Here is a 57,671-nt window from a genome sequence, read left to right as displayed (position 1 = left end):
CTTCGAGTAAAGCTTGTTCATGATGATAGAAATTTTTAAATTCGTGTTTCAATTCTTTTAATTTATCATAGTACAGGTCATACGAGAGTAAATAGTTCTCAGATGATTGTTGTGAGGGTGTTTTCATTTGGTCAATCGGTTCAACTGGTTCTACTTTATCTATCGCTTGATTATGAGATAAATTATTAACGAAGTTTGAATAAATACGATTGGCTCGAAGAGATGACATTCGGGAGGTTCGATTAATACGACTCATAATTGTTAACCGCCTTTTCTAGTTTGTTTATTATATTGATACATTCCCTATTTAATCAATATATATGTCATCAAAATGAAAAAAATTTAAATTTGTCTAAGTTATTGAAAAAAAAAGGAAGTCAAAAGTATTATATAAACCTTTGGACTCCCTTTTTTATTGCTTATTATTTGGCAAATACGTGGTTTCCAATAACAACGGTTTGTTGACGGGTGGCTACCCACCCGCTTGTAGCAGTACGAGGATTATAGAAGTATAAGGAACCACTCCCTTGTCCTCTAAAGCTAATCGCTTCATTAACTGCTTTTCTTGCTTCGGTGTCTGGTGAATTGTTAATCGCCCCATCCTTAACAGGTGAAAATGCATAATGACCGGATGGACTCACTTCGTAAACGACTCCGCGAACCGAATCTGGGAAAGTCTTGCTATCAACTCGGTTTAAAATGACGGTAGCGACTGCAACTTTTCCTGCGTATGACTCCCCTTTTGCTTCAGCATAAACAAGTTTTGCTAGTAGTTGGCGCTCTTGCGAAGATATAGATGTGGGTATTGTTAGACGTTCACCAATTTTAAGTGAATTATTGGTTTTACTATTAATACGTTTTATGGCTGCAACTGGTTGTCCATAACGTTGACTTAAAGAATAAAAACTTTCACCTTGTTTTACGATATGTGTTGTTGCTTGTGCAGAGACTTGCTGCTGATTTGATAAAAACATAAATGTACAGACGATAGATAAAGTAAGTAGTATCTTTTTCATTTCGTTCCTCCTCATAAAGTCTTGGTATCTACTAAATTATCAGATACTGTGTAGAAAGGCTGTATTTAAAATATTCCAGTAAGAAATAACCCTTTTAATAATGCTTTCATGACACAGTTGAAACGGTATTTTTACATTTGTGTAACAAACTATGAATCAATCTATAAAATTAACAAATGTAAAAAATATCTCTAGTTGAAAAAGGGTTATTTGGCTAATAAAAGCGAGATTAAGAGAGTAATACTAAATATGTAACGAGAAAATAGGAACTTTTTTCTAATAAAGATAGAGGATTTATGTGCTAGCATGTGAATAAGTACCAAATCCATAACAATAAACGGGAGGTTAACATGAAGAAAATTATTACGATAACACTTCTTAGTACCATTGTTTTTACGGGATTTTGGGGGCAAGCTGATGCTGCAAAACCTGAGTCTAGTGCTTGGAATGTGCAACAAAAGATTGTTTATGTACAATCTGAAAATAGTAAACAACTTTTTAAGTTAGAAGACTTTATAAATGAGATGAGTAAGGTTCATCAGCTTAAGATAAAGAATGGGAAGCTTGCTTACGAAACAGCCCAAGAAGAAAAGGTTGAGCAACCAAAAGAAAAACAGCAGGTGGAGAGCACGCAACCTGTTCAACAACCTACAACGACAGAGAGATATGACCAACAAGTTTCTTCCTTAACCGAAGTCGAACAACAAATGATAGATCTCGTTAATCAAGAACGTCAAAAGCAAGGACTTGTTCCATTAAAGGTCAACTTAGAATTAACAAAAGTTGCACGGATAAAAGCAGACGATATGATTTCAAATAACTACTTTTCTCATCAATCGCCAACTTATGGTTCGCCTTTTGATATGCTTGGGAAATACGGGGTAGAATACCGCACAGCTGGGGAGAACCTGGCTGGAAACCAAACTGTTGATGCGGCTCACACTACATTAATGAATTCAGAGGGACATCGTGCGAATATTCTCAGTAGCGAGTATTCAGAGATTGGAATTGGGGTCGTGGATGGTAGTCCATATGGCAAAATCTTCGTACAATTATTTAAAGGTTAATCTGAAAATACATTTGTCTCAAAGGTTATGATTAAGGGTTAGAGATTACTGCTCGGTACGAGTATTTGAGTTAGAACGGGTGGTACCAATATAACTATTGGTACCACCCGTTTTTTATTGTTTTTTCAATAATACATTGGTCACCTTATGACCTTCACCCTTTGTTAAGACTAAATCTGCTCGGTTTCTGGTTGGTCGAATATTTTTTTCTAAATTCACGCCATTAATATTTTTCCAAATATCTGTTGCAAAGTTTACAGCTTCTTTATCCGATAAATGGCGATATTGATGAAAAAATGACTCTGGTTGCTGAAATGCAGTATTACGAAGAATTTTAAAGCGGTCAATATACCATTCTAAAATATCAGATTCATCAGCATCGACATAAATAGAGAAGTCAAAAAAATCTGAGACGAACATATTGGGTATTTGACGATCCTTTTTGTTCACTTGCAGAACGTTAATGCCTTCAACAATGACAACATCAGGTTCCTCAACTATTTGAGTTTGATTTGGAAGAATATCATAGCTCAGATGTGAATACACAGGTGCTTCGATATAAGGAACTCCCGACTTTAAATCAGATAATAATTGAATCAGCCGTCCGATGTCATAGCTTTCTGGAAAGCCTTTTCTTTTCATTAATCCTTTTGCTTCTAATGTTGAATTTGGATATAGAAAGCCGTCTGTAGTAATTAAGTCAACCTTTGGATGATTAGGCCAACGTGATGCCAAAGCTTGTATTAATCTCGCTGTAGTGCTTTTACCAACCGAAACGCTTCCAGCAATCCCAATAATAAAAGGAACTTTTTTTGTTTTTTTCTGCAAAAAAGAGTTCATATCTTTGTGTAAATTCATCGAGTGGATCATATGTAAATACAAAAGCTGTGAAAGAGGCAGATAGACCTCTGAAACTTCACAAGCCGAAATGGTTTCGTTTAAACTTTGAAGTTGTTCCCGTTCAGATACAGACAATGTAACAGTTGTAGATGCAGATAATACTGCCCATTCTGCTCTGTTGAAGCAAGTGTAAGCAGTTGGTTTCTGTAACGTTTTCATGTTTGGTTCTCCTTTTTCTTCAGCCTGTTGATGATAGCTTTATTTTACACGATTAATTGGTATTGAGTAAGAGTTGTTTTTATAAGCGAACTTCCACGTATTTCAACCTATATCTAAGAAAAGAACATGAAGTACTTAAAAAGCCATTCTTTCTTTTTTATAAAAAATTCAATCTAACCATTAGGAAACTTTTACTCGGTTTATTTCGTTAGGTTATACTAAAATCAGTGTATACAAAATAATTAAATGACATTCAATTTTTAAAGTATAAAGAAGAGTAGTAGCTATCAAGGAGGAAATAAATTGACTAGAGTTATAATAGCAGAAAAACCTTCTGTTGCGAAAAATATTGCAGATGCTTTGAATATAAAAAATAAAAAAGACGGCTACTTTGAAGGGAATGGTTACCTAATTACTTGGGCCTTTGGGCATTTACTACAATTATATGATGCAAAGGATTATGATCTGAAAATGGCAAGGTGGGATTTGAAGAACTTTCCATTCATACCTTCTGCATTTCAATATAAGATTAAGAGCTCTCCTAAAGATAGAGATAAGGAGGATTCAGGTGCCAAAAAACAGTTAAAAATCATCTATAGTTTAATGAAAAGACCCGATGTCAAAGTAATTATATCAGCTTGTGATTTTGATAGAGAAGGACAAATTATTGGTGATACAATTATAAATAGTTTAAAAGTGAACAAGCCTATTGCACGTTTGTTGTTAAATGAATGGACGCAGGATGAAGTAGTGAAAGGTCTTAACCAACTTAGGTCAAACGCTGAACTCAAACCGCTCCAGGATGCTGGTATTAGTAGGCAATGGGCCGATTGGGTGATTGGAATAAATTTAACCTCGGTAGCAACGTTAAAGTATCAACTTGGAAAAGGATCTGCTCTGAATATTGGACGAGTTTTATTACCGACATTGAAAATTATTTACGACCGCGAAAAGGAGATTGAAAAGTTTAAACCTGAAACTTACTTTAAACTTTCTGTTTTGTTTCGGACAAAACAAGGAGAGGAATATGAGGGGACATATTTCGAAAAAGGAAAAGACAAGTTTACGGAAAAAGAAAAGCTTTTAAAAATAAAGCAGTTATTATCAAAGCATGCAACACTTGTTGATAAAGAAGTGGATAAAAAGCGCGAGTTCCCTCCATCTCTGTTTAATTTAAGTAACTTACAAGGATATATTACAAGTAAGTATCGGGGATGGAATTCTTCAAAGGTCCTTAAAGTTGCTCAAGCACTCTATGAAAAAAAGCATATTACTTATCCGCGTACAGGAAGTACAGTGTTAGAGGAAAGCCTTGTCGGCAAAGCAGCGAAGGTTCTTGAAAAGGTTAAGGGAGGTCTTCCTTTTGAAAACGAAGTGAGATTTACGAAATCCAAACGGGTGTTTAATACCGCAAAGGTCGAAAGTCATAGTGCTATTATTCCAACGTATGTATTACCAAAATCCTTAACAAAGGATGAAGAAATTGTTTATACCGCTATTAAAAACCGATTTATTATGCAATTTATGCCTATTGCAGAATATGAGGAAACAAAACTGACTACACGTGTTTTTTCAGAGCATATAGATGGAGTATTTGTTTCAAAGGGAAGGGTCCAATTGGTTGAAGGTTGGAAGAAAGTAGAAAGAGTTCAAACAAAAGATTCCCTTTTACCCCAGTTAGCTATTAAGGATAATGTTGAGGTTGTTCAACCAAAGATTGGCACCCATGAAACAAAGCCTCCTAAGCTACATACAGAGAAAACCCTCTTACGATTAATGGAGACATGCGGAAAAGGATTAGAAAATGAAGAAAGTGAAGAGATGCTAGCCGTGATTTTAAGTGGATATAGCATTGGTACACCTGCAACTCGTGCGGAAACAATAAAGAAACTCACCGATGTTGGTTATATAGTACCTGAGAATAAAACGCTCCGTTGTACGGAGCTTGGTAAACGTTTAGTGGAGACATTTCCAATTAGAGAATTATTTGATTTAGAATTTACTGGCCGCTTGGAAAAGACTTTAGCAGATATAGAAAAGCAAAAGTTTACCAAGGAATCCTTTCTTGAAGTAATTTTTGATTTTACAACGAAAGCGGTCGAAACAATTAAAAGTGAACAAGCGAAAATCATAAATGAAGTTACTCCGAACAAAAAATCGTTAGAAGTACTAGGTAAATGCCCGCTTTGTGGCGAGATAATTATCGAAGGAAAAAAAGGTTTTGGTTGTAGTGGTTGGAAAAAAGGCTGTAAATTTGTGATTTGGAAAAATGATAAGTTTCTAGCATCAATGAAAAAGAAACCAACGAAAACGATGGTGAAAACATTACTAAAATTTGGTTCTGTAACTGTAAAGGGTTTAACAAGTAAAAAAGGAAACAAGTTTGATGCTATATTACGCTACGAAAAAAGTCCGGATAATGACTACTTTAACTGGAAGATGGAGTTTAAAAAGTAGAAAGATAGAGGGCACGGAAAAAGGGTGTGATTTTCACCTTTTTCCGTGCCCTCTTAAGCAATTAGTGGAGACGTCGCTTTCTTTTAAGCCCTCTATGAGCGGGTTACTCATAGAGGACGCGCGACGATCGGAACAATTGCAATCTCTTGAGGATTTTAAAAAAAGGGTGTGATTTTCACCTTTTTCCGTGCCCTCTTATCCTAATTATACAAGAATGTTTTTTGAAATTTAACAAAAGGTACATTTAATTCCATGGTTAAAACGGTTAATCTACTAAAAAACTCTTGACTGTTTGCATTAGATCTCTCTTTCCATTGAAATATTTAGTCAATTGGTCAATCGGCGAGTCATTTTTTAAAAATTTTTCATAGAATAGGAATAAGAGGGGGAATGGGGAATGGGCGTTGTAAGAACCAACAAGTGGATTGAGCTTTATACGAAACACTGGTCTAAAGAAAGAAAGAATGAATGGTATATGTTGCAACAGCAAACATTCATTCATCCACTCTTACAGCAATTCCAAACGAAGGATGCTAACGGGCTCCATCAATATTTGCTTGAAATGGGGCTATGTCGTCCAGACGTTGATTTAAGTGAGACCTTGGAAACGTTTCGAAAGAAAGACTGGTGGAGGGTTATCCAGGAGCATTTTCACCTCTTGAAAGAAAAATGGAGTGGTCCTGAGGTTCCTATTTACCTTTTTCCAGTGGAATTACGACATGAAATGATTCGAACACATCTTGGGGGAAAGATGGGCTTGTCTCTTCCTAATTTAATTCTTCTCTTTATTGATAGTAATACAGGTGTGGACGATGTTCGAGCGCTACTTACACACGAGTATCATCACGTTTGCAGACTTGAAGTGACTAAGGAAACAGAAGAGACGATTACATTGCTCGAATCGATGGTTATGGAGGGCCTTGCAGAACTTGCGGTTGAAGACGTGATTGGCAAACATGCACTTGCGGGATGGACGTCCCATTATAACCAATTGTGGAAGAAGGAATGGGTTGAACGCTGGATTTCTCCACATCTTTTGTTAAAAGGAAGAGAGAAACATTTTCATTATTTATATGGATCGGTACAGCTAGGAATACCTAAATGGCTAGGTTATTATTATGGTTTTCAAGTTGTTCAGTCTGCAATGAAGAACGAACCGAACCGTGATACTGTTTTGTGGTTAAGATGCCCCGCAAAAGAGATTTTCGATAAATCCACGTACTTATAATAGGAGGTGTCCTAGCATGGGATAGATAGCCAAATAGGTCAATGCGAAATGGTGGGAATAACAAATGATTAGAATTTTTATAATACTAATTGGCTTGTGTCTTGCTGTTGCTGGAGGAATAAGTTTACTTGCTTATTTAAACTTATTAAGGACAGGGTATCATTTTCTATCTTATTTACAATTCATCATTGTTCGAATTGAATTTTATCTATTTGTGTTTGGTAGTTTGCTCACGATAGGTGCGTTAAGTCATCAAACGAAGGAAAAAAGAAAATGATAATAAATGTCTGAAATGATTTTTATGTAGTGGAATAAACTTCCTACGGCTTGCCTATACTGTGGATACAATTCAATTCACAGTAAGGGGGACTTAATATGGTCCATATTAGGGATGTGTGGGTCAATTGGTTTGAAGGTGAGGAAAATGGGTATAACGTGTGCAGTTTTATTGAGTGGAGACCCGAAGACCGGATTGAGATACTCGATCAAGCAATCCTGGTAAAAGTGAGTGAAGATTTATTTACTTATATTGAAAATGATATGGCAGAATTACCAGATCGTCTATTACTGGCTGTTCATAATCAAAGCTATTTGCGGAAGAATATGTCTCGAATTCAATTAGATTATTGTTTCATTGCAACTGATGGTAATCGAACAATCGCGATTGATACAATGGGGTATAAAACACCAATTAGAAAAAGCAGACTAACACCAAGACAGGAAAGAATGGTCCAAGAGCTACTAATGCAAAATGAGTTAGAAACATTCGTATTCGAAGAAAAGGTTGAAACAAAGGGATATCATATCCTTTCTCCTAAACCAGAGGAGATGATAGGCCTTACTCGCAAGGAAAGACAATTAAAGCAGCTTTTATATATGGCTTTAGACCAATTATACACGACGGGGCATGATGCGGAGGTTCGGTACTGGTATACTGAATGGGCCCCACAGGAATATGAAAGCATTCAAATAATGGACCGTGACGAGGCATGGGAAGGTTTATTTTCTGCTGTGAGTAGAGGTTGGACAAGCCAACATTATTCCCTATGTGAAGCAATGGTTAAAGGTCAAAGCTTTCTCGAAAAGCTTTGGGAATTAGAGCAAGGTGAAAGTGTTAAATAATCGAATTAAAGGGGGTGGTACCATAAGGACAAAAACCTTAGGACACATCCCCTTTTTTTGTTTGCACGAAGTGAATTAATTTTATATGGTGTATATGAAACCAATTGGTTTCATATGAAAGAGGTTATCATCTTCAACTTGAAATATCACTAGAATTAAAAAAATGGCTCTCTTTTTATGAATATTTTGGGATAATAAATTAGAGAAGTCGAAGCATCAGTTGGAAAGTGATGCTTCTCTAAAATAAATGAGGATAATCTAGAACTGTGAGAAACGTATGAACGTTTTCATTCGCACGTTTACAAGCATTCGTTTCTTACCTATAATAAAGAAACAGGAATTAGTGAGGAGGAGAATGAATGGACGGATTTGCATATGGTGTCATGCAAGTGATGACGATAGTCTTACTTGTAGGAACGTTAGGACTTTCTTTTTTTGTCGGAAAGATTTGGAAAAAAAACAACGGCTATTAATTAAAAAGAAGGGGTTGTGTTATAAGGCCGGTTTTATCCTTATGACACAACCCCTTTCTTTATTTAAAGGCTCACAAAACTTATGAGTTAGAAGAGCGTTCTTATGGATTTTAACGCTTTTTACGCCCTAATCCCATCGCTCGTTCAGCTTTTTCGACCATACGAGAAGCCACAGCATTCGCCTTTTCTGCACCTTGGTCAAGTATGGCATCAAGTTCTGAGGATTGAACCAATTCATAGTAACGTGTTTGAATTGGACGTAAGGTTTGGACAACTACTTCGGCTAACTCTGCTTTGAAATCCCCATATCCTTTTCCTTCATATTGCTGTTCAAGTTCAGAAATTGATTTTCCCGAGCATAAAGAATAGATGGAAAGTAAATTAGAAACAGCTGGTTTTTCTTCACGATTAAAACGAATCTCGCCATCTGTATCAGTGACAGCGCTTTTGATTTTTTTTGTGATAGTATTTTCATCATCTAGCATTGAGATATAGCTTTTAGGATTAGGATTTGATTTACTCATTTTCTTTGAAGGGTCATTAAGTGACATAATTCTAGCACCGACCTTAGGTATTTTCACCTCGGGTATCGTAAAAATGTCGTTATACTTTTTGTTGAAGCGTTCGGCTAAATCTCTAGTTAGCTCTAGGTGTTGTTTTTGATCCTCACCAACTGGAACAATATCAGTTTTATAGAGAAGAATATCAGCTGCCATGAGTGGAGGATATGTAAGTAACGAAGCCGAAACAGCTTCTTTTCCTTCAGACTTATCTTTGAATTGCGTCATCCGTTCGAGCTCGCCAATGTAAGAAACGCATTGCATCATCCATCCTAGCTGAGCATGCGCTGGAACTTCAGATTGAATAAATAACGTCGCTTTTTGATAGTCAATGCCAACCGCTAAATAAAGGGCAGCAAGACTTTTAATATTCTCTCTAAGTTTTAACCGTTCTTGAGGAATCGTAATGGCGTGTTGGTCTACAATACAAAAGTAGCAATGATATTCTTCTTGCATATCTACAAAATGTTTCATTGCTCCTAAATAATTACCAAGTGTCAACGTCCCACTCGGTTGAATTCCAGAAAAAACAGTTTTCATAGGGCACACATCCTTTCTAATTACACTTTCACCTTAAAATCATATCAGATTGCTTTAAAAAAACATAGCGTATTTGCGAGGTGCCAGCCTTAAATGGAAATAGAAAACATGAATGTTCTAATTATTTCAGTGAACAATAAGCTATAGATGACATAAGACGATGGACAGCATGGTAATGGAAAAGAGGTTCGTTTATGAGTCACATCTCAATATTCTCTGCATCGATAGGAAATGGTCATAACGAAGCTTCTAGTGCCTTAAAGGAACAATTTGAGCTACAAGGTTTCGATGTTTCGATTATTGATACGTTTTACTCCATCCATCCTTTCTTGCATAAATTATTTTTAGAAGGCTATTTGAATATGCTTCGTTTTACTCCTCGTTTATGGGGGAAGCTTTATAAATATAGTGGTAAATATTCATGGTTCTTATTAATGGATCAGCTAGGTTCAGTTTTCAGTGAGCAGCTTTATCAAATGATCGAAAGAAATCAAACAACAATGATGATTTCTACACATCCGTTTGTTACGGGATTTTTAGTTGCTTTAAAGAAAAAGAAGAAACTTAGTATTCCTCTTTACACGGTGATTACTGATTTAGGATTACATCCGGCGTATGCTCGACCGGAAATTGATGGTTACTTTACGGCCTCTCCAGAAATTGAAGAGTTTGCTAAAAAACATAACATACCAATTCAGCAATGCTTTTGTACTGGTATTCCAATAAAAGCAGTTCCTGACACTACTATTCCTCGTCAGCAATTAAGGGAAGAACTACAGCTATCCCCCTCCGTTAAAACGGTAGTCATTACCGGGGGCGGACTTGGGTTAAGCAAATATGTGGAGATTATAAATCAACTTGAACAATTGAAAGAACCGATACAAGTAATATGTATGACGGGAACAAATAGGAAGATAGGTCAGCAAATTGATCGTGTTAAAAGTAAGCATTGTATTCGGGTTATCCCTTACACTGAACATTTTACACGCTACATAAGAGCGAGTGATGTTATTATTTCAAAACCAGGTGGATTAACAATGTCAGAGGCACTAGCCTGTGAAACACCGGTCATTATCTGTGATTCAGTCCCTGGTCATGAAGAAGAGAATGCTGATTTTTTAGAGAAGTGTGGGACTGCTGTAAAGGTTGAATTTGCCAAGGAGATGGTGGATGTCCTTGATAGAATTTTTGATGATAAAGTCTATTATGCATCCCTTGTATCAAATGCTAAAAAATTAAAAAAACCAGACGCAGCTCAAAGAATTATTCAAGCGATTGACATGTTGGAGGCCTCCAAGAAGGAGGGTTAAATAGTGTTTTAAGATAAAGGACCTTTCCGGGTCTTTTTTTGAGCTTAAATAAAGGTAAACCTAACTAATATCTATATAATAAATATTTTATGACTATCATCATTTCTTGTTATAATATACAAAAAAGGGTTAGTAGGTGGTGTATTATAAAGCGTTCTCATTTCTTCAAGGAATGTTACTCATATCTGAGGCTTTATATTAGCGAAAAGAAGGAACTGTACTATTTAGGTATAATTAGTTAAAGAGAATAAAATATTCAAGAAATGAGGAAGCAAAGCTATGTTTAAGCAATTAAATAAATTCAAGTATAACCCTCCTGAAAATGGTTACCCAGAATGGAACAATAATCCAGAAGTTTTTCAACTAAATCGATTACCAGCTCATGCGACAGCCATTTCATATGAAACGGTAGAGGAAGCGTTAAAAGGGGAACGTTCTAATTCTAGTTTTTATAAGTGTTTGAATGGATCGTGGTATTTTTCATTTGTAGAAAACCCACAAATACGAAATTTAGATTTTTATAAAAGTGATTTCAATTATCAATCTTGGGACAAAATTACAGTGCCGGCTCACTGGCAATTACAAGGAATCGATTACCCACACTACACAAATCTTCGTTATCCATGGGAGGGAAAAGAAGACATTCAGCCGCCGTTTGCTCCAACACAGTATAATCCAGTAGGTCAATATATTCGCTCTTTTTCAATTGATGATGCATGGAAGGATCAGCCAGTCTATATTAGCTTTCAAGGGGTAGAGTCCGCTTTTTACCTGTGGATAAATGGTGAACTCGTTGGTTATAGCGAGGACAGTTTTACTCCTGCTGAATTTGATATAACCCCTTACCTTGTTGAAGGTGAGAACAAGCTTGCTGTAGAAGTATATCGATGGTGCGATGCGAGTTGGTTAGAAGATCAAGATTTTTGGAGAATGAGTGGGATTTTTCGGGATGTATATTTGTATTCAACACCGCATGTCCATATCACTGATTTTTCTGTTGTAACAGAACTTGATGATTATTATCAAGATGCGGAACTAATTATACAAGCAAAATTAAAAAGATATTTAGCTGGAAAGTTAGGTACCTATGCTATTATCGCTAGTCTTACCACTCAGGAAAATAAAGAAATATTAAATAAACAGGTAAGGATTAATGGGAATTTAGATGAATATGAATCATCTATAAATATTTCAGCTCCTATCGAAAATCCTCTGAAATGGAGTGCAGAAAAACCAAATCTCTATACTCTTGTGTTGAGCTTACAAGATGAAAATGGAACGCTTATTGAAGCACAAAGCTGTAAAGTTGGTTTTAGAACATTTGAGTTGAAAGATGGTCTTATGAAAATCAACGGAAAAAGAGTGGTTTTTAAAGGAGTAAATCGTCATGAGTTTGCCGCTGAAAGAGGGAGAGCGGTCAATTATGAGGATATGGTGAACGATATTAAATTAATGAAAAAATATAATATTAATGCGGTTCGAACGTCTCACTATCCAAATCATCCACTATGGTATGATCTTTGCGATGAGTATGGGCTTTACGTAATTGATGAAACAAATCTTGAAACACATGGAACTTGGAAATACGGACAGGAGGAGTTGGGTGAAACTGTTCCTGGTAGTAGACCAGAGTGGACAGCAAACGTGCTAGACCGATGCAATTCAATGCTCCAACGCGACAAGAACCATCCCTCCATTGTCATTTGGTCACTTGGGAACGAATCATTTGGTGGTGATAACTTCTTAAAAATGCATAATTATTTAAAAGAGCAAGATCCAACAAGAGTGATTCACTATGAAGGGGTTTTTCATTACCGAGCCTCAGAAGCTGCTTCTGACATCGAAAGTACGATGTACATCCGTCCACATGCTGTTGAAGAATATGCAAAAAAGGCAGAAGTCATTGGTAAGAATGCCAAACCATATATTTTGTGCGAATACAGCCATGCAATGGGGAACTCATGTGGTAACCTTTACAAGTATACTGATTTATTTGAGAAGTATCCAATCCTTCAAGGCGGATTTATTTGGGATTGGAAGGACCAGGCACTTAGAACTCAAACGTCGGATGGAATTGAGTATCTAGCTTATGGTGGAGACTTTGGTGAAACGCCACATGATGGAAATTTTTCAGGCAATGGGCTCATTTTTGGGGATGGTAAAATCAGCCCTAAAATAGCAGAAGTGAAAAAGTGCTACCAAAATGTAAGGTTTGAGACTGTAGATGTCACTACAGGTACGTTTAAAGTGACAAATAATTATTTATTTACAAATTTGGAAGACTATCAACTAGATTGGAATGTAATGAAAAATGGGGAAGTGACAGAAACAGGTTCTGAAAAGATTAGTGTAGAACCAACTACTTCACAAATCATTAAGTTAGATAAATTAAACCTTAAAGAACGTGAGAAGGAAAATGAATATATCCTGACGGTTAGTCTTCGTTTGAAGGAAGATACTATATGGACAAAATCTGGACATGAGGTAGCATTTGAACAGTTTATTTTACCAGTAAACAGAGTGATGGATAAGCAAGCCTCAAATCCGGAAGTGCTAAAAACAAGAGAATCAAATTTAAATTTAGAAATTGATGGAACGCGATTTAGGGTTATTATTAATAAAAAAAATGGAGATATACGATCCTTTAGTTTTAAGGGGATAGAATTAATTAAAAGTGGACCAACTCCAAACTTTTGGCGAGCGATGACTGATAATGATAGAGGAAATAAGTTAAATGAAAGAAGTGCAACGTGGAGAGAAGCTAGTAAAAAACGTGAAGTGTATTCTTTCACATATGATGTAACAGACCAGGGTGTCAAAATCTCTGTAGAATATAAGCTACCAACTACATCATTGTCATTCTGTAATGTAAATTATTTGATTACAGGGGATGGGCGCATACATGTTGAGCAAGAATTAATCCCAGATAAGAACCTCCCGGAGCTTCCTGAAATAGGGATGATGTTAACAATGGATCATTCATTTGAAAATATAACATGGTACGGGAAGGGACCACATGAAAATTATTGGGACCGAGCGCTCGGTGCAAAGATCGGGATATATACTGGAAAGATCCAAGATCAATATGTCCCTTACCTAAAACCACAGGAATGCGGTAACAAAACAGATGTGAGATGGGCAACGATAACAAACCAAGATGCTGTTGGATTAAAAGTAACCGGTTTAAAACCAGTAGAGATAAATGCTTTACCTTACACGCCTATAGAACTTGAGGAAAACGACCATGGATATAAACTACCTAAAAGTGATAAAGTGTGTTTGCGTATAAATTACAAACAAATGGGAGTTGGTGGTGACGATAGCTGGGGAGCGATTACCCATCCAGAGTTTACACTTTACTCTGATAAAACTTACACGTATTCATATACAATAGAGGGCATTGAGGAGAAATAAACATATTCCTTCGCAATGTTCGAAGTCGCTACATCTTTTAAAACCTTACGATGAGGGGTTTTCTCATCGTAAGGGAAGTAGCGAACGAAACTATAATCATATCCTTTTGTTTTTTGAGACAGTTTTATCTAGTTGATAAGTTTGATATTCAAATTAATTCATTGGAACTTGCTTTACAATTTTTCCTTCTATCCGTTCAAAAATATTTTCAAGCGACGGTCCGGTAATCGTCAGTCCATGATTTTTGAGCCCAATTATTGCTTCTTCAGGTTTATCTGCCTCGCGAATAAGGGAGGCGACGGTTTCCGCAAGTTCAATCGTGCCACAAGGGTAATTAATCTCTGTCGCTTCTATCCCATCCATCCATGCATGAACGTGGACAATGGCTCCTACATTTGAATGCTCTTTGTAAATCATCCAGTGTTCAATTGCATCAACAGAAGCCCTTTTGGGTTGTATATCTGGAGGAATACTAACCTCAATATGGTTATGTTCTTGACTGTAACCTTTTATATAAAGAATATCTCGACCGATTTCCTTCATATTCCCTTTGTCAATTCCGCTTGCACTCATCCAGAAGTTGTCTTGACTAGACCTGGCACTCAAATTCCCATAACTTAATCCCCCTAATCCAAATAATTTATTAAGATGACGCAAATCTCGTTTACTCAAATAGGTATCAAGAGGGAAAGGAGCTGGAAGTAATTTCATATTATCTAATCGTTTTCCTGATTCCATTAAAGATAAGGTAGTTTGGTTACCTTCCCAAAGTGCAGTCGGCAAATCTTCTGAGTAGTGGTTATCAATCACAAGTTTGGAACAGGTTAAAGGCTGGAGTCTTTCGTAAATCTTATCAAAAAAAGTGTCTTCATTATCCCCACTGCCATATTCAATCGAGTAGTATCCTTGCTCTGGTGTGAGAAAATGTAAGGTTGTTTTTTCATGTTGATGATTAATATAAATTAAATGATTAGCGAGTGAACGAATTAAAAATGGATAAACTTCTTTAAATAAATCATAAGGTTCTCCACTACTCTCAAGAATGGCAACGACAAATGTCCCTTGGGCTTTGCGACGGAACGGTTTCACCTCATCTTCTGTAATAAAGTGGAAAACTAACTGAAGTGGTTCCAGAGATTCATTAGTAAAGGAAAATCCATTCTTTGAAAACACAGTAATAAGATTTTTTGAAAAATGTTGTAGATAAGTACTACTTGGTCGTGAACCCATCATGAAATTTCTCATAAATTAATATTGCCTCCTATACCCGAATGTCATGCTCAAAAACTACCTTAATTACTCGTTTACTGCTTTTATTGGTTATTGTTGAAAAAGCTGTCTTATATTCATGAAGAGGGTAACGGTGCGTAATCATTGAAGAAAGGTCGACTTTCCCTCTTTTCATTAGTTCGATAGCAATGTCCAATGTACTCCTGCGACTTCCCTCAAATTCATTTGAACTATAAGCGAAACATCCTTTAATTGATAATTCGTTTAACCAAACGGTTGTCCAATCGATTTTCATCATACTTGCTAAGCCTAATAAAACGATACTTCCGCCACTTTGTGTTAGGCGGAGTGCATCGTTTACGCTTTTTGAATTTCCGACGCATTCGTAGACAGTATCGGCACCACCTTGAATGACTTCTTGACCAAAAATTGGTCTTAGTCGCTCTGCTTTAAAAATTTCTGCTACTTGTTTGATATAGGAGTCATTTAAGTAAACAACATAATCTGCCCCGAGTTTTTTCGCCATTTCACCTTGAAATGTATGTTTCACTAAAACAGTGATGATACAACAGTAGTCAAGAGCTTTTAGTGCAGCAATGATACTAAGCCCGATCATCCCTGCCCCTATAACAAGTGCATGTCCACCTTGTTTTGGAGGATTTCGTAAGACTGCATGTAATGCACAGCTAAAAGGTTCAATTAGTACACCGTTTGAATCGTTAACCTCCTCAGGAAGGGCTAGAATCTGACTTTTATGGGCAACCAAATAAGGACTCCAGCTTCCCCCTGTTTTTTTACAAGCTCCAATAAGTAAACCCGGTCCGATATCTCCCTTTGTCTTATAATGACAGAGGCTTTCGTCGCCTCGTTGGCATGCAGGACAATATTCCAATCCTCTACTTTCACATGATAAGAGAGGATTGACGACAACTCTCTGGCCCTTTGAAAATCCTTCAACATTGTTTCCCAATTCAGCAATTTGACCTACTGCCTCATGCCCGATTGTAAAAGGAAAAGAGGCAAACGGAGAAGTAGCTGGGCTATCATGTAAAAAAAGTAAGTTCATATCACTGCCACAAATACCACCGAATCTCACCTTGATTTTCACCCAATCTTCATTTGGTAAAGGAGGCTCTTTAATTTGAGACATGCTAAGACAAGATAAAGTAGGATGCCAATGTAGAGAAGGGAACCAACGACCTAGTATTTTTGACGCGGTGTACTTAGAGATATCAAATTTAAACTGAAGCGCATTCATTGAATCACCTCTGAAAAGATGTAACATTATTTGTTTAACTTGTGCAAAGAAATGGTTTTTATTCTCTTATTTCCATAAAAAAGGTTGTATATAAAAAAGTAGAAAGGGAAAAATGGTAGTCACTCAAAGGGGAGATTGCTATGTATGCATTTGTTGTCAATCCGCATTCTGGAAATGGTCGTTCGTTAAATGTTTGGAAAGAAGTTGAAATGATTTTGTTGAAAAGAGACATTATGTATAGAGTGCTTATGACGCAAAATAAAGAGGATTTGGAGCAGTTTATTACTAAATTGAAAGCTTCCAAAAAACCAATAAAAGCTGTTGTCGCACTTGGAGGAGATGGAACGATTCACGAAGTAATCAATTATCTAAAGGGAACATCATTTCCTTTTCGAGTGATTCCAACTGGTTCAGGAAACGACTTTGCACGAGCTCAAGGAATAACAAGGAAGGTTCAAAAAGAAGTGGACTTAATTCTAAAGGGTCGGATTGAGAAAATAGATGTGTTGGAAATGAGAAATAGACACTGCATCACAGTAATCGGCTTGGGTTTTGATGGTGAGGTTGCTAGAGTAACCAATCAAATGAGGTACAAAAAATGGTTAGGTCGGTTAGCTTATCTGTATAGTGTTCTAAAAGTTTTATCTTATTATAATCCATCAGCAGTTAAGGTTACAGTAGGTAGGGAAGAGAGAACATTTAATCATGTTTGGTTAGTGGCAGTAGCGAACCATCCTTACTATGGGGGGGGAATGAAAATTTGTCCGAACGCAAATAGTCAAGATGGTAAGCTAGATGTATGTGTAGTACACGGTTTATCAAAATGGAAACTACTCTCTTTGTTTCCTCGAGTTTATAAGGGAAGTCATGTTTATTGTCAGGGAGTGACTACATATCAGACAGATTCTGTTCATATCCAAAGTGAACAACCATTACTCATACATGGTGATGGAGAAAATATTGGTCACAGCCCTGTAACAATCTCAATAAAAAAAGAAGAACTTTACTTAATCTCCGACAACTCGTTGGGGGCGGCAGCCGAAAGAAGAAAGGCTAAGGGTTTTAGCTTGCCGCCATCACGTTGACACAATTTTAGCTCTTATGAAATTGACGTTGTTTCGAGAATGAATCTTTAGGTTGTTCGTATTCAATTTCATAAAATAACTCTAAGAAACAGTAAAGATATTCTTTCATATTGGCAAAATAAACTTTCATTTTCATCATCCATTCGTGTATTTCGTATGACTAATATGCACGAATATCGACAAAAACATGCGGAAGTTTCTTATTTTTCCGCATCATTCTTCTGTTTTTCTATTTTTCGTTCCATTTGCCGAAGTACCCATAAAACAATATTAATAACTACTATCGTATAAAATAGCCACTCAATTCGCCCCTCATTTCCATAAGAAATGACAACATAGATAGCTAAAGCAAGGATACCAATCAATTGAAAAATTTGTATTTTAGACACAGAGACTTCCCTCTTTCGCATGTTTTCTCTTTAATAGACATACATTACATTATAGCATTATTTTAGAACGGAGAGAGGCGTGAGGAATGAAAAATCGTCAAGCGTTTTACCGGAGTGTTTTAATTATTCTATTATGTGGGGTCGGATTTTTGTACAGTCAATCAAAAAGCGTCTTTCAACAAGTAGAGGAGGCGGTGGCTGCTTCAGTTCAACAAGGAGTTCAAGTAGGAAACGAAGCTGCTCCCTTTCAGTTAAAGACACTTAGAGGGAAAGAAGTTTCACTGTCAGATTTTATTGGTCAACCTGTTGTAATTAATTTTTTTGCAACATGGTGTGGTCCTTGTCAGGAAGAGATGCCTATAATAGTGGAAATGGAAAAACGTCTTAGTGCTAAAGGTGTAGCATTTTTAGCTGTGAATATGACCAGTCAAGAAGAAAACAAAAAAGAAATCCAACCTTTTCTGAATCATTTTAGAGCCCCATTTGATGTTCTTCTTGATGAAGAAGGGGATGTAATGGAACAGTATCAGATGATTGGGATTCCGACGACCATTGTGATTGATGAGAAAGGCGTTATTATTCAGCGTATAAACGGAGGACTTACTTACGGCGTAATGGAAGATTTAATTGTCCTTCGCGATTAAGGGAACAATGTTACTAATAAGGCTATCTCAAAGGTCAGGTTCACCTTTTGAGATAGCCTTATTGTTAAGGAAAAAGTCTTCATTCGGAGAAGCCGCAAGGTTTATTGAATAAAGATTAAATAAGAAGAGATGAAATATAAAACAACGAGAATCGCCGAAGGAACCATATAACGGTACGTTGTTAGTTGTGGTTTTCTTATTAAGGAATAAAGAACGACAACTGATAATATCCCTACCGCGGCTGCAGTAATTTGATGAACTTCAGAAACTGCAGAAATAATCGAACCTTTTCGATAAATAATATCCGACAAAGTTAAAATTAAAATGTTAAAAAGATTACTTCCTAAAATTGATCCTATAGCTAAATTATTGTTACGAAGCCTCAGTGCAATGAGAACGGCTACCGCTTCAGGTAAAGAAGTTGTTAATGCGATAAGAAAGCTACCAACAAAACTTGCTCCAAGACCCGTAACAACAGCAATTTCATCACCTAAAATTGTTAACAACGTACCCGCTCCCATTATTACAATAGCTGCAATAATGAAGCCAATAATCGCCTTCTTCAAGGGGACGGCAGAAAGGTTATGCGTGTTATCTGACTCATTACTTGCTGTATTGGCCTCTTCAGGATATTTTTTAGATAATTTTGATACCATCCAAACACCAAATCCGTAAATACTTAGTATAACTAAAACATCTATCCCAACCCCGAGTATTGTATAGTCAATTCTTAAAGTTAATGCTAATAAGGAAGTAATCGCAAGCAGTAAGCCAACACTAGCAGTATAAAAGTGGGTTCTAGAAGTCCCATAAAAAATTTGATTTTTTCTAAAATATAAATCGAAACAGGCAAGAATAAGTAAGTTGAACATATTACTCCCAAACACATTTCCTACAGCTATATCCGGTGTATCAAGGACAATTGCTGATACACTTGTTGTAACCTCGGGCAACGATGTGGCACCTGCTAAAAAAATTGTGCCAACAACCATGCCGCCGAGTGAAGTTTTTTCACCAATTGTGTCTGCGTATGTAGAAAGTTTTATTGCTGCATATACGGTAATAGCTGCTGCTAGGGTGAACCAAATAAATACCATGAGTGTATACCTCCTATTCAAATAAAAACAAAAAAGACCTTTTTATGATAGTTTGCCCTAAAATAGGCGAAACACTCATAAAAAGGTCTTGCGTTCTTTGTATTTTTTACAAAGCTCAATGAACCGAGTGAATGGCATCACTGTCATGACGATTCATTGACCGACTGGTCGCTACTCCCCTTTTTGGGCTATCTATCCAATTTTTTAAATCTTAACACAGGAGGCTTATAACCGTCAATTCTACTTCGATTAGTGTTTTTTAGGTTGTCTTCATGCAAAGTCTTTATGATTCGTACAGTGTTGAGTGCTTTATATCGGGCTTAAAATAAAGCGTTATCGCCACTTAGTGATCTCATTTTTTGATTGGCTATTTCAACCACTTTGTTCATTTGCACTATGCCAATTGCTTAGAGCATTATTTACCTTCTCATCTAAAGCATGAAGCATTCTTTTCGCGCGCATGTCTGAAATCTGTCGATAGTGATGTTCGCCACTAGGTTCTTCATCTGCTTCATCCGCTTTTGCCACAACTTGCTGGAGAGGATTTAAATGTAGCTCCCCCTGGGGTAGATAAGAGTCAGTATGAAGAAGAATGGCTAAAGCTATTGATTTTGCTGAACGAGGATGCTCACCAAGACGTATTAATAATTTATGAGCTCGCTCTGCTCCTTTTATTGCATGGATATCATTTTCTTTATATAAGTCATAATCCCACTGGCCGTTTCTATACCATGTATAATGCCCAATATCGTGAAGAAAGGCTGCTTTTGTTGCGTGATCTGGATTGACGTTGTACTTTTTAGCTAACCGGTAAGCGTGATAGGCACAGGCAATTGCATGCGCCATCCCCGAGCGTTTAACATATTTTTGGGTAATAGGGTGCTCAAATAATTGTGTCAATGTCACATATCTCATTGCCAACCCTCCTTTATTTTTACCATTCAAAAATGTATTTTATCTATTATATAAATCCTACCGGATTGAGGCAACTTCAAAGTCCCAAATGGAGACCCCATAAGTTGTAAAGTTGTAGTAATCTGATATAATTATCATAATTGAAGGGGGCGAATTATGGGTTCAACTCATACGTTTTCAAAGTCTGAGGAAATTGCAAATGCAATTACTCATGGGGTTGGTGCTATCCTTAGTATAGCAGCCTTGGTCTTACTCATCGTGTTCTCGAGTATTTATGGCAATGCTTTACATGTTATTAGCTTCACCATTTTTGGAGTGACGATGCTTACACTTTACGTTTCTTCAACAATGCTCCATAGTTTACCTGCTGGTAAAGTTAAAAACTTGTTCGAAATTTTAGATCATGCTTCAATCTATCTTTTTATAGCAGGAACCTACACCCCAATTATGCTTATTGTCGTTCAAGGAAAACTAGGCTGGACTCTATTTGGAGTTATTTGGGGATTAGCTTTAATTGGAATTATATTTAAAGCATATTTTGTGAAACGATTTCTATTCATGTCGACCATTTTTTACATTATAATGGGATGGCTTGTTATATTTGCAATTAAGCCAATTATAGAGGCCTTATCCACAGTAGGAATAACTTTTTTAGTTGCAGGGGGACTTTGTTACACAATTGGAACGGTGTTTTATGTTTGGAGAGGTTTTAAATTTCATCATGCAGTCTGGCATTTGTTTGTATTAGCAGGTAGTACGTGCCATTTCTTTTTAGTTTTTTGGCACCTATTGCCAAGGGTTTAATTTAAAAGTCTTTGCTAAGGGTTCTCAACCGTTTATCTGTTGAGAACCCTTATTTTATCAACCGTTTTTTCTTTCAAGGAGAGCTATCAAAGAGTTCTTTTAAAATAAACAGTCTTTAAAAAAACGAGATGACAAATTCTGACGGATAACGGTATAATTTGATGAGGAGGGCTTTATATGTATGTAAAGGTAGCTGAGTTAGCAGCATATTTGAATTTATCTGAAGGATATGTGTACGACCAAATAAAGCTTGGTCATATTAAGGCAGTTTTTGACGGAAAAGAATATCTGATTAATAAAGAACAATTTATATGGCATAAGGAACAACTGGACCTAAAAAGAATCCAACTTGCTCAGGAACAACAGGAACCTCTTCCTGAAGATTGGGATGCTAAAGATGAGGACTAGGACATACACTAATAATATGGATAAAAACCTTAATAAAGGCTGTGATTAAATGAAGAAAAAACTGGTTTGGGTGCTCTTGCTTCTAGTCTTGACAAGTATTTTGCCTATTGTTATTTCTGCCGAGGAGAGTGAAGGAGTCATAGCCAAAAATCATATTGGCAAACTTATGAGCAAAACCGTGTTTAGTCTACCAGATCCAATGGCGCGCTTCATGTTTGATTCTGGCTATCAATTCACTTATCCAGAGGATGGGGTTCGGGGAATTTATGTCACAGGAAATTCAGCAGGAGGTCAACGCCTTAGTACATTACTTGAACTTGTCAATTCTACGGAGCTTAATGCAATGGTTATTGATATTAAAGAGGACAATGGCTATTTGACCTATCGACCCGAGAAGGAGTCTCCTTTCTATGATATTTCTAAAAATTACATTGGTGATGTAGAAGAGTTAATGTCCACTTTAGAAAAGGAGCAAATTTATCCTATTGCTCGTGTCGTAGTTTTTAAGGATACGGAGCTCGCAATGAAGCGGCCAGAACTTTCTTTTACGGAAAATGGCCAGGTCTGGAAAAATGCTCGTGGCGAAGCGTTTGTTAATCCATTTTTAAAAGAAGTTTGGGATTATAACGTCGATATTGCTAAGAAAGCGGCAGAAAAGGGTTTTAAAGAAATTCAATTCGATTACGTTCGCTTCCCTGAAGGTTTTGAAAAACGAGATGAACAACTTGAGTACGAATTAGGTGAGTATCGAGACGGTGATGATAACGTCCAACGAAGAGTTAATGCAATAAATGATTTTGTCCGTTATGCGAATGAACAATTAGATAGTTATAACATCGATGTTTCAGTTGATATTTTTGGGTACTCTGCCACAATTAAGGAAGCTCCAGGAATTGGCCAAAATTTCTCGAAAATTGCATCGAATGTAGATGTTATCTCTTCAATGATATATCCGAGTCACTGGACCCCTTATTTTGGAATAGATAAACCTGACTTACATCCTTATGAATTGACAGTTGAGTATGCAAAAGTAGAAAAGCAAGTTCTTGCAGCTTTAGAATCGCCTCCAACTTCTAGACCTTGGATTCAAGATTTTACAGCAAGTTGGCTTGGTGCGGGAAACTATAAAAAATATGGTAAAGCTGAAGTAGAGGATCAAATTAGGGCATTAAACGAGCAGGGAATTAACGAATATCTACTTTGGAATGCAACAAATCGTTATACACAAGGGGTTAATTATAAACCTTAACTAGAAAAAGCGTTAAACAGAGGCTACCGAAGAAGGTTTTTTTCAGTAGCCTCTTAAATAGGCGCTCTTTCTTGTACATAAGAGAATGGTGGAGAATAATGATGAGAATGTATGAGTCAGGTTGATAACCTTGTAAGGGACTAAACAAAGGAGATTCTTACCTGTTTTTACCGAAATAACAATGTTTAACGAGCGCGTAATGAAGCATATAATAGAAGTAATGACATTGTGTGGGGGTTATAATCTTGAACTGGTATGAGAAACTAAATCAGTATTTTCCAATAGAAGAAATGAAATCAAAAGAGCATATGGATTTGCTTCTAAAAGATAAAGCAGACATTTACCATAAGGATGAAGGGCAAAATCATGTTATGATGTATGTAGAAACAGATGACTTTGTTTTTGTTGATTATTTATTTGTTTCTAAGGAGGCAAGAGGGCAGGGGTTAGGTAGGAAATTACTTAATCAATTAAAAGCGAAAGCTAAACCAATTATTTTAGAGGTAGAACCTGTTGATTACGAAGATACAGACACTGAAAAAAGGTTCCGGTTTTACAATAGAGAAGGCTTTAAACATGCAGAATCAATAGGATACCGTAGACGTTCTCTTGCGACACAAAAAATTAATGTATTGGAAATTTTATATTGGTCTCCATCGGATGAATCTGAGCATAGTATATATGAAAAAATGAAGCACACGTATGAGGTTATTCATACGTACAAAGATGAAGAGCTTTATGGAACGTCGTATGAAGAGGTCGATCAAGTTTTAACATTTGATGAAGAGAAACAACAATCTAGCCTATAGAAGCGCCGAAAATTAAAGGTGGTGTTTTCAAATGAAGAACAAAGAGAAACAAAAAACGCGTAAAAGAAAGCGTGACATGATAAAAGACTTTTTGAAAAAGAATGTGAAAAATTGGCAAGAAAAGTCAAAACAGGGTCCAGTATCTCAGTCAACTAGAAGAACAACTGCATAAAAAATACGCATCATCTGGCTTACATGGGATGATGCTTTTTGTTTATTAAATAGGCCACTACGTTTTACAGGCCTGCACTGATTGATAACTTTTGGTAGCGCTGTCACATATGAAAATGAAATGCTTTTGATTTTTTGTTTTGAACAAAAAGTATAGCTATAGGAGGGTTTTTCTAATGAAGATTGGATTTATAGGACTTGGGAATATGGGCTTACCGATGTCTAAAAATTTAATGAAAGCTGGATACGAGGTATATGGGGTGAATCGCAGTAAGCCGGCGGAGGAGCGATTTGGACAAGCTGGAGGGAAAACGGGTTATTCGTTAAGCGAACTTGCTCAGGAAATGGACGTCATTATTACTTGCCTCCCGTTGCCATCTGATGTGTATGACGTCTATTTTAATGAGAGTGGCTTGCTTAAAAATGCTCGCAATGGGTTAATTCTTATTGATAGTAGTACTGTTAACCCTGAATTAAATCGTGAAATCTTCGAAGCAGCTAGCTTAGTAGAAATTGAATTTCTAGATGCACCAGTTAGTGGAGGGAATTCTGGAGCTGAGGCAGGAACTTTAAGTATTATGGTCGGAGGAAATCGGTGGACTTTCGAGACAGTTAAACCGGTATTTGAAGCTATGGGAAAGAGAATAGATTATGTCGGAGAGAGTGGAAGCGGATCGGTTGTTAAACTTATTAATCAATTAATAGTAGGTCTTCATACTCAAGCTGTAAGTGAAGCACTTGCTTTGGCTAAACAAACCGGTTTAAATATAGAACAGTTGGTGCAAATTCTAAGTGCTAGTCTTGCTCAGAGTAAAATACTCGAACGTCATTTCAGTGAATTTATTTCTAAAGGTGATTATGCGCCAGGGTTCGCGTTAAAGCTTCTAAATAAAGATTTAAATTTAGTTGCTGAATTAGCAGAAAAAAGCAAGGTTGAATTACCTATAGGATCCCGTATCAAAAATTTAATCCAGGTTGCTTCTCGTTCTGAATTAGGAGAAGAAGATATGTCGGCTATGTTAAAATTCCAGTTGCAACGTGATGAAGAGACACGAGGTTCGAATCCAGTGAAAATGTTTGCTGTTTTTCTTCCGATGAAGGATTCTGAGAAAAGTCAGAAATTCAGACCGGAACATCTTCAATTTTTAGAAGACAAACGTAATGAAGGAAGATTGTTTGCTAACGGACGATTTGTGGATGGGGCAGGTGGTTTAGTCATTTATCAAGGACGTTCTAAGGAAGAAGTTGAAGGGTGGGTAAAACAAGATCCTTATATTATTGAAGGAGCCCGTAATTACGAAATTCATGAGTGGGAGATGGCACTAGGACAATAAACTTTAATCATTCAATATTATTGAAAATTCGAGGGTACTGAAAAAACCTTTGAAAGCATTTCGAGGAAGTAGAGGGGACTGAAATAGGAAAAGCACCCTTTGATGTGCCCCCCTAATTTCACACCTTTTCTTCTACAGAAATTGATCGTTTTCTTTCTTTGACAATATCACTCATATAATACACGATAGGAATTAAAATAAGCGTGATAAACGTTGAAACCGCTAATCCGAATACAATAACAACCGCCATTGGCTGTTGAATTTCAGTCCCTTCACCAAAGCCTAGGGTAAGGGGAATAAGTCCAAGAATCGTTGTTAATGCTGTCATAAGAATTGGCCGAAGTCGAACGGGGCCAGCTTCAATAATAGCATCGTAGGTCGAGTAACCGTTACTTTTCAAGGTGTTAATGTAATCGACTAGTACAATAGCATTGTTAACAACAATTCCTGTAAGGATAAGAATGCCAACAAGTGAACCAACACCTAGTGGTTGTGACGTCACTAATAAACCTCCAATAACACCGATCGCCGTGACTGGGATTGAAAACATAATAATAAATGGATAGAAAAATGATTCAAATCGACCAGCCATCACCATATAAACTAGAACAATAGCGAGGGCAATGGCGCCACTTAGTTTAAAAAAGGCATCATACATTTGTTCGTTTTGCCCACCAAATGAAATTCGATAGCCGCTAGGAAGGAGTGGTTGAACATGCTCTTTAAGCTCATTTTCGATGTCAGAGATGACACTTCCTAGGTCTCTATTTAAAATAGACGCTGTTACTGTAACTTCACGAAGCCGATCTGATCGCCGAATTGTACTCGGACCTTGACCACGCTCTATTTGAGCTACTGAAGAGAGTGGAATACGGTCCCCGAGTGGAGTTTCAATAAGTATTTGTTCAAGCTGTTCAACGGATTTCGTGAAGCGGTCTTCAACAAGCAACCGAACGTCGAGTTCATCTCCGTCACGTGCTATACGGGTAGCAACAAGACCTCTTGTCGCCTCTCCAATTGTATTTGCAATCTGCGCACTTCCTATGCCATATGAAGATGCTGCTTGGCGATTGATTGATACGGTTATTTCCGGATTGCCATCAGTGAAGTTAGAGGATGGCTCGCGGACTCCTTCTACCGTAGAGATAGTTTCAATCATTTTTTCGGAAAGGCTTTGTAAAGTTTGAATATTTGGCCCTTTTACGGTAATTGAAACTGGCGCTTCAGCTATGCCTGTGTCACTTGAGGAAACAGAGATAGAAACGTTCGGTATATTTTTTAAGCGTCCTCGAATATCTTCTGCAACTTCTAAGTCTGAGCGTAACCGTTCGTTTACTTCGGTCAGAAGAATGCTATAAGTTGCTCGTTCTGTTTGAGTTCCTGCACCAACTGTAAAGCTATCTGTTCCTCCAACTGAAACGAACGATAAATCAATCTCAGGTACCGTTCGAATTCTTTCGTCAATTTCCTCGGAAATACTGTAAGTTGCTCCAAGTGATGAACCGACTGGCAGTCTTGCATCAATACTAATAAAGCTTTGGTCCTGAGCAGGTAAGAACTCAGTACCAATTAAAGGTATACAAGATAAAGAAGCTGCAAAGATAAGGAATGTTGAGAAAATAATGGTTTTCGGGCGTTTTAACGCTGATTTTAGAACTTTGGCATACCATGACTTTGTTCGTTCAAAGCCTCTTTGAAAAGCAGATGTATCATCATTTACTTTCATAAATGTAGAGGACAATAACGGTACAATAATAAGGGCAGTAATTAAAGAAGCAAGAAGTGAAAAAGATACTGTAATTGCTAAAGGTTTAAAAAGTTGCGCTGCAAGTCCTTCAACAAAAACAATTGGTAAAAAGACAACAACCGTCGTTAGTGTAGAGGCGATAATGGCTCCGCCAATTTCATTTGTCCCTGAAATTGCGGCATCTTTTAATGAGTTACCTAATTGTCTTTTCCGGTAAATGTTTTCTAGAATAACGATGGCATTATCCACCATCATACCAACCCCAAGGGCAAGTCCTCCGAGTGTCAATACATTTAATGTTTCTCCGTAAAAGTACATAAATAAGAATGTGGTTATTATGGAGATGGGGATTGAAAAACCAATAATAAGTGTACTTCGTATATTTCGTAAAAAAATATAGAGAACTGCTGCAGCAAGCATGCTTCCAAAGAGAATATTCCATGCTACGGCGCGAATAGATTGTTCTATAAAGCGACTTTGGTCAAAAATGGAGTTGATTTCAATTCCTTCTGGCAATTGTTCTTTTAATAACTTCAATTCTTGATTAATGGTTCTAGCAACTGTAACGGTATTAGTACCAGAAGTTTTTAAGATTGACATGCCTACAGCGGGTTCGCCGTTTAAATAGCTTTCTTGAGACCTAGGAGCAAGTGTTTCACGAATATCTGCTATCTCACCTAGTAATACTAATCCTTGATTCGTTGATATCGGTAATTGCTCTAAATCATAAATGGAAATAAATTCACCTGTAACTCGAATCGGGAATGTTTGATTGTCCTCTGTAATTTGTCCCCCTGGTAAATTGAGGTTCTCACTAGCTATAATTTGTTGCAATTGACTTAAAGTGACCCCGTAATTTGCTAACTCAGTAGGGTTAACTGAGATCTGAATTTCTTCAGTAGCTCCACCTTCGATTCGAACAGCAGCGACCCCCTCAATTGAATCAAGGCGTGGCTTAATTTCGTTTTCAATTAATTTTTTTATAGTTGTTACGTCACTATCTGATTGAGTGACACCTAGTTGAATAATTGGTAGTAGACTAGGGTCAAAACGTAACACTTGGGGTGTAGGAACATCGGTCGGCATAAGTTCTCTTAATTGGTCAATTCGTTCTCGCATATTCAAAGTAGCAAAGTCCATATCCGTACCCCAGTTAAAGGAGACAAGAACTAGAGATCCGCCTGTTCTTGAGGTCGAAGAAACTGATTGAACATTAGGTAAACTTGCCATCACTTCTTCGATAGGACGTGTAACCAATTGTTCAATTTCCTCTGGGCCAGCTCCCTCGTAAGTAGCTGTTACTGCAACGACGGGAAAGGTAAGCTCTGGAAAAAGGTCAACAGGTAAATTTCGTAGAGAAATCGTTCCAATAATTAGAAGGAAAACGATAACCATCGCCATTGCAACAGGACGAAGAACAGAAAATTTTGGTACATTCATTAGGTTCACTCACTTCGTATAGTAATTTCCGATCCGTCTACTAATCGCTGTTTTCCTGATGTAACCACAACGTCATTTAGTTCAACTCCAGAAAGAACTTGATAGAATTGTTCATCACGATTACCGAGTTCTAAAGCTTGATGACGGACTTTAGTACCGTCTACAACAAAGGTATATGGCTCATTATTTTCAAACAATACGGCTTCAGAGGGGATAACCGTGACATCTTGAATCTCTCCTAGGCTCACCAACGCAGTAACTCGCATTCCGCCTTTAAATAATAAATCTTCATTTGTAATTGGAACTTCGATGGTAAATGAATTTGTTTGCGGGTCAACAATAGGAGAGACCGTTTTTATTTCACCAGTGTAAGGATCAGCAAAGCCGCCAATTTTCAATTTTGTCTTCATCCCTGGATGAAGCTTGGCAACCTGATAGCTATTTACTGCAAACGTTGCGTTAATATTAGTTAAATCGACAATGACGGCAAGTGGATTATTTGGAATAACAGTTTGACCTGTAACGGCATCGAGCTTGCCGACTACTCCTGAAATTGGTGCGATTACTTTCGTTGATTCTAACGCGTTTTCAGCTTGTCTAACATTTTCTTTAGCCTGATTTAGTTGTGCTTCTAACTCAAATGTACTGATAGGGGTAGCTTGTCCTAATGACCCTGCAGCTTGAGCTAGTTCCGCTTGCTTTAATGAGACATCAATTGACGAACGGATAATTTCTAGCAGCGCAACATCTGTTTCTTCTTCTGTAGAAAGAGTTTCAAGTAAATTTTGGGAGCGTTCAATTGATTTATTCAAATCTTTTTCCACAGCTTGTAAATTGGACACACCCTGTTCAAGGTTTTGGTTAAATTCATCTACTTTTTCGAGGCCGGCTTGTAATTCTTCGACTGCAGTTCTAGCTTGATGGACTTGTCTTGAGGCTTCTTCATTATCCAGTGTGATTAGTAAATCTCCTCGATTGACATTTTGACCAATTTCAACATGAACCGTTTCTACTTCAAGAGGCAATGGTGAAATTAACGGAACTTGTGTCTGAGGAAGAAGTTGACCAGTTAATTCAAGTGTTTGCTGGAGGGAAGATTGTGAAATCGTAGCTGTTTCAATTAATGTAACCTGTCGCTCAATGCTATCACTTGTAATATCTTCCGTGGCACAAGCGCTGATCAAAAACAACAAAAGAAGTAGTAAAATTACTTTCTTCAAAAATGTTCATCTCCTATATTTTCTAGTGCTAATCTTTTTTTAAAAACAAAATGTATATCTAATTAAACGTACTATAATTTATCCAAATGCACAAAAAAGTTCCCTTTATATAGTGTGACAATCATGTGACAAGTATGATTGAAAAAATAATATTACAATGCTGTGACTAATTAAACATTTTTGTTTAAAAAGGTATTTTTTTTTCTGAAATAAGTTTATGATAGTAGAAGTAGGGTATTTGTAGTATGTGTTACATACAAGTATGTACTCTATATTTAGTGGTTTAACTTTTGTGTAATTTATTTATAACTATGTCTATACAAGTGTTTTACAATCTTGTATAATCAAGTGGTAATCAAGAAGATTGGCATCCTTGTTTGTCATAGATCTCAAATTCTGGAAGGAGAGGTCCGAAAGATGGTTACACTATTAACATCACCAAGCTGCACATCGTGCAGAAAGGCTAAGGCATGGTTGGAAGAACATAATATACCGTTTGAAGAAAGAAATATCTTTTCATCGCCGTTATCTGTTGAAGAAGTGAAAGAAATTGTTAGGATGACAGAGGATGGTACAGATGAGATTATATCAACCCGTTCTAAGGTTTTCCAAGAGTTGAATGTTGAACTTGAGACCTTGCCATTGCAAACGTTATTCAAAATTATTAGTGAAAATCCTGGCTTATTAAGACGTCCTATTATTCTAGATGAAAAACGTCTACAGGTAGGTTATAATGAAGCTGAAATTCGTCGCTTCTTACCTAGAAAAGTTCGTACATTCCATTTACAAGAAGCTCAGCGACTTGTTAATTAAAAAAACCTTCTACAAGAAGTTTATCTTGTAGAAGGTTTTTTCTTTAAATGTTAAGTGGTTTCTTTCTTGAAATTAGTGATAATACCAAATGCAAGGACACTTATGATGACAATAATCTGAAAGCAAATGGTGAATAAGGGATGGTGCACAAACAGCGGATTAAGCATTTCCTCGTGCGTGATCATTCGTGTTGCTGTGAAAGCGAGAATCGCAGCCCCAACATAAATAATAACAGGGAAGCGGTCAAACGCTTTTAATATAAGCTTACTTCCCCAAATGATAATAGGGACTGAAATGATTAATCCAATCATAACAAGAATGTTATTTCCATGTGCTGCACCAGCTACGGCAATAACATTATCAAAACCCATGATGAAATCAGCAATTACAATTGCCTTAATTGCGCTAAATAGATTTGTACCACCTTCAATGTCTTGTCCAGCATCTTGATCCGCTAATAAACTATAGGCAATAAAAATTAACAAAGCTCCTCCAATTGCTAAAAGAAATGGAATTTCAAGGAGTTGAACGGCAACTAAAGTTAGCCCCATTCGAATCAGAAGTGCTAAAGTTATCCCAAGCATAATTGCTTTATTTCTAATATGTACTGGTAAGTTGCGGCAGGCAAGTGCAACGACGATGGCATTATCACCACCTAGAATGATGTCTACACCTACAATTGTTAGAAGAGAAATAATATATTCGGTATCCACCTTTGCATCATCCTTTTAAAATTCTTAATTATTTTGATAATAATCAGTCTTGACTTTTCATATGGTGATCAGTAAGAATAAGAAGTTAACAGGGGCTTGTCTAAAAAATCGTATACGTAACGTATATTGGATAATCATGCTTTTTATGATAAAAAATCCGTTAATTTACATTAAATATTATTGGTATCCGCTTTTTTTCTGAAAAATCTAATATAATCCATATTTTTAGATTTCCATTTTCAAAGGTTTTATCATAAAATAGAGATAACAGAAAGAACAAGCTCTTTTTGTTCCCTCTTTAAACTGATTAAAAACAGTTGAATAGGGTATTGAAATAAACGTATGTTTTTAATGGGTGTTCTTCTCCATTAGAATCAAATTGACAGGAGGGAGAGCAAAATGGAAATTGAACGCGTAAATGAGACGACAATCAAATTTTTTATTACGTATAATGATATTGAAGACCGAGGTTTCGATAGGGATGAGATATGGTACAATCGTGAGCGTGGAGAAGAGCTCTTCTTCGAGATGATGAACGAAGCAAATGACAGAGATGAATTTGAATTAGATGGACCACTTTGGATTCAAGTTCATGCTTTAGATAAGGGACTCGAAATAGTTGTAACAAGAGGCCAAGTTACAGATGGTAATGTAAAGCTAGAAATTCCGGTAACTCAAGATAAAAATGATTTAGAAGAAGACCTTGTTGACTTAATGAACGATGATTCAGATGACGATGATAATCCTGAGAGTTTGGAGTTAATCATCAGATTTAGAGACTTTGAAGATATTATTTCGCTAAGTCATAACTTCTTTGTAGATGACCTTGAAAATGGACTTTATCATTTTGAAGGACGCTATTATCTTCATGTATTATTTAATGATGAGACCTATAATGAAGATGAGCAAGATGACATGTTAAGCCAAATGCTTGAATATGGCTTTGAATCAGATATCTCCATTTATCGTATAAAGGAATATGGTAAAGAAATAATAGCAGAGAGCGCATTAACTAACCTTAGAAAAGCTTTTTCTAAGCGTTAACAGCTTTTAAAAGGAAAAGGACCAATTCTCTCCCGAATTGGTCCTTTTCTATTTATCAATGTTTTTTTTATTTTATAGAAGGATTTCCATTTTAAGGTGTAGAATAAGAAAATCTATATTCTAGGAGGTGAAAGTTATGTTAACTGCAAAAACAGCTAATGGTACAGTGGTTTCACTGGGGGAAGATTGGAAACTAGAGGAATTAAAAAATCTCCGTAACGCAACATCATTTTATTGTCAAGCATGTGGTGCATCTGTTCAATTAAAACTTGGCTCCATTAAGCAATGGCATTTTGCTCACGCTAGAGACAAAATCTGTGATAACGAACATGAACCGGAGTCAGAGTATCACCTTAAAGGTAAATACCAGTTGTATCAATGGCTTTTGTCACGAGAGGTAAAAGTTGCACTGGAAGTTTATTTACCCCTTATTAGGCAACGACCCGACATACTCATTAAGCATGAACGCCAACTTTATGCGATAGAATTTCAGTGCTCTTCACTTGATCCTTTATTACTCGAAAAACGAACAAAGGGTTACCATGAAATTGGAATTACCCCTATATGGATACTAGGAGGAAATCGCTTAAAACGACATGGACCTATGACAGTAACGGTTAAATCATTTGAGTGGCTTGCTCTACGTGAGATAAGGAGCTCGGAGAAACAAATCCTCTATTATTGTCCTAAGATGTCTAAATGGATAACCCTTCAACAACTTACCCCTTTTTCTACCACAAAGTCTTTAGCGAGAATTCATGAACAACCAATTGACAATATGTCTCTCCTCCAATTAATTGACCCAAAACTTTCTCCTCCTTTACTATCTGAACCGTGGTTAATGTTAAAACGACATTGGCGCTATGAACCTCCACACCGTTATCCGTCAAAAGCCCAAAAGTATTATCAACATCTTCTATATCATCAGAAAATCCCTCTTGCTAAATTCCCAATCGAAGCTGGTTGGCCCACGCCTTTTTTTGATTCCATTGAAACCTCACCCCATGTATGGCAAACTATTCTTTTAATAGAATGCATTGCAAGACAACCATTGCACAAACCTTTTTCCCTTCAGCTCATCCTCAGTTGGTTTCACCCCTTTATAAATAAGAAAATGTTTCCTTTAAGGAAAAACCTTCTCTCTCAAACATACGAACAAGCCGTTGTTTCCTATTTGCTTTGGCTTTCAGAAATTGGTCTATTATCCTATTCGTCAAACACTCAACTATTTGTACGTACACGAGATCTTCAAATCCCAGGCTCTCAGGAGGGTGCACAACAATACGAGAAAAAAATTGCTCAATCGTTAGACCGTCTGAAAGTGAAAAGAGGAATACAGTTAAATAAATAGAATGTATAAGGAGAGATGACGTAATAATATACTGAAAGTGATAGATAATTGGAGGTGTTTTTGAATGTCGAAAAATTTACCGAAACGTCAAGACATTCCCGTAGAAAGAACATGGGATTTAGAAGCGATTTTCCCTACAAATGCTGATTGGGAAAAAGAATTTCAAATGATAAGAGAGCTTATTCCTGAACTTGCTCCATTTAAAGGAAAGCTAGGTCAGTCGGCCGATATGCTATTTAAAGCATTAGAAAAGAATAATGAAATAACTGAAAGATTAGGTCGTCTTTATACATATGCACATATGCGCTATGATCAAGATACGACACACTCCTACTACCAAGGGATTAATGACCGTGCTGCAAGCCTCGCTTCACAAGTAGGTCAAGCAGCTTCATTTATCATACCTGAACTGCTATCAATTGAAGAAAATTTAATCGTTCATTTTTTGAAGCAGCATGAAGGGCTCCGTCTGTATAAGCATATGTTTGATGAATTAAATGTAGAGAGAAATCATGTACTTTCTGAAGCTGAAGAAGCTATTCTAGCTCAAGCTAGCGAAGGAATGAGCTCACCAAGTAATACGTTCGGAATGCTTAATAACGCAGATTTAAAATTCCCCGTTATTAAGGATGAGCAGGGTGAGGATATTGAAGTCACCCACGGTCGGTTTATTCGTTTTCTAGAAAGTGAAGATCGTCGAGTCCGTGAAGAGGCGTTTAAAGCCGTGTATGCCACGTATGATAAATATAAAAATACGTTTGCTTCAACGTTAAGTGGGCAAGTGAAGCGTGACTTATTTTACTCAAACGTGAGAAAATATAAGTCTGCAAGAGAAGCAGCCTTAAGTAAAAATCATATTCCTGAGGTTGTTTATGATCAACTTGTGGACACGGTAAATGCGAATCTTCACCTATTGCAACGTTATATTAAGCTTCGAAAAAAAGTATTAGGTGTTGATGAGCTTCATATGTATGATTTATACACACCACTTGTAAAAGATGTGAAAATGAGCATACCTTACGAAAAGGCCCAGGATCTTGTTATAAAGGGAATGGAACCTTTAGGGGAAGAGTATGTAGAGACATTAAAAGCTGGATTCAAAAAGCGCTGGGTTGATGTCGAAGAGAACGCAGGAAAACGAAGTGGCGCATACTCATCAGGGGCATATGGCACCATGCCGTACATTTTAATGAACTGGCAGGATAACGTGAACAACTTATTTACACTGGCACATGAGTTCGGTCATAGCCTGCACAGTTATTATACAAGAAAGAATCAGCCTTATCTTTATGGAGATTATACGATTTTCGTTGCTGAAGTGGCCTCAACGTTAAATGAATCACTTTTAAATGACTACATGGTGAAGCACACCGAGGATCCAAAAGAGAAACTCTATCTGTTAAATCATTTTCTAGAAGGATTTCGAGGGACAGTTTTCCGCCAAACGATGTTTGCTGAATTTGAACATACGATTCATGAAAAGGCAGCAGCTGGTGAGGCTTTGACACCAGAGTTATTAACTGAAGTGTACTATGGACTAAATGAAAAATACTTCGGTGACGAGCTTGTTATAGATAAAGAAATTGGCTTAGAGTGGTCAAGAATTCCTCACTTTTATTATAATTTCTATGTTTATCAGTATGCAACAGGTTATAGTGCAGCAGCAGCACTTTCAAAGAAAATTCTTGAGGAAGGTGAACCTGCTGTAAAACGGTATCTTGAATTTTTGAAATCTGGAAGTTCTGATTATCCAATTGAAGTATTAAAGCATGCCGGAGTTGACATGACCTCCTCAAAACCTATTGAGGAAGCGATGGCATTATTTGAAGCTACACTTGAAGAAATGGAAAAGCTGCTAGCCGAATAAAGGAAGACTATTATTATTTAATGGTATCAAAAAGTGATACTTGCTCATTTTTAAGTCTTCAAAGAAAGTAAAATTTTCTTAAAAGGTTTAAGCTTATGAGTGATTAAAAGAAGAGCAATACGCCAACCACGACGAGTTCTCTACAAGAAGTAATTGTAGAGAACTTATTACCTGGTGGTGGCTCGTTGATTATTAAGAAAAGAATGCGGCAAACTTTTCTTAACGGAATCCTTTAAAACGTTTTCTGTCTGACATTGGTTTAAGTGTAAATAAAATTGATAGAAAAAGCATAGGACCAGCAAAATATATAGGAAACATACGCATCAATCCAAGCATAAAAAAGTAAAGAGAAAATATTATAAAACAAATTCCTATAATTACTCTTACTCTATTCAACGCTTATCATCTCCCAAGTTATGATGAGTGGTACAACATGTATATGAACGAAAAACGGAGAATAAACCAAGAAGAGCGATTCCTTTAAAGGAATCGCTCTTCAGATTACTTATGAGTATATCGCCAAAATGTCCCATATTTCACTGGGACCGGCTCAACTTTTTGTTGTAACATTAGTGTTTTCAATTGTCGTTCTGCTTCTTCTGGACTCATATCAAACACGACAGCCACTTCAATCGTTGCAACAAATAAATAGCGTTTTAAGAAAGCTTCTAATGTGATTTCAGGAGATCGTTTAGGTTCATAACCAAGCATTTCTCTTATCAAATCCACATATACGTGATAAGGATAAAACCCTGTTACTTTTACCCCTTCTTCTTCAATATTATCGTTGAAGAAGACAAATGTTGGAACTACGTCGACTTCCATTTCATTTGTTGTTTTTAAATCGCATTTAAGAGCTTTCTCAGCTAATGGAGAATCTAAATCCTTTTTAAATTCTTCAATATCTAAAGAGGCAGCCTTTGCACATTGAAGAATGATATCCTCGTCGGTAATGTTTTGCTTATCTAAAAATAGAAACTCTCTCATTTTCCTTAAAAATCTTGCTCCAGCATGTGGGCCTTGTAATTCAGCTGCCTTTATAGCGATAGAGGCTAAATACGGTGATGACCATTTACTTTCGAACCACACATCGCCGTCACAGGACATCCCCGTTTGATTAGCTATCTTTTCCCAGGCGTAAGCGAGCTCACTTTTTCTATCAATACCTTTTTTTGTTTCCTGGCAAAGGTTCCAAGCTTGAAGTCTTCCTGCTACGATGACTCTGATTCGGAAGTAAGCCCCATATTCGACCTGAAGCTTCTTGAGTAGAGGCTCAAATGCCCAGCATTCCGCACATAATGGATCAATAAATGTATAAATTTCGAGAGGTTTTTGTTTTTTTATTGGTAAGGGATGATCAGGATCAAGACCACAAAGGCCAATCGTGTTATCACATGATGTAAGTAGTTCCTTTGGTTTCATTGGTCAGTCTCCTTTCTTATCTAACTATGAAGATTCATGTTGATTTACCATATGATTTGCTGTCATGGTTAATCTTTCTAACAGATATTCTCTGAGAACACCTTGAACGCCAACGTCATCCATTGCTTTTTTCATACAATTTAACCAGGCTTCTGCGTGAAGTGGTGTAATTGCAAAAGGCATGTGACGAGCACGGAGCATTGGATGACCATGTTCGTCCGAATATAAAGTTGGACCACCCAAAAATTGTGTGAGAAACTGTATTTGTTTTCGCGCGGTTTCAGACAAATCCTCTGGGAATAAAGGGGATAAATCTGGATGCTTCGAAACGTATTGATAAAATGTATTGACGAGTTCTGAAAGAACTTGTTCACCGCCAAGGGCCTCATATGGAGTTTGTGATAATTGACTCATAAATATCTCCTTCATAACTGATTCTATATTCATATTGTAGCAACGAAGCACATGAACAAGCAAATTTTCTGTACGATCTAAATTTAAATATGGTAAATTGTATAAGAGGTTATCCAAAACTTTCGTTTCTTAGCCAGACACTATGCTGGATTAACTTGGATGCTTCGATTGAAATAAGAGAAGAGACTGACTTGCTTGGTGATTTGGCTCAAATATGTTAAATAACCATAAAACAAGTAATAGTTGAAATAGTACGTGTATCGAAACAGAATGATTACGATTTTCGGAGGCGATGCGTAAATGGCAACATGGGACTTAGAAAGGACAAAACATCATGTACTAATTTGCAATGGGAGTACCTGTATGAAAAAGGGTGGAGAAGAGGTCACTCAAGCAATACGTAAAGTCATATCTCAGCACAATCTTGATGATATAATACATACTACAAGAACTCGTTGCAATGGTCGTTGCAAGGACGGTTGTGTTGTTATTGCTTATCCTAAAGGAACTTGGTTTAAAGAAATAAATGAAACGGATGCTCAATCGCTCGTGCTTAATCATATAATGAACGATCTTCCTTCTCCGAAAATGGTTTATAGCTATGATGAAACCTTTTGTTTGAATGAAGGGGAAAAGATTGGTGTCGACAAACGTGAGCCTCAAAAACAAAAAAAAAGCTAGTTTGTTAAATCTTGAAGGGGTGGTTGGATGCAGAAGACAACAACTCATTCGATTTGTCCCCCTTACTGCCCGGCCCTGTGCTCTGAGTGTTACGTTAGTAGATAGTAAGATAACTAGAGGGATAGACAGGTTAATCTAATCATCAAGAGGGAAGTGGATTATTCTGATTTAGAGGAAACTGGGAATTTAAGAGCCTTCTGACTTTGATGGTTGGGTTACATTCTTCTAGAATATGTGAGTATTTAAAGGAGCTGTTCCCATAGCAAGAGCAATGGCTGCGTTCGCTACATGAACAAAGGGGTTGTGTCATAAGGTTAAAATCGCCCTTATGACACAACCCCTTTTAGGCATTCATAAACGTATTATATACCTTTGGTACATAGTTTTGTGTTTCTTTAAACGGAGGAATTCCGCCGTAGCGGTCGACATTACCTGGACCAGCGTTATAGGCTGCTAAAGCAAGACGAACATCCCCGTCATACTTATCTAGCATTTGACGCAAATATTTTGCGCCGCCCTCAATGTTTTGTTGCGGGTCAAAAATATTTTGAACATTTAACCCTCTTGCGGTTGAAGGCATAAGTTGCATCAAGCCACCAGCTCCTGCAGGACTTTTAGCAGAGGGATTAAAGTTAGATTCATGCTTTATCACAGAATAAATTAATTTAGGGTCAAGGTTATACTTTTTAGAAGCTGCTTGAATAAATGGTTGAAATCGTGATTCACGGTCTGGTAAGGAGACACTTGATGTTGTTGAGGGCATCGTGGATTCGGCTACCATACCATCTGTTTTTAAAGAACTTTGTAATGATTCGAGACGCTGTTTCAATGAAGAATCAAGATATAAATCCATCTTTCGGCTTGGTTCGGATGTTGTTTCAAGTTGAAATCTATTCATTTGCTCCTGTAAAAAAGAAGAGAACATTTGTTGAAATATTGATGTTTGGTTGGATGGCGACGGTCTACTCTGTTGAAGATTTGTAAGGCCATTTATTTGTTGCAGGAAAGATAAGTCCATTCTGTCACCTCTTAGATTTCTTAATGCTACTATATCAAATAAGACAGATATCGACAATCGGTACATTTTCACACATTTACTCATTTTTTTATTTATTTTTTAGGGCTTTACGCTTAAAGAATCTTTGAACTTTATTTTCAGGATTCTGGCGAGTTAAATTGAATTGAATAAGCAGTGCCTCAATTGTTGATTCAGCGTGATGGAGGGATGTCCCTTCAAACTCTATTTCGTAATCAATTACATCTAAGTAAGAGCTTTTATCGAAGCAAAGCGAACCCGAATTGTAATCAATTTCAATTCGGGCAGTTGACAAGAATCCAAGATAAGTTAGCTTTGAAATGTCAATTTGCAGTGCTTCTAACTGTACGGATACAGGTCCATAAGGAAACACGCCATGACCAAGCGCTTGGGCCATCTCGTCCTTGGTTAACTCTTGGTGTGTTTCCAATAATCCTTCCTCTTGGTGGGGCTGTTTAAGTGTTAATGTATACATTTGTGATTTTTCACGAATTCTTAACGCGGCATGCTTCGATTTCAATGAGAAATCATCTGTTTCAAAATAATGATTATGCTGCACAATCGCGTCCTGATCTGTGAGATTGAAGGCTGAGAGAATTTCTTTAAACGCCTCTTCTGATAGTAAGGTTTTTACCTCAATTTCAATTTCTTGTGTCAAAGTATCACGCCCTTTTAAAACGTATTTGTATTCATTATGACATAGTGACATAAGCGCCTCAATGGAGGAGACAAACTTATTTGGATAACTGCGCTTCACGCCTTAAAGGTGGGGTTTCTCGCCTTTAGAGGCGAAAGTATGGTAAAATATATAGAGAATATCGTGTTGAAGGACGGAGGGACATGTTGAAAAAATTACATGTAACATTAATAGAAAAGCAAAATGAAGGGTACATGGTTAAGACTGAAGAAACACTTGTTAGCGAACAAGCTAAAGCATTAAAAGCTGGAGAACGAATGCTTGTTGATTCGGAAGGGTTAGCCTTTATTTACATACTTGAAGATCATAGTGAATTTATTTACTTAACGTTTCCAATAGAAACATGGTCCACCTTACACCAAGCACATCAAGAAAGAATCAAAATGGCTTTTTTGCTTAGAGATGAAAGTACGATTGAATTAACAGGCATTTATCAAGAGCTTGATTTTCTTCTAGAAAATATTGATGGCAATGGCAACTATGGAGAAGCTATGGAGGCAGCTGTTAAAGAAATATTTTCATAATTTTAAGCGGAAAAATACGGATGGTGGTTAGATGAGCAATTGGGACGTCTTTCTAACGCCTTACAAGCAGGCGGTTGAAGAGTTGAAAGTTAAACTTAAAGGGGTACGAGAGCAATATCAGAAATCATCGTTACATACTCCAATTGAGTTTGTAACGGGTCGTGTCAAACCAGTTTCGAGCATTTTAGATAAAGCGAAACGGAAAAATATACCTATTGATCGGCTAGGGGAAGAGATGCAGGACTTGGCTGGACTTAGAATTGTAACGCAGTTTGTCGAAGATATTGAAACTGTGGTTGAGTTAATTCGTACAAGAAGAGATTTCGAAATAATTGAAGAGCGCGATTATATTAATGAAAAAAAACCGAGTGGCTATCGTTCCTATCATCTTGTACTTCGATACCCCGTCCAAACCATTGAAGGAGAGAGAAAAATTTTAGTCGAGCTTCAGGTGCGGACGTTAGCGATGAACTTTTGGTCAACAATTGAGCATTCTCTAAACTATAAATATAGTGGTGAAATTCCTGAAGAGATTAAGAATCGTCTGCTCCGTGCTGCAGAGGCTGCATTTCAACTAGATGAAGAAGTTTCGATTATTCGTGATGAAGTTCGTGAAGCCCAATCAATTATTATTCGCGAACAAGAGCAGGGTCGTAAGCTTTAATGAAGGAAGGAATGGGTACATGAAATTCACAGTGAAATCTCGTGGTGATGATTTTTCCAATACATTGCAACAACGTATCTTACAATATCTGTTGGATTTTGGGCTAAGCCATGATGAAAAAGAACCTGAAATGGTCATTACCGTTGGTGGAGATGGGACCTTTTTGCAAGCTTTTCATGAATATTGTAACCGATTAGAGGATACGGCCTTCGTGGGCATCCATACAGGGCACCTCGGTTTTTATGCGGATTGGGTCCCAGACGAGGTCGAGAAACTTGTGATACATATTGCAAAAACTCCGTATCAAATTGTTGAGTATCCACTGCTAGAGGTCGTGATTCGAACTAATAACGAAGAGATTCCACCCGAACGACACCTAGCTTTAAATGAGTGTACGATAAAGAGTTTAGATGGTTCATTAGTAAGCAATGTAGAAATTAAAGGAGATACATTTGAAGTGTTTCGTGGAGATGGCTTGTGCATTTCGACACCTTCTGGAAGTACGGCGTATAATAAAGCGCTTGGTGGGGCGATACTTCATCCATCGCTTGCTTCCATTCAAATAGCTGAAATGGCTTCGATTAACAATCGAGTTTATCGTACTGTGGGCTCTCCTCTTGTCTTACCTCAACATCATACTTGCCTTCTAAAACCGATGAATGATAAGGAAGTTCAGGTGACAATTGATCACTTTACACTTAGTCACTCTCGCGTGAAGTCTATTCAATGTCGCGTCGCCGAAGAGAAAATCCGCTTTGCCAGATTTAGACCTTTTCCTTTTTGGAAACGAGTCAAGGAGTCTTTTATTGGTGGCTAATTATGTATCTCTCCAATGGGAAATAAAAAAAGACAATCAAGGACAACTATTACGAAGCTTTTTGAGAGAGGAACAGAAAATCTCAAAGAAGGCATTAGCAGAGATTAAATTTAGTGATGGGAAAATTATGGTTAATAATCTGGAAGCAACGGTACGAACCGTGCTAAAAACAGGTGATATTGTCCGAATTCAATTACCACCTGAAGTACCAAGTGGTTCGATTGCCCCAGAACAAATAGACCTTCTAATCGAATTCGAAGATGAACATCTAATGGTTATTCACAAGCCTGCGAATATGGCTACCATTCCTTCACGAGAACACCGTACGGGAACATTGGCAAATGCGGTAATAGGTTATTATCTAAACAAGGGGATCCCTGCGACTTTTCACGCGGTAAACCGTCTTGATAAAGACACATCCGGTTTGCTCGTAATTGCGAAACATCGCTTGGCTCATGACCGTTTGTCAAAACTTCAGCAGCAAGGAAGGCTTCACCGTTATTATACGGCTATTGTTGAGGGTGAATTAACAAAAGGTGGAACGATTATCGCTCCAATCGGTCGAAAGAGAGATAGCATCATCGAACGAGAAGTTAGGATGGATGGGAAGCATGCCATTACTCACTTTGATATAAAGAAACACACCAAAGAGTGGACCCTTGTCAAAATTAAACTAGAGACAGGAAGAACACATCAAATTCGTGTCCATTTTGCGTATCTTGGGTATCCACTTTGTGGGGATGAGTTATATGGAGGACGACGTGATAAAATAGCACGGCAGGCGTTACATTGTCATCAAGTTGACTTTATTCATCCTTTCTCAGGGAAAGCTTTCTCTCTCCGAACGGAATTACCGACAGATTTCAAGACTACCATGAGCATGGCGAGTCAGGGCGATGTCTGACCTCTCATGGTACTCCTCGGTTTTACGATGGAAAACTCCGAAACTTTTCTTCGACGAATGGCATGGAGGAAGGAACAGAAATCGTTTTGATTTCAGGATAACGCAGTGCAGTTAAATGCCCACCAAACACGCAGCCGGTATCAATGTTTACGGTATTGTTAATAAAACGTGCTGCCTTTACAGGAGTATGGCCATACACAACCCAAGTGTCACCTTGATAATGTTGTGCCCAGTCTCTCCTAACTGGTGTTCCATCCGAGTTGGTTTCTCCACTAATATCCCCATATAGAACAAACGTCTTGATTCGCTTATTGACTTTTCCGATGTCTTGTTCACGGATACCTGCGTGGGCGACAACTAGTTTTCCCTCGTCAAGATTATGATACAGTGGCGAGGCGTTCACAAGATTTACAAAGGCTGCCTTTACTTTTTTATAGGAGCGATTGTCAAGGGCGTTTAGTTCTGCAACGGTGGTTTCTAATCCATGCTTTTGTTGTACATTTCGGCCCTGAAAATATCGATACAATTTATCACAATGGTTACCAGGAACATAATACGCTAAGTCAGTCTTTACAAGCTCAGAAACTAGGTCAATAACTGCTAAGGATTTAGGGCCACGATCAGTCAAATCTCCAACAAAAGTGAGTTTCCTTCCTTCATGATGAAAGTAGAGTTCACCTTTTCTTTCATAACCGAGTTTATAAAGAAGTAACAATAATTCATCATAACAACCATGTATATCACCAATACAATCAATTTTCATCATATTCACCCTTATTTCTACATATTATCCATTGGAGAAATGATATGGACAGAGACTGAACTATTTTATACATTTTTTTAGTGTAAGGGGATACAACCCTTTTTTCAATTGACATGAGGGAAGTTAGTTTTTTAAGATGAAAAAAACTAATTAATAAGGAGTGGTAGCTTGCTACAACAACCAGTGACAAACCCAGTACTGATTTTTGCAATTGCTATGATTATCTTTTTAATTGCTCCTCTCATTATGGCGAGACTACGTATTCCAGGTATTATTGGTCTTATTTTTGCTGGGGTTATAGTTGGTCCAAATGGTTTAGGCGTTCTAGAGAGAGATCAAACCATTATATTACTAGGTACAGTAGGTTTGCTTTACATTATTTTTATAGCTGGTCTTGAAATTGACCTCGACGGGTTTAAAAAGTACCGCAAACGCAGTCTCACGTTTGGTAGTCTTTCCTTTACGATTCCATTTATTCTAGGGGTTCTTGCCACTTTTTTACTCGGGTACTCAACAGCAGCAGCAATTTTACTCGGCTCCTTACTCGGCTCCCATACTTTACTTGCTTATCCTATTGCCAGTCGCTTAGGTATAGCCAAGAATAAGGCTGTTACTACGGCAGTTGGTGGGACAATTATGACAGATACATTAGCCCTTCTTGTCCTTGCTGTTGTAGCAGGTGCTGTTCAAGGTGAGTTGACGATGAATTTTTGGTTGACATTGGTCATCTCTTTAGCAATCTATGTTTCTGCTGTGTTAATTCTAGTCCCAATTCTAGCGAGGTTCTTCTTTAGAATTCTTGGTAGTGAGGGTGCATTAGAATTTATCTTTGTGATGACGGTATTATTTGTTTCAGCGTATTTTGCAACAATTGCTGGGCTTGAACCAATAATAGGAGCGTTTCTCGCAGGGCTTGCTTTAAATCGATTTATTTCTGAGCAAAGCACGCTGATGAATCGGATAAAATTTGTCGGAAATGCGCTATTCATTCCTTTTTTCTTATTGTCTGTTGGTATGTTAATGGATTTAAGAATTTTATTTTCTGACCCTTCAGCATGGGTTATAGCAGCGATGGTAGTGATATTAGTCATTTTAGGTAAATATTTAGCTGCCTATATTAGTGGAAAGTTTTTTCATTATTCATCAGAAGAAATAAACTTAATATTCGGTTTATCAATACCTCAAGCTGCAGCCACGCTCGCAGCTACACTAGTCGGGTTTGACTTAGGTCTGTTTGATCAAGCGACGGTTAATGCTGTCATTGTGATGATATTAGTGACATGTATGATTGGGCCTTACATGGTTGAGGCCTATTCAAAAAAAATTGCACTGAAAGAAGAGCAGACACCTTATGAGCCATCACTTGCACCTGAACGAGTTATGGTTCCGTTGGCGAATCCGCAAACAGTTGAATCGCTGCTTGATTTAGCGTTTATTGTGCGTGGGAACTCCCCAGAACCGTTATATGCTCTAACGATTGCCCAAAGAGGTTTAGAGGATTCATCAGCACGAATTGTTCAAGCCGAAAAAATCTTAAGTCAGGCGGTTGAGTATGCTGCGGGAGCAGAGGTTCCAATTCAAAAAGTAACGAGGGCGGTCCCTAATATTACATCAGGTATGAAGCGGGCCATGGAAGACTCGCGAATTACGACAGCTGTTATTGGTTGGAATGGTAAACTGTCAACACCACAGCGAATTTTTGGGAGCATTCTTGACCAATTGTTAGAACGAACGACTCAAATGGTCCTCGTTTCAAAATTGGGTCATCCCTTAAATACAACAAAACGACTAGTTGTTGTCATACCAGCAGGTTTTGATCATAAATCGGGTTTATACGATGCGGTAAAACTCTCTAAACAACTAGCTTCACAGCTAGGAGCGTCATTGAAGTGTTATATCATTAAAGATGAACCGAAAAACTATAAGCGAGCCTATAAGACCGTTAAACCCGATGTTACACTGGAGTTTTACAGATTAGAATCGTGGAATGATTTTCACGGAAAGCATATGGCATCCCTTCGCAAGGAGGACTTAGTTGTCGTTTTAAGCGCTAGAAGAGGAACCATAGCTTGGCATCCACAACTTGAGCGATTGCCACGGGTTTTAGCAGATTCAATACCTGAGAGCTTTATCATGGTTTATCCTCCGGAGAATGTTCAAGTTGATTTGCGGGGTTCAAGAGGAACGGATGTACCACGAACAGTGCTTACTAGAAAATCCTATGAATAATAAGTAAGAAAAGAGTCGAGGACTGAATAGGTCTTCGGCTTTTTGGAAGAATGAGTAAGAATACTTTTTTAAAGTAATGCAGGTGGAGGCAATGATTTTAAACAAATGGAGGACGATTTATGGATCCGCAAATTGTATGCCCAGTGTGCTTTAATCAACAACCAATTTCAGACAGGCTAACAGCACAATCAAATCAAAATGTCATCTTCACATGTCCCAATTGTCATTACGAGAAACGGAATATCCCAACAAAGAAGGGATAGATGCTTAAGATGTTGAAAGGTAGTAGAGTCAGATAATAATCTGTGCATGAAAAGTGAGATATGCTATAATAATTAGTACTTGGTACTAATAACTACTCATATGGAGGAGAAATCATGATTCAACTATCTTTGCAAGAACGTACATATGTTGTAATGGGAGTGGCGAATAAGCGAAGTATCGCATGGGGAATCGCTCAATCCTTGGCAAATGCCGGAGCTCGTCTTATTTTTACATTTGCTGGCGAACGCCTTGAAAGAAATGTCCGTGAATTAATGGAAACATTAGAGCGAAAGGATCATTTAATTTTACCTTGTGATGTAACAAGTGATGAAGAAATTGACAAAACTTTTGCCTCGATTAAAGAGCAAGTGGGAGTAATTCATGGTATCGCACACTGTATTGCCTTTGCAAAAAAAGAAGAGTTAGATGGAGAATATTTAAATACAACAAGAGAAGGCTTTTTACTTGCACAAAATATTAGTGCATATTCATTAACCGCAGTTGCAAAAGCTGCACGTCCCCTTTTGACTGAAGGTGGCAGCATTGTTACATTAACGTATCTTGGTGGAGAAAAAGTTATCCGAAACTACAATGTAATGGGTGTGGCTAAAGCTTCTCTTGATGCGAGCGTCAAGTACCTTGCAAATGATTTAGGTAAGGAGAACATCCGTGTTAATGCTATTTCCGCTGGTCCTATTCGTACATTGGCAGCCAAGGGGATTGGCGGCTTTAATGATGTTCTTAAAGAAATTGAAGAGCGTGCACCCCTTCGTCGTATTACGACGCAGGAAGAAGTTGGGGATACAGCATTATTCTTAATGAGTGACTTATCTCGTGGAATGACAGGTGAGTTCTTGCACGTTGATAGTGGCTATAATATTTTGTCAATGTCTTAATTTTTGAAAACAACCTCCTTAACAAACTTGTTAAGGAGGTTGTTTTCATTTATTTCAATGATAATTAACGAGGAGGCTGTTGTGGTCCTCCGAGACTTGTTCCTACTTGACCAAAGATCCAAGGCCAGAAGCCACCGCCACCGCCAGGGTACCCTGGGTATCCTGGATATCCTGGATATCCAGGGTAATAAGGTGGTCTAGGTCTAGGTCTAGGTCGAGGGGTTTCTGGTCTTGGTGGAATTGGACCATAGTAAGGTGCAATTCCGACTAAGTCAGAGTGGTGTACTTGAATGTACTGAGGTTGTTGAGAATATCTTGTATACATAAATAAGGATACCATCCCTGTTCGGTGGTTATAGTCGCTAACATACGCCACCACTTGACCATAACTAGCAATCGAAGTTGTAATCCATTGGCCAATGTATTGGGTAATTACCGTTGGGGGAATGAATTGGACTGACGGTTGTTGACCATACATATGAAATGTGCCTCCTTTTTTATCAATCTCCTATAAGTTATGGTCAAATGCGTACTTAGGTGAATGTCCAAGGGAATAATTTATTGTAAAGAGTGTTCAAAAAGATGCTGCAGTGGCTTCATTCATTGCTTCGAGGCAATTCAGAAAGGGAATAAAAGCCTTTTTATACGGAAATTACTGACTTATAAAAGAATTAGGTTGTGATAGCAATTAATTAAACATCATGCGAGTAGAATAAAAAGGAAGGACATATCTCCCTTGATGCGTAGCCTTCAAAAAAGAAGAAACTCTCGTGAGGACAGACCCTAAGCGGTTGAAAATCGCTTAGGGTCTGTCCTCACGAGGGGGTAAGGTGGGAATGCTGTGGAAAGCGAGATTTGTGTTTTCCTAAAAACCTTTTTAATTTTAGTCAGGGTCTCCCTCTCCTCTTACTCCATTCGAAGTATCTAGTTTTCGTTACCCTAGGTTTTTGACAAAGACATGGAAATTTTGAACAGCATTTTATAGTAGAGGGAACAGTAGGTCGACATTGTTCTGCTTCAAGAAGTCTGTTTCAGCTCAATTAAAATTGTTTTTTCGTGATTTAGTAATTTAATTGTTTAAAACTGTTTTCTGGGAGAGCCATTTTCGTTTTTCTTTCTATAATATAAGACCTTCGAATTTTACGGGAACCGTAGCTAAATTTCATTGTCAATAGAATATGTTGAATTTAGTGTCGTCATTTAAAATTCAACTGCTTTTAAACCTTACCAAAAAACACGTTATCACCTTTGGGTAATGACGTGTTTTTTGATTAATCGAGACCTTAGTCAGCAGCTATGGTCTAGGCTATACAAAAATGGGGAAAACTATCTCTTTTTAGAAAACTACTGAGTTCCATTATAAAGGAAATAGACATTTTAGCGACAAACATTGTGCCAGCAAAATCAAAAGGATGGCGATACCTCCGATGATGCTCAAAAGAAGAAAACTCTCCTCTAATCGTCGATGCAATCAGTTTTTATCCACGGTGGTGTTTGGATAAGTTTTGAACAGCTTCTATAAAAAAAGAAGTTCTTTTGATAGATGGTTAAAAAAAATGATCCGTAGCCTACGTTGCCGTTTGAAGTAATTAAAACTAATCCTGTACCCAAACACAATAGGCAAATTGGGCACCTAAACCTGCACAGATAACTATAAATTACATAATATGAAATTGTATCTTTGGATATAAACTAATAAAATTTGAAAGGAATGAATAGTATGTCTGAATTTGAAAGATTGTGTATTAGAGTAGATAAAGTATACGACTGGATTACGCATCAAGCAGAAAAAGAATTTAATTTCTCTCCAGACGATATAGAATTTTTTGAAGACTTTATGACACCGTTAGATCCGGTTAACCCTTGTGAATTTTTTGGTCCCGCAACAGATATTACAGTACATTGTGAATTGGTTGGAGACATTTTTTGTGAAGAAACGGGCGACCGTCAAGATGTCTTTGTTGAAGAATTTGATACAGTTTTACAATTGGTAAAAATCATTAAAAATGGGGAATTTAGAATCCTCCTAAGCGATAACAATAATAATAACGTATTAAGCTCAGAACCAATTCCATTTTTCAAAGTTGAAAAGTTTTTGCTTTGTGCACCAGAAGGAACAGATGTCATCTGCCATGTTTATGACTTTGACTGTGATGGTTCGATTGTATGTAATGGTGATGGAACGGATTTCTCCCTTGAAGTAATACTTCTAGTTTGTCAATCTATTCAAGTAGAAACAGAAGTAAAGGTTGAGCTTGAAGGTAAAATTTGTAAGCCGAGACCTGAAATCATTTTACCGATTTCGCCAATTAAAGAATGTCCAGAAATCGCTTTTCCACCACAATGTCCGAATGTATTTCCTCAAGTAAAACATCAAAAAACAAAACAATTAAAACACTAATACGTACACTTTATAAAAGAGGGTTCATCCCCTCTTTTTTTATACTTAAATTCTATAACGGTGCATAAAAATAATAATGAAAGGAAAAAGGAGGTGTAGCATTTGTATCAAAATCGCCTAGATCATTCAACGAATAAGGATTTAATTATTCAATTAAAACAAAAAGTTATTCATTATAAATCTGAAGTAGCACGTTATAAAAACGTCGTAAATGATTATGAAAAAATAATCGCTAAAAAAGAGACTCCAGTTAGTAAACCAAAAGAAATGTTAATCGAAAGCACTGCTCATTTTAATTATTCCGTTCTGCTTCCAGATTTAGATGAAGAAGAGTTGTTGGTTTTTGGAAATTTCATCATTCGAAATACGGGGACGGAAACATTACATCATCCATTAATTTGTATTAGAGTTAGACCAATATCATACGTTCGATTTGGTGGGAAAATTAAAATAAGAGAAACCAAAAAAGATGCTTTATACTCAACTTCAGAAGAATGGCGATTTGTTCACGAGAATTGGAAATCGATTGTGAAGGATAATGGTGAATATTGGTTACAACCGAATCATTGTGAGCAACTTAATCCAGGAGAAACTCTGAACTTTTCAAATTTTGATATTAGAATCGACAGAGGGATTACAAAAGAGAATGCGAGAATAGAAGGCTTTGCATATTTTGAAGAATTAAGTACTGGTATTAAGTCGTTGAATAGCATTTCCTTTAGCGTGTAATAATGACGACAGTAAAGGGGAGGATTTTGATGCTAAAGAAAACATCCATGATAAATGTTAGTGATGATTCCGCAACGATTCAATTAAAGCAACAGCTTATACATGTTAAGTCAGAATTAACACGATATCAACAGATTGTAAAGAAATACAAAGAGAACTATCATTACGGTCTTATTGATGCACTCGAAACAAAGAATGAAGAGTTACAAGATGAGGTTGAAAAGCAAGCAGAAGAGTTAAAGAAGCAGCGTGTTGATGCCGAATTAAAGTCTATGGCGTTGTTGAAGTTAAAGAGAGATTACAAGGAGAACCAGGCGGAAAAGGACAGATTAGCAATAAATATAGATTCACTTAATATAAGAAATAATGAATTAAGTACTGAGTTAACACGAGAAAAAGCAGAAAAAGAAGCATTAATCCAAAAGCAAAAAGAACTTGAACTAGAACTAGTAGTAGCTATTGAATTGATGGAAGGGGCTGAGAATTCTAAGCTTCAATTAGAAGAGAAAATAATAGAGATGCAAAATAGAGTAGCTAAAGTCGAAAAAAGGTCAACTGAGAATGCCCAAAAAGATAATCATTCATGGTTTTTTCAGAATTTACAAAGTCAAAAAAAGTCAGAAGAGGATAAGTAATATGAAATAATTCGATTGGAAATTGTCGTTAAGTTGGATATTTACTAGGAAGAACCCAGGCATTTACAGTTATTCATCATACTATGCAGTATATAACTGTAAAAAATGGGGGGAGAAATAAATATGAATGAAAAGACAATCAGAAGTAAGCAAAGTTTTTCGGATAGGAAGGGAATCCTGTTATCAAAATCACCGGTGTTCTTGCCAACTTCACATGCACCTAGTAAAAAGTCAAAGAATAGTTGTGGGTGTGGCAAAAGGCTACGGACAAAATAAAGTATACACAGCAATTAATTTGTCGGATGTGTTTTGTAAAATAAAGATGAAGAAAGAAAAAGGACAAATAAGTGAAATAAATGCCATTTCTTAGGAATGGCATTATTTTTTGAGATTAATTAGGTAATCAAAAAAAACTATAAGAAAATAAGGTTACAGAATATAGACGGGAATCATAAAGTATTATATGGTACATCGATTAAAAGGTGGTAATTGTCTTGAACATTCAAATATTTGACTTCTTTTTACTAGTATTAGCTAGTTTTCGTTTAACCCGATTATTCATGTACGATACAATAACTGAATTTATACGACGACCTTTTCATTCGATTGTTGAAGAAACGTTAGCTGATGGAACAACAGAATCTTTTTTACAGATTAAGGGATCAGGTTTAAGGTATTGGATTGGTCAACTATTAAGTTGTTATTGGTGTTTCGGAATATGGTGTACAGCTTTTTTGTTTTTAGGTTACCTATGGCTATCAAATTTTTTTATGCCAATCATTATTATACTAGCTATTGCAGGAAGTGCTTCAATTATAGAAGCTGTAGTGGAACATATTTTAAATTAATATGTGCTCATTTTTTAGGAGGGGAAACGATGAAAGGAGTTATTCTTGCAGGTGGAAGAGGAACAAGACTTAGACCTATCACAGAAATCATCAACAAACATCTGTTACCTGTAGGTTCATACCCGATGATATATTGGTCTATTTTTAAGTTAAAAGAGGCAGGAATTTCCGATATTCTCATTCTTACAAATAAGGAACATTTAAGCTCCTTTATTCAATTGCTCAGAAATGGTGAGCCGTTTGAAGTGAATATAAACTATAAAATTCAAGATGGCTCTGCTGGAATCGCGGATGCATTATCATATGCAAAATCTTTTGTAAAAGATGACAAATTTATTGTCCTTCTTGGTGATAATGTATTTGAAGATTCATTAATATCTTATATTGAGGCCTATCAAAAACAATCAAAAGGAGCGCGAGTATTACTTAAAGAAGTAAACGAAACGGAGTGTTATGGGATTGCAGTATTAAACGAAGACCAAAAAAAAATATCTACCATTGTTGAAAAACCTAAAGAATGGATTTCACCTTACTGTGTGACGGGCATTTATATGTATGATAAACAAGTTTTTAAAATCATAGATAAAATTAAACCTTCCGAACGTGGAGAGTTAGAAATTACCGATGTAAACAATCAGTATGCTCAATTAAATGCATTGTATTTTGATGTTCTTGATGGTTGGTGGATTGATGCAGGAACATATGAATCACTTTATAAAGCTAGTTCTCACATTAATTACAAGTTAAAGAATGATATGAATTAGGAAGTGGGGAAACAGCATGAGAGAGCTTTTAGTAACTGGTGGTGCTGGCTTTATTGGTTCAAACTTTATTGATTATATGATTGAGAATACCTCTTATCATATAACAAATATTGACGCTTTTACGTATGCTGGTAAGAAAGAAAATGTAAAGAGGTTTGAAGGAATAGCCAATTATCGGTTATTAGAATGTAACATTAGTCAGAAGGATGAACTGAATAGAGTATTTGATCGTCAATATGATGCCGTTATTAATTTCGCTGCGGAAACTCATGTAGACCGTAGTATTGAGAGTGCGGTCCCATTTATTGATACGAATATAAAAGGAACATTAAACCTGCTTGATGCCGTACTAGAAAATAAAATAAAACAAATGATCCAAATTTCTACGGACGAAGTCTATGGTTCGCTTAAATATGAAGATCCTGCATTTACTGAAACAACTCCAATTTCTCCGAATAACCCTTATTCTGCAAGCAAGGCTAGTGCTGATTTGCTAGTGCAATCTTTTTTCAAAACATATAAATTACCTCTTATCATTATCCGATGTAGTAATAATTATGGACCCTATCAACATTGTGAAAAATTCATTCCGAAAGTGATAGGCAATGCTTTGAAAAATCAGAAAACACCTCTTTATGGAGATGGTCTTCATATAAGAGATTGGGTTCATGTGAAAGATCATTGTCGAGCAATTTATATGGTTTTGGAGGGGGGGAAGTTTGGCGAGATTTACAATATTGGCGGGAACGAAGAGCGGACAAATAAAGAAGTGCTTAACTTTATACTTGGGTTTCTAGGTAAAGATGAACAGCTAATTCATTATGTGGAAGAACGAAAAGGACATGATCGACGTTATGCTATTAACTATGAAAAAGCTTTTAGACAGTTAGGGTGGAGTCCCCTCGTTTCATTTGAAGAGGGGTTAACTGAGACCATTGAATGGTATAAAAGACATTTAAAAGATGAATTAGGTGAATAGCATGAGAATACTTATTACTGGTGCTAACGGACAGCTTGGGAAAGAACTAGTGAAAAAGTGTTCACGAAATAATACGGTCATAGCTATGACTAAAGACGAACTTGATGTGACCAATCAAGAAGTAGTAGAAAAACGAATGAAACAGATAAGACCGAATACACTCATTCACGCGGCTGCTTTTACTGCAGTCGATCAGTGTGAGCTTGAACAAAAAAAAGCGTTTGAAGTAAATGCAATCGGTTCTTTAAATATAGCAAGGGCCGCACGAACAAACGATGCAAGAATGTTTTATATTAGTTCTGATTACGTGTTTGATGGCAAAAAGGATAGACCATATGAGGAAGCAGATAAGCCAAATCCAACTTCAACATATGGAATGAGCAAATGGTTAGGGGAACAACTTGTACAATTAACGGTACCAAAAAGTACGATTATTAGAACCTCATGGGTTTATGGGCATGGAGGAAAAAATTTTGTAAATACAATGTTAAGATTGGCTGAACAACAAATAGAAGTAACAGTGGTATCAGATCAGATCGGCTGTCCGACTTATACATCGGATCTTGCAGACATCATTATTCAATTATTCGATAAAAAAGCTGGTATTTATCATGTTAGTAATTCAGGTTCATGTAGTTGGTATGAATTTGCGAAAAGAGTTTTCAAAGAAGCAGGTTATGACCCAAGCATGATTCGACCCATATCAACGGAAGAATTTGGTGCAATTGCTCCTAGACCAGCCTATTCTGTTTTTTCGCACGATAAATTAGTAAGCAATGGTAGTCCACTTCCAAGACGCTGGGATGAAGCATTAATAGAATTTATAGTAAAGGAGAGAGAGAAATGATTGAAGGAGTAAAGATAAAAAGAATAGAAAAGCATTGTGATGATCGTGGATTCTTTACAGAACTTGTTAGAGACGATGAAGATATACTAGCACGTTTTGGGCAGGCATCGATGTCGGTGAGTTATCCAGGAATAATCAAAGCCTTTCATTATCATGATGAACAAGATGATATATGGTTTTTTTTAGCTGGAAATGCCCAAGTCGTTCTTCATGATTTAAGAGGGACGTCAACAACAAAAGGAATGACAGATGTTTATTATATGGGCGAAGAAAACCCTATTATTTTACGTATTCCTAGTGGAGTAGCTCATGGATATCGTGTATTAGGTAATAGGTCAGCGACGATTATCTACTTTACAACGAAAGCATATAACCCTAAGAGTCCGGATGAAAAAAGAATCCCATGGAATGATCCTAGTATTGGTTTTGACTGGGAAACGAAAAACAGATAAACGTTTCAGTCATCACCGTAAAGGAAGGTGTTCGAGAGTGAATCCAAAAGTATCGATTATCTTAACAAGTTATAATAAACCAAACTTAATTGGAAAAGCAATTGAAAGTGTGATGAACCAAACGTATTCGGAATGGGAATTGTTTATTATGGATGACAATTCAAATGAAAAAACACTTAGAATAATCGAAAGGTATTTGAATGACAAAAGAATCTACTATTTTAATAGTCAAGTGAAAGATGAGGATCGCTATAAAACAACAAGGTACGCAACGCTCATTAACACAGCTATGCCGATGACAAAAGGAGAGTACATTACGTATTTAACGGATGATACTGAATATCTACCACAGCGATTGAATAGAATGGTAAAATTTTTAGAGGAAAACTCTTCAATTCATGTAGTGTATTCTGGTCAACTAGTATGTAGAGTAGATCAACACTTTAAAACGATATCAAAGTTTACTAGACATACGAGAGGGAAATTGGACAAAGCAGCAAATAAAGTGGATCATTGTTCAGTCATGCACACGAAAAAAATAGCGGGAGAAGTATTGAATAAATACGGGAGTTATTGGAATGATGATCCGAAATATTGGCACAATGGTGATGCTGGATTTTGGTCTCGTTTAAATGAAGTTGATTCTTTTTATCCAATTAATAAGGTTTTAGACCGCAGCTATAAAACGCCACACTCCTTCCAAAATTTAAATGCCTATCTACCTGAAAATATCCCAAATGGTACGTTAGTTAAAGGGTTGTCTAAAGATATCTATTTAATAGATAATCAGAGGCGAAGATTAATAACGGATGACATGTTTAGACGTTTAAAGTATGATTCAAAAAAAGTGGTTGAAGTTCCGGATCCTTTTCTTTTTAAATATTCGTTAGGGCCTGAGATTAACAGCACAGTATTCAAAGACCACGCTCTCATGCCAAACTATCGGCTTGTAAAAACCCCACATTCAGCAAGGGTATACTATATAGAAAATAATCAAAAAAGACGTTTTGAATCTAGTGTGACGTTACGGAAATATAGATTTAAATTGCAGGACGCGGTTGAAGTGGGGGAAGAGTATTTACGTTTGATTCCAAATGGGACATTAATTACACACAGGATTACTAGGGACACGATATTACCAGAAAATGTTCTATTTAGAGTAAAACATAATTATTTCTTAAGTCAAGAAAATTCTTTTCATCCAATCTCTTATAAGGTGTTAATGAAGTTAAATTTAACAAAAGTAAATTCAGTTTCGCTGCAAGAGAAGGAAACCTCGTTCTTCAAGAAAGGTAAATCCATATTTTGGAAAATAGGGGAGCAAGAAAAAGAAACGAAATGGACCTAATCTGTTTCGTTTCTTTTTCTTGCTTCAAAGGATTGGGTATTTCATTGCTCTTTCCCTTTTACAATGCAGTCAAAAAAATAATTGATATGAAAAATTAAAAAATAAAATGTGTGAACCCCTCCCTATAATAGCCTTTGCGAAAAGTAGAAACAGACATATTCTAGTAGTATCTCTAGAAAGAAAGGGGGGATATAGATGCCTTTAAATAATTTTGCCTTTGATATAAAACGAAACCCAAATTAAACACGAACGCGGATAGTATTCAACTAACTCCTGCAAGTCCAGGTCCAGTGGTCATTGCTTCTTTAATAATTGAACAGCAGGAAGTTCATTGTAAAATTGGATTCTAATTTTGGGTGGCATGCTGGTGGCTCACGCGGAACAGGTTTAATTGTAAGACTTCGTCGTAACGGTAGACTTGTTGCTAGAGGTCGTGATAAAAGCAGGTTGAGTGGTGCTGACGAATTGATTTAACTAGTTTAAACACTGTTGAGGACGCACCAGCTGGTGGTGTAGATAAGTATGAATTATCTGTTGAATACGATCCAGTAAATACAGCTGCAAGTGGAAACTCTGCTAGAATTATTGGACTTATTACGTTAACAGCACTAGCAATTAGCTAATTTTAGAATGATAAATAGGAGGATGACTCAAAAGGCCATTTTTTGACTTTTTGAATTATCTTTGAAGCAATGAATGCTGCAGCGTTCGGAGCGATTACCTTTATTTTTTAAGTCAGACCCTTTTCAACTTATCTAGAAACGTTTATGGGGGGATTCCAAATGTACATTACACGCTTCACAGAAAATAATAAAACGAAATAGTTCATCTATTTCGTTTCATATGACGCCAATATTTATTTTGTTTGCTAAATAGTTTTAGCCTTTTTTGGGCTTTTATGTCAAGAGAGTCAAGTTTCTCTTCTACTAATTTTTTTCCAAACGAATAAAGCTGTAAATCAAATGAATTATTTTTAGCTATTTGCTGGAGCACCTCGAAAGGGATTTCCTTTTTTGATAATCTACTATTGGACACATTGAACTTTTTATAGAAAATATCCTTCCAGCCAAAGGTTTCTTTCATTAAAAATACTGATTCATCAAACATTTCAGTAATACCAACCACAGAAAAGTGTTCAAGAAGAATCTTTTTTGCTTTTTCTAGATCTTCATCTACTAATTTTTTTCCGAACTTTTCTCCTAAAATATAATGAGTTTGCAAGTTACAGTTAGTTGGGATTTTCTGATATTCTTCTAAGCTCATGTTCATGACTTGGGAATGTAAATTATGCCATTCGATGTTTCGGATAAAGTAATATTCTGAAATGATCCTATCTATCGGATCTCGTAACATAGTGATATAAGTAGACTTCGAATGAAAATATTTCTGAATGCCAAAAGGAATATGGCCTTGAATACATTGAACTTTTTTTGAGGAAATATCTTTTAATAATTGGGGTAATTGCTGATGGTCTACATAGACGTCAAATGATTGACTTTTGTCATAATTTTTTTTGATTATTT

General features: G+C 36.8%; 57 protein-coding genes (2 of these 57 running past the window's edge). 37 read left to right on the top strand and 20 right to left on the bottom strand.

Features of this window, described 5'->3' with window-relative positions; translation table 11 throughout:
• Positions 1–256, bottom strand: the start of a protein-coding gene (locus tag CEF19_RS03935; protein ID WP_100404868.1) for a hypothetical protein. It extends 404 nt beyond the left edge of the window; the window shows 256 of its 660 coding nt (coding positions 1–256); the start codon lies at positions 254–256; its stop codon lies beyond the left edge, outside the window.
• A gap of 166 nt (positions 257–422) precedes the next feature.
• The gene (locus CEF19_RS03930; RefSeq protein ID WP_100404867.1) at positions 423–1,016 is read right to left on the bottom strand and encodes a cell wall hydrolase; all 594 of its coding nucleotides are present in this window, start codon (positions 1,014–1,016) and stop codon (positions 423–425) included.
• 350 nt (positions 1,017–1,366) lie between these two features.
• On the opposite strand from CEF19_RS03930, the gene CEF19_RS03925 reads away from it, so the two are divergent.
• A complete protein-coding gene (locus tag CEF19_RS03925) occupies positions 1,367–2,083 on the top strand; it encodes a CAP domain-containing protein (RefSeq protein ID WP_100404866.1) in 717 nt (238 codons plus the stop codon).
• Between the two features lie 114 nt (positions 2,084–2,197).
• Here CEF19_RS03925 and coaA read toward each other — a convergent pair whose 3' ends face one another.
• Complete coding sequence (coaA, locus tag CEF19_RS03920) at positions 2,198–3,142, bottom strand: type I pantothenate kinase (protein ID WP_100404865.1); 945 nt, start codon at positions 3,140–3,142, stop codon at positions 2,198–2,200.
• A 303-nt stretch (positions 3,143–3,445) separates the two neighbouring features.
• Here coaA and CEF19_RS03915 point away from each other — a divergent pair, with 303 nt between their 5' ends.
• From CEF19_RS03915 to CEF19_RS03900, 4 genes are all read left to right on the top strand, one after another.
• Positions 3,446–5,599, top strand: coding sequence for a type IA DNA topoisomerase (locus CEF19_RS03915; protein ID WP_100404864.1), 2,154 nt, complete (start codon positions 3,446–3,448; stop codon positions 5,597–5,599).
• Between the two features lie 397 nt (positions 5,600–5,996).
• On the top strand, positions 5,997–6,827 hold the full coding sequence (locus CEF19_RS03910) for a DUF2268 domain-containing putative Zn-dependent protease (RefSeq protein WP_100404863.1): 831 nt from the start codon (positions 5,997–5,999) through the stop codon (positions 6,825–6,827).
• A gap of 64 nt (positions 6,828–6,891) precedes the next feature.
• Complete coding sequence (locus tag CEF19_RS03905) at positions 6,892–7,104, top strand: YuzI family membrane protein (protein ID WP_100404862.1); 213 nt, start codon at positions 6,892–6,894, stop codon at positions 7,102–7,104.
• 98 nt (positions 7,105–7,202) lie between these two features.
• Complete coding sequence (locus CEF19_RS03900) at positions 7,203–7,949, top strand: YjbA family protein (protein ID WP_100404861.1); 747 nt, start codon at positions 7,203–7,205, stop codon at positions 7,947–7,949.
• A gap of 583 nt (positions 7,950–8,532) precedes the next feature.
• On the opposite strand, the gene trpS is transcribed toward CEF19_RS03900, so the two are convergent.
• Positions 8,533–9,522, bottom strand: coding sequence for a tryptophan--tRNA ligase (gene trpS, locus CEF19_RS03895; RefSeq protein ID WP_100404860.1), 990 nt, complete (start codon positions 9,520–9,522; stop codon positions 8,533–8,535).
• Between the two features lie 194 nt (positions 9,523–9,716).
• Here trpS and CEF19_RS03890 point away from each other — a divergent pair, with 194 nt between their 5' ends.
• Together CEF19_RS03890 and CEF19_RS03885 are read left to right on the top strand one after the other, a co-directional pair.
• Positions 9,717–10,832, top strand: coding sequence for an MGDG synthase family glycosyltransferase (locus CEF19_RS03890; RefSeq protein ID WP_100404859.1), 1,116 nt, complete (start codon positions 9,717–9,719; stop codon positions 10,830–10,832).
• Positions 10,833–11,111: 279 nt separating this feature from the next.
• A complete protein-coding gene (locus CEF19_RS03885; RefSeq protein ID WP_100404858.1) occupies positions 11,112–14,246 on the top strand; it encodes a beta-galactosidase, LacZ type in 3,135 nt (1,044 codons plus the stop codon).
• 153 nt (positions 14,247–14,399) lie between these two features.
• Here CEF19_RS03885 and CEF19_RS03880 read toward each other — a convergent pair whose 3' ends face one another.
• Positions 14,400–15,491 carry a class II aldolase/adducin family protein gene (locus CEF19_RS03880; RefSeq protein WP_100404857.1) on the bottom strand — a complete coding sequence of 364 codons (1,092 nt, stop codon included), beginning with the start codon at positions 15,489–15,491 and terminating at the stop codon, positions 14,400–14,402.
• A 16-nt stretch (positions 15,492–15,507) separates the two neighbouring features.
• Complete coding sequence (locus CEF19_RS03875) at positions 15,508–16,734, bottom strand: zinc-dependent alcohol dehydrogenase (RefSeq protein ID WP_100404856.1); 1,227 nt, start codon at positions 16,732–16,734, stop codon at positions 15,508–15,510.
• 140 nt (positions 16,735–16,874) lie between these two features.
• Between CEF19_RS03875 and CEF19_RS03870 the strand changes: the two genes are divergently transcribed.
• Positions 16,875–17,819: a diacylglycerol/lipid kinase family protein gene (locus CEF19_RS03870; RefSeq protein ID WP_100404855.1), complete on the top strand. Its 945-nt coding sequence runs from the start codon at positions 16,875–16,877 to the stop codon at positions 17,817–17,819.
• Between the two features lie 200 nt (positions 17,820–18,019).
• On the opposite strand, the gene CEF19_RS03865 is transcribed toward CEF19_RS03870, so the two are convergent.
• Positions 18,020–18,208, bottom strand: coding sequence for a hypothetical protein (locus CEF19_RS03865; protein WP_100404854.1), 189 nt, complete (start codon positions 18,206–18,208; stop codon positions 18,020–18,022).
• 86 nt (positions 18,209–18,294) lie between these two features.
• Between CEF19_RS03865 and CEF19_RS03860 the strand changes: the two genes are divergently transcribed.
• The gene (locus tag CEF19_RS03860) at positions 18,295–18,852 is read left to right on the top strand and encodes a TlpA disulfide reductase family protein (protein WP_100404853.1); all 558 of its coding nucleotides are present in this window, start codon (positions 18,295–18,297) and stop codon (positions 18,850–18,852) included.
• A 101-nt stretch (positions 18,853–18,953) separates the two neighbouring features.
• Here CEF19_RS03860 and CEF19_RS03855 read toward each other — a convergent pair whose 3' ends face one another.
• Both CEF19_RS03855 and CEF19_RS03850 read right to left on the bottom strand, forming a co-directional pair.
• Positions 18,954–19,949 carry a sodium:calcium antiporter gene (locus CEF19_RS03855; protein ID WP_100404852.1) on the bottom strand — a complete coding sequence of 332 codons (996 nt, stop codon included), beginning with the start codon at positions 19,947–19,949 and terminating at the stop codon, positions 18,954–18,956.
• A 372-nt stretch (positions 19,950–20,321) separates the two neighbouring features.
• A complete protein-coding gene (locus tag CEF19_RS03850; protein ID WP_100404851.1) occupies positions 20,322–20,864 on the bottom strand; it encodes an HD domain-containing protein in 543 nt (180 codons plus the stop codon).
• Between the two features lie 156 nt (positions 20,865–21,020).
• Here CEF19_RS03850 and trhA point away from each other — a divergent pair, with 156 nt between their 5' ends.
• From trhA to CEF19_RS03825, 6 genes are all read left to right on the top strand, one after another.
• The gene (gene trhA / locus CEF19_RS03845) at positions 21,021–21,668 is read left to right on the top strand and encodes a PAQR family membrane homeostasis protein TrhA (RefSeq protein ID WP_100404850.1); all 648 of its coding nucleotides are present in this window, start codon (positions 21,021–21,023) and stop codon (positions 21,666–21,668) included.
• Positions 21,669–21,845: 177 nt separating this feature from the next.
• On the top strand, positions 21,846–22,076 hold the full coding sequence (locus CEF19_RS03840; RefSeq protein WP_100404849.1) for an excisionase family DNA-binding protein: 231 nt from the start codon (positions 21,846–21,848) through the stop codon (positions 22,074–22,076).
• A gap of 49 nt (positions 22,077–22,125) precedes the next feature.
• Positions 22,126–23,325 carry a putative glycoside hydrolase gene (locus CEF19_RS03835; protein ID WP_100404848.1) on the top strand — a complete coding sequence of 400 codons (1,200 nt, stop codon included), beginning with the start codon at positions 22,126–22,128 and terminating at the stop codon, positions 23,323–23,325.
• Positions 23,326–23,570: 245 nt separating this feature from the next.
• The gene (locus tag CEF19_RS03830) at positions 23,571–24,134 is read left to right on the top strand and encodes a GNAT family N-acetyltransferase (protein WP_100404847.1); all 564 of its coding nucleotides are present in this window, start codon (positions 23,571–23,573) and stop codon (positions 24,132–24,134) included.
• A 31-nt stretch (positions 24,135–24,165) separates the two neighbouring features.
• Positions 24,166–24,306 (top strand): hypothetical protein, encoded by a 141-nt coding sequence (locus CEF19_RS23435; RefSeq protein WP_198510236.1) that lies wholly within the window; start codon positions 24,166–24,168, stop codon positions 24,304–24,306.
• Positions 24,307–24,445: 139 nt separating this feature from the next.
• Positions 24,446–25,639: an NAD(P)-binding domain-containing protein gene (locus CEF19_RS03825; protein ID WP_227521907.1), complete on the top strand. Its 1,194-nt coding sequence runs from the start codon at positions 24,446–24,448 to the stop codon at positions 25,637–25,639.
• Between the two features lie 118 nt (positions 25,640–25,757).
• On the opposite strand, the gene CEF19_RS03820 is transcribed toward CEF19_RS03825, so the two are convergent.
• Positions 25,758–28,826, bottom strand: a complete 3,069-nt coding sequence (locus tag CEF19_RS03820) for an efflux RND transporter permease subunit (RefSeq protein WP_100404845.1) — start codon at positions 28,824–28,826, stop codon at positions 25,758–25,760.
• A gap of 5 nt (positions 28,827–28,831) precedes the next feature.
• Positions 28,832–30,046 (bottom strand): efflux RND transporter periplasmic adaptor subunit, encoded by a 1,215-nt coding sequence (locus tag CEF19_RS03815; RefSeq protein WP_100404844.1) that lies wholly within the window; start codon positions 30,044–30,046, stop codon positions 28,832–28,834.
• Positions 30,047–30,463: 417 nt separating this feature from the next.
• Here CEF19_RS03815 and spxA point away from each other — a divergent pair, with 417 nt between their 5' ends.
• Positions 30,464–30,859: a transcriptional regulator SpxA gene (gene spxA / locus CEF19_RS03810; RefSeq protein ID WP_100404843.1), complete on the top strand. Its 396-nt coding sequence runs from the start codon at positions 30,464–30,466 to the stop codon at positions 30,857–30,859.
• Between the two features lie 50 nt (positions 30,860–30,909).
• On the opposite strand, the gene CEF19_RS03805 is transcribed toward spxA, so the two are convergent.
• Entirely contained in the window at positions 30,910–31,572 is a 663-nt protein-coding gene (locus CEF19_RS03805) for a TerC family protein (RefSeq protein ID WP_100404842.1), read from the bottom strand.
• A gap of 399 nt (positions 31,573–31,971) precedes the next feature.
• Here CEF19_RS03805 and mecA point away from each other — a divergent pair, with 399 nt between their 5' ends.
• The 3 genes from mecA (at position 31,972) to pepF (ending at position 35,834) form a co-directional block, all read left to right on the top strand.
• On the top strand, positions 31,972–32,616 hold the full coding sequence (gene mecA / locus CEF19_RS03800; protein WP_100404841.1) for an adaptor protein MecA: 645 nt from the start codon (positions 31,972–31,974) through the stop codon (positions 32,614–32,616).
• A gap of 136 nt (positions 32,617–32,752) precedes the next feature.
• Positions 32,753–33,967, top strand: a complete 1,215-nt coding sequence (locus tag CEF19_RS03795; protein ID WP_100404840.1) for a competence protein CoiA — start codon at positions 32,753–32,755, stop codon at positions 33,965–33,967.
• A gap of 64 nt (positions 33,968–34,031) precedes the next feature.
• Complete coding sequence (gene pepF / locus CEF19_RS03790) at positions 34,032–35,834, top strand: oligoendopeptidase F (protein ID WP_100404839.1); 1,803 nt, start codon at positions 34,032–34,034, stop codon at positions 35,832–35,834.
• Between the two features lie 501 nt (positions 35,835–36,335).
• Here pepF and CEF19_RS03785 read toward each other — a convergent pair.
• The gene (locus CEF19_RS03785; protein WP_100404838.1) at positions 36,336–37,256 is read right to left on the bottom strand and encodes a ClpXP adapter SpxH family protein; all 921 of its coding nucleotides are present in this window, start codon (positions 37,254–37,256) and stop codon (positions 36,336–36,338) included.
• 24 nt (positions 37,257–37,280) lie between these two features.
• The gene (locus CEF19_RS03780; RefSeq protein WP_100404837.1) at positions 37,281–37,670 is read right to left on the bottom strand and encodes a globin domain-containing protein; all 390 of its coding nucleotides are present in this window, start codon (positions 37,668–37,670) and stop codon (positions 37,281–37,283) included.
• A gap of 363 nt (positions 37,671–38,033) precedes the next feature.
• On the opposite strand from CEF19_RS03780, the gene CEF19_RS03775 reads away from it, so the two are divergent.
• A complete protein-coding gene (locus CEF19_RS03775; RefSeq protein ID WP_406565335.1) occupies positions 38,034–38,351 on the top strand; it encodes a (2Fe-2S) ferredoxin domain-containing protein in 318 nt (105 codons plus the stop codon).
• Positions 38,352–38,694: 343 nt separating this feature from the next.
• On the opposite strand, the gene CEF19_RS03770 is transcribed toward CEF19_RS03775, so the two are convergent.
• Positions 38,695–39,369, bottom strand: coding sequence for a lytic transglycosylase domain-containing protein (locus tag CEF19_RS03770; protein WP_100404835.1), 675 nt, complete (start codon positions 39,367–39,369; stop codon positions 38,695–38,697).
• 88 nt (positions 39,370–39,457) lie between these two features.
• On the bottom strand, positions 39,458–40,045 hold the full coding sequence (locus tag CEF19_RS03765) for a CYTH domain-containing protein (RefSeq protein ID WP_100404834.1): 588 nt from the start codon (positions 40,043–40,045) through the stop codon (positions 39,458–39,460).
• Positions 40,046–40,227: 182 nt separating this feature from the next.
• On the opposite strand from CEF19_RS03765, the gene CEF19_RS03760 reads away from it, so the two are divergent.
• The 4 genes from CEF19_RS03760 to CEF19_RS03745 are packed head-to-tail and all read left to right on the top strand — an operon-like array spanning position 40,228 to position 42,993.
• The gene (locus tag CEF19_RS03760) at positions 40,228–40,608 is read left to right on the top strand and encodes a UPF0738 family protein (RefSeq protein ID WP_100404833.1); all 381 of its coding nucleotides are present in this window, start codon (positions 40,228–40,230) and stop codon (positions 40,606–40,608) included.
• A 31-nt stretch (positions 40,609–40,639) separates the two neighbouring features.
• A complete protein-coding gene (locus tag CEF19_RS03755; RefSeq protein WP_100404832.1) occupies positions 40,640–41,272 on the top strand; it encodes a GTP diphosphokinase in 633 nt (210 codons plus the stop codon).
• 19 nt (positions 41,273–41,291) lie between these two features.
• The gene (locus tag CEF19_RS03750; RefSeq protein WP_100404831.1) at positions 41,292–42,089 is read left to right on the top strand and encodes an NAD kinase; all 798 of its coding nucleotides are present in this window, start codon (positions 41,292–41,294) and stop codon (positions 42,087–42,089) included.
• Positions 42,082–42,993 (top strand): RluA family pseudouridine synthase, encoded by a 912-nt coding sequence (locus CEF19_RS03745; protein WP_227521906.1) that lies wholly within the window; start codon positions 42,082–42,084, stop codon positions 42,991–42,993. The genes CEF19_RS03750 and CEF19_RS03745 overlap by 8 nt, the downstream gene beginning before the upstream one ends.
• A gap of 22 nt (positions 42,994–43,015) precedes the next feature.
• On the opposite strand, the gene prpE is transcribed toward CEF19_RS03745, so the two are convergent.
• The gene (gene prpE, locus CEF19_RS03740; RefSeq protein WP_100404829.1) at positions 43,016–43,756 is read right to left on the bottom strand and encodes a bis(5'-nucleosyl)-tetraphosphatase PrpE; all 741 of its coding nucleotides are present in this window, start codon (positions 43,754–43,756) and stop codon (positions 43,016–43,018) included.
• A gap of 168 nt (positions 43,757–43,924) precedes the next feature.
• On the opposite strand from prpE, the gene CEF19_RS03735 reads away from it, so the two are divergent.
• The 3 genes from CEF19_RS03735 to fabI all read left to right on the top strand — a co-directional run bounded on the left by CEF19_RS03735 (position 43,925) and on the right by fabI (position 47,145).
• Positions 43,925–45,985: a cation:proton antiporter gene (locus CEF19_RS03735; RefSeq protein WP_100404828.1), complete on the top strand. Its 2,061-nt coding sequence runs from the start codon at positions 43,925–43,927 to the stop codon at positions 45,983–45,985.
• A 119-nt stretch (positions 45,986–46,104) separates the two neighbouring features.
• Entirely contained in the window at positions 46,105–46,248 is a 144-nt protein-coding gene (locus CEF19_RS23430; RefSeq protein ID WP_198510235.1) for a hypothetical protein, read from the top strand.
• Positions 46,249–46,362: 114 nt separating this feature from the next.
• Complete coding sequence (fabI, locus tag CEF19_RS03730) at positions 46,363–47,145, top strand: enoyl-ACP reductase FabI (protein ID WP_100404827.1); 783 nt, start codon at positions 46,363–46,365, stop codon at positions 47,143–47,145.
• A gap of 64 nt (positions 47,146–47,209) precedes the next feature.
• Here the strand turns inward: fabI and CEF19_RS03725 are convergent, their stop codons facing one another.
• Positions 47,210–47,623: a hypothetical protein gene (locus CEF19_RS03725; protein WP_100404826.1), complete on the bottom strand. Its 414-nt coding sequence runs from the start codon at positions 47,621–47,623 to the stop codon at positions 47,210–47,212.
• Positions 47,624–48,865: 1,242 nt separating this feature from the next.
• Here CEF19_RS03725 and CEF19_RS03720 point away from each other — a divergent pair.
• The 3 genes from CEF19_RS03720 (at position 48,866) to CEF19_RS03710 (ending at position 50,910) form a co-directional block, all read left to right on the top strand.
• Positions 48,866–49,546, top strand: coding sequence for a BMQ_0737 family morphogenetic spore coat protein (locus CEF19_RS03720; protein WP_100404825.1), 681 nt, complete (start codon positions 48,866–48,868; stop codon positions 49,544–49,546).
• Positions 49,547–49,648: 102 nt separating this feature from the next.
• Positions 49,649–50,275 carry a hypothetical protein gene (locus CEF19_RS03715; RefSeq protein ID WP_100404824.1) on the top strand — a complete coding sequence of 209 codons (627 nt, stop codon included), beginning with the start codon at positions 49,649–49,651 and terminating at the stop codon, positions 50,273–50,275.
• A 29-nt stretch (positions 50,276–50,304) separates the two neighbouring features.
• Entirely contained in the window at positions 50,305–50,910 is a 606-nt protein-coding gene (locus CEF19_RS03710; protein ID WP_100404823.1) for a hypothetical protein, read from the top strand.
• Positions 50,911–51,130: 220 nt separating this feature from the next.
• Here the strand turns inward: CEF19_RS03710 and CEF19_RS24190 are convergent, their stop codons facing one another.
• A complete protein-coding gene (locus CEF19_RS24190; protein ID WP_406565334.1) occupies positions 51,131–51,289 on the bottom strand; it encodes a DUF2705 family protein in 159 nt (52 codons plus the stop codon).
• A 121-nt stretch (positions 51,290–51,410) separates the two neighbouring features.
• On the opposite strand from CEF19_RS24190, the gene CEF19_RS03700 reads away from it, so the two are divergent.
• From CEF19_RS03700 to CEF19_RS23935, 7 genes are all read left to right on the top strand, one after another.
• On the top strand, positions 51,411–51,758 hold the full coding sequence (locus tag CEF19_RS03700) for a DUF1360 domain-containing protein (RefSeq protein WP_100408196.1): 348 nt from the start codon (positions 51,411–51,413) through the stop codon (positions 51,756–51,758).
• A gap of 29 nt (positions 51,759–51,787) precedes the next feature.
• Positions 51,788–52,522 (top strand): sugar phosphate nucleotidyltransferase, encoded by a 735-nt coding sequence (locus tag CEF19_RS03695; RefSeq protein ID WP_100404821.1) that lies wholly within the window; start codon positions 51,788–51,790, stop codon positions 52,520–52,522.
• Positions 52,523–52,538: 16 nt separating this feature from the next.
• Positions 52,539–53,501, top strand: a complete 963-nt coding sequence (rfbB, locus tag CEF19_RS03690; RefSeq protein ID WP_100404820.1) for a dTDP-glucose 4,6-dehydratase — start codon at positions 52,539–52,541, stop codon at positions 53,499–53,501.
• Between the two features lies 1 nt (position 53,502).
• Positions 53,503–54,348: a dTDP-4-dehydrorhamnose reductase gene (gene rfbD, locus CEF19_RS03685; RefSeq protein WP_100404819.1), complete on the top strand. Its 846-nt coding sequence runs from the start codon at positions 53,503–53,505 to the stop codon at positions 54,346–54,348.
• The gene (locus tag CEF19_RS03680; protein WP_100404818.1) at positions 54,345–54,800 is read left to right on the top strand and encodes a dTDP-4-dehydrorhamnose 3,5-epimerase family protein; all 456 of its coding nucleotides are present in this window, start codon (positions 54,345–54,347) and stop codon (positions 54,798–54,800) included. The genes rfbD and CEF19_RS03680 overlap by 4 nt, the downstream gene beginning before the upstream one ends.
• Positions 54,801–54,837: 37 nt before the next feature.
• Positions 54,838–56,148, top strand: a complete 1,311-nt coding sequence (locus CEF19_RS03675) for a glycosyltransferase family A protein (protein WP_227521905.1) — start codon at positions 54,838–54,840, stop codon at positions 56,146–56,148.
• Between the two features lie 339 nt (positions 56,149–56,487).
• Positions 56,488–56,622, top strand: a complete 135-nt coding sequence (locus tag CEF19_RS23935; RefSeq protein ID WP_264755120.1) for a hypothetical protein — start codon at positions 56,488–56,490, stop codon at positions 56,620–56,622.
• A 351-nt stretch (positions 56,623–56,973) separates the two neighbouring features.
• On the opposite strand, the gene CEF19_RS03670 is transcribed toward CEF19_RS23935, so the two are convergent.
• Positions 56,974–57,671 carry the 3' portion of a sulfotransferase family 2 domain-containing protein gene (locus CEF19_RS03670; protein WP_100404817.1) on the bottom strand. It continues 82 nt past the right edge of the window, so 698 of the gene's 780 nt are visible here — the last part of the coding sequence; the start codon falls outside the window, past its right edge; the stop codon is at positions 56,974–56,976.

Source organism: Bacillus solitudinis, from assembly GCF_002797395.1.
GTDB lineage: Bacteria > Bacillota > Bacilli > Bacillales > Bacillaceae_D > Halalkalibacter_A > Halalkalibacter_A solitudinis.
This window is presented reverse-complemented; position numbering and strand designations above follow the sequence as displayed.

What these genes read in the sequence shown, in the direction of transcription:
- CEF19_RS03770 (WP_100404835.1), bottom strand. Translation starts at nt 39,369, where the DNA reads ATGGACTTATCTTTCCTGCAACAAATAAATGGCCTTACAAATCTTCAA.
- CEF19_RS03785 (WP_100404838.1), bottom strand. Translation starts at nt 37,256, where the DNA reads ATGAAACCAAAGGAACTACTTACATCATGTGATAACACGATTGGCCTT.
- CEF19_RS03925 (WP_100404866.1), top strand. Translation starts at nt 1,367, where the DNA reads ATGAAGAAAATTATTACGATAACACTTCTTAGTACCATTGTTTTTACG.
- CEF19_RS03890 (WP_100404859.1), top strand. Translation starts at nt 9,717, where the DNA reads ATGAGTCACATCTCAATATTCTCTGCATCGATAGGAAATGGTCATAAC.
- rfbB (WP_100404820.1), top strand. Translation starts at nt 52,539, where the DNA reads ATGAGAGAGCTTTTAGTAACTGGTGGTGCTGGCTTTATTGGTTCAAAC.
- CEF19_RS03680 (WP_100404818.1), top strand. Translation starts at nt 54,345, where the DNA reads ATGATTGAAGGAGTAAAGATAAAAAGAATAGAAAAGCATTGTGATGAT.
- spxA (WP_100404843.1), top strand. Translation starts at nt 30,464, where the DNA reads ATGGTTACACTATTAACATCACCAAGCTGCACATCGTGCAGAAAGGCT.
- CEF19_RS03795 (WP_100404840.1), top strand. Translation starts at nt 32,753, where the DNA reads ATGTTAACTGCAAAAACAGCTAATGGTACAGTGGTTTCACTGGGGGAA.
- prpE (WP_100404829.1), bottom strand. Translation starts at nt 43,756, where the DNA reads ATGAAAATTGATTGTATTGGTGATATACATGGTTGTTATGATGAATTA.
- CEF19_RS03835 (WP_100404848.1), top strand. Translation starts at nt 22,126, where the DNA reads ATGAAGAAAAAACTGGTTTGGGTGCTCTTGCTTCTAGTCTTGACAAGT.
- trpS (WP_100404860.1), bottom strand. Translation starts at nt 9,522, where the DNA reads ATGAAAACTGTTTTTTCTGGAATTCAACCGAGTGGGACGTTGACACTT.
- CEF19_RS03905 (WP_100404862.1), top strand. Translation starts at nt 6,892, where the DNA reads ATGATTAGAATTTTTATAATACTAATTGGCTTGTGTCTTGCTGTTGCT.
- CEF19_RS03710 (WP_100404823.1), top strand. Translation starts at nt 50,305, where the DNA reads ATGCTAAAGAAAACATCCATGATAAATGTTAGTGATGATTCCGCAACG.
- CEF19_RS03870 (WP_100404855.1), top strand. Translation starts at nt 16,875, where the DNA reads ATGTATGCATTTGTTGTCAATCCGCATTCTGGAAATGGTCGTTCGTTA.
- CEF19_RS03820 (WP_100404845.1), bottom strand. Translation starts at nt 28,826, where the DNA reads ATGAATGTACCAAAATTTTCTGTTCTTCGTCCTGTTGCAATGGCGATG.
- CEF19_RS03695 (WP_100404821.1), top strand. Translation starts at nt 51,788, where the DNA reads ATGAAAGGAGTTATTCTTGCAGGTGGAAGAGGAACAAGACTTAGACCT.
- CEF19_RS24190 (WP_406565334.1), bottom strand. Translation starts at nt 51,289, where the DNA reads ATGCCATTCCTAAGAAATGGCATTTATTTCACTTATTTGTCCTTTTTC.
- CEF19_RS03775 (WP_406565335.1), top strand. Translation starts at nt 38,034, where the DNA reads ATGAAAAAGGGTGGAGAAGAGGTCACTCAAGCAATACGTAAAGTCATA.
- CEF19_RS03750 (WP_100404831.1), top strand. Translation starts at nt 41,292, where the DNA reads ATGAAATTCACAGTGAAATCTCGTGGTGATGATTTTTCCAATACATTG.
- CEF19_RS03755 (WP_100404832.1), top strand. Translation starts at nt 40,640, where the DNA reads ATGAGCAATTGGGACGTCTTTCTAACGCCTTACAAGCAGGCGGTTGAA.
- CEF19_RS03720 (WP_100404825.1), top strand. Translation starts at nt 48,866, where the DNA reads ATGTCTGAATTTGAAAGATTGTGTATTAGAGTAGATAAAGTATACGAC.
- CEF19_RS03780 (WP_100404837.1), bottom strand. Translation starts at nt 37,670, where the DNA reads ATGAGTCAATTATCACAAACTCCATATGAGGCCCTTGGCGGTGAACAA.
- CEF19_RS03900 (WP_100404861.1), top strand. Translation starts at nt 7,203, where the DNA reads ATGGTCCATATTAGGGATGTGTGGGTCAATTGGTTTGAAGGTGAGGAA.
- mecA (WP_100404841.1), top strand. Translation starts at nt 31,972, where the DNA reads ATGGAAATTGAACGCGTAAATGAGACGACAATCAAATTTTTTATTACG.
- CEF19_RS23435 (WP_198510236.1), top strand. Translation starts at nt 24,166, where the DNA reads ATGAAGAACAAAGAGAAACAAAAAACGCGTAAAAGAAAGCGTGACATG.
- pepF (WP_100404839.1), top strand. Translation starts at nt 34,032, where the DNA reads ATGTCGAAAAATTTACCGAAACGTCAAGACATTCCCGTAGAAAGAACA.
- CEF19_RS03875 (WP_100404856.1), bottom strand. Translation starts at nt 16,734, where the DNA reads ATGAATGCGCTTCAGTTTAAATTTGATATCTCTAAGTACACCGCGTCA.
- CEF19_RS03885 (WP_100404858.1), top strand. Translation starts at nt 11,112, where the DNA reads ATGTTTAAGCAATTAAATAAATTCAAGTATAACCCTCCTGAAAATGGT.
- CEF19_RS03760 (WP_100404833.1), top strand. Translation starts at nt 40,228, where the DNA reads ATGTTGAAAAAATTACATGTAACATTAATAGAAAAGCAAAATGAAGGG.
- CEF19_RS03910 (WP_100404863.1), top strand. Translation starts at nt 5,997, where the DNA reads ATGGGCGTTGTAAGAACCAACAAGTGGATTGAGCTTTATACGAAACAC.
- CEF19_RS03840 (WP_100404849.1), top strand. Translation starts at nt 21,846, where the DNA reads ATGTATGTAAAGGTAGCTGAGTTAGCAGCATATTTGAATTTATCTGAA.
- trhA (WP_100404850.1), top strand. Translation starts at nt 21,021, where the DNA reads ATGGGTTCAACTCATACGTTTTCAAAGTCTGAGGAAATTGCAAATGCA.
- rfbD (WP_100404819.1), top strand. Translation starts at nt 53,503, where the DNA reads ATGAGAATACTTATTACTGGTGCTAACGGACAGCTTGGGAAAGAACTA.
- CEF19_RS03930 (WP_100404867.1), bottom strand. Translation starts at nt 1,016, where the DNA reads ATGAAAAAGATACTACTTACTTTATCTATCGTCTGTACATTTATGTTT.
- CEF19_RS03880 (WP_100404857.1), bottom strand. Translation starts at nt 15,491, where the DNA reads ATGAGAAATTTCATGATGGGTTCACGACCAAGTAGTACTTATCTACAA.
- fabI (WP_100404827.1), top strand. Translation starts at nt 46,363, where the DNA reads ATGATTCAACTATCTTTGCAAGAACGTACATATGTTGTAATGGGAGTG.
- CEF19_RS23430 (WP_198510235.1), top strand. Translation starts at nt 46,105, where the DNA reads ATGGATCCGCAAATTGTATGCCCAGTGTGCTTTAATCAACAACCAATT.
- CEF19_RS03725 (WP_100404826.1), bottom strand. Translation starts at nt 47,623, where the DNA reads ATGTATGGTCAACAACCGTCAGTCCAATTCATTCCCCCAACGGTAATT.
- CEF19_RS03860 (WP_100404853.1), top strand. Translation starts at nt 18,295, where the DNA reads ATGAAAAATCGTCAAGCGTTTTACCGGAGTGTTTTAATTATTCTATTA.
- coaA (WP_100404865.1), bottom strand. Translation starts at nt 3,142, where the DNA reads ATGAAAACGTTACAGAAACCAACTGCTTACACTTGCTTCAACAGAGCA.
- CEF19_RS03855 (WP_100404852.1), bottom strand. Translation starts at nt 19,949, where the DNA reads ATGGTATTTATTTGGTTCACCCTAGCAGCAGCTATTACCGTATATGCA.
- CEF19_RS03850 (WP_100404851.1), bottom strand. Translation starts at nt 20,864, where the DNA reads ATGAGATATGTGACATTGACACAATTATTTGAGCACCCTATTACCCAA.